The organism is Klebsiella sp. CN_Kp097 (assembly GCF_040064495.1).
Classification (GTDB): Bacteria; Pseudomonadota; Gammaproteobacteria; order Enterobacterales; family Enterobacteriaceae; genus Klebsiella; species Klebsiella aerogenes.
The window spans coordinates 1-57,671 of the sequence record NZ_JBEAIL010000027.1 but is presented as its reverse complement, the minus strand read 5'-3'; the positions used below and the strand labels follow the sequence as shown (position 1 = coordinate 57,671).

The 57,671-nt window shown below is 55.9% G+C and carries 52 protein-coding genes and 5 tRNA genes (1 of these 57 running past the window's edge); 18 read left to right on the top strand and 39 right to left on the bottom strand.

Features of this window, described 5'->3' with window-relative positions; genetic code table 11:
* Together recQ and pldA are read right to left on the bottom strand one after the other, a co-directional pair.
* Positions 1–973 carry the 5' portion of an ATP-dependent DNA helicase RecQ gene (recQ, locus tag ABLV07_RS21130; RefSeq protein ID WP_015368858.1) on the bottom strand. The gene continues 854 nt to the left of window position 1, outside the view, so 973 of the gene's 1,827 nt are visible here — the first part of the coding sequence; the start codon lies at positions 971–973; the stop codon falls past the left edge of the window.
* Positions 974–1,040: 67 nt separating this feature from the next.
* Positions 1,041–1,913, bottom strand: coding sequence for a phospholipase A (pldA, locus tag ABLV07_RS21125; RefSeq protein ID WP_015368859.1), 873 nt, complete (start codon positions 1,911–1,913; stop codon positions 1,041–1,043).
* Positions 1,914–2,066: 153 nt separating this feature from the next.
* Here pldA and yigI point away from each other — a divergent pair, with 153 nt between their 5' ends.
* Both yigI and rarD read left to right on the top strand, forming a co-directional pair.
* Positions 2,067–2,531, top strand: a complete 465-nt coding sequence (yigI, locus tag ABLV07_RS21120; RefSeq protein ID WP_004097567.1) for an acyl-CoA thioesterase YigI — start codon at positions 2,067–2,069, stop codon at positions 2,529–2,531.
* A gap of 48 nt (positions 2,532–2,579) precedes the next feature.
* Positions 2,580–3,473 carry an EamA family transporter RarD gene (rarD, locus tag ABLV07_RS21115; protein ID WP_015368860.1) on the top strand — a complete coding sequence of 298 codons (894 nt, stop codon included), beginning with the start codon at positions 2,580–2,582 and terminating at the stop codon, positions 3,471–3,473.
* A gap of 88 nt (positions 3,474–3,561) precedes the next feature.
* On the opposite strand, the gene corA is transcribed toward rarD, so the two are convergent.
* The 7 genes from corA to ABLV07_RS21080 all read right to left on the bottom strand — a co-directional run bounded on the left by corA (position 3,562) and on the right by ABLV07_RS21080 (position 10,476).
* Positions 3,562–4,512 (bottom strand): magnesium/cobalt transporter CorA, encoded by a 951-nt coding sequence (gene corA, locus ABLV07_RS21110; protein ID WP_002883400.1) that lies wholly within the window; start codon positions 4,510–4,512, stop codon positions 3,562–3,564.
* 355 nt (positions 4,513–4,867) lie between these two features.
* Complete coding sequence (uvrD, locus tag ABLV07_RS21105) at positions 4,868–7,030, bottom strand: DNA helicase II (protein WP_032709535.1); 2,163 nt, start codon at positions 7,028–7,030, stop codon at positions 4,868–4,870.
* A gap of 63 nt (positions 7,031–7,093) precedes the next feature.
* Positions 7,094–7,810 carry a 5-amino-6-(5-phospho-D-ribitylamino)uracil phosphatase YigB gene (gene yigB, locus ABLV07_RS21100; protein ID WP_015368862.1) on the bottom strand — a complete coding sequence of 239 codons (717 nt, stop codon included), beginning with the start codon at positions 7,808–7,810 and terminating at the stop codon, positions 7,094–7,096.
* The gene (gene xerC / locus ABLV07_RS21095) at positions 7,810–8,712 is read right to left on the bottom strand and encodes a tyrosine recombinase XerC (RefSeq protein WP_015368863.1); all 903 of its coding nucleotides are present in this window, start codon (positions 8,710–8,712) and stop codon (positions 7,810–7,812) included. The genes yigB and xerC overlap by 1 nt, the downstream gene beginning before the upstream one ends.
* Positions 8,709–9,416, bottom strand: coding sequence for a DUF484 domain-containing protein (locus ABLV07_RS21090; RefSeq protein ID WP_015368864.1), 708 nt, complete (start codon positions 9,414–9,416; stop codon positions 8,709–8,711). The genes xerC and ABLV07_RS21090 overlap by 4 nt, the downstream gene beginning before the upstream one ends.
* On the bottom strand, positions 9,413–10,237 hold the full coding sequence (gene dapF, locus ABLV07_RS21085; RefSeq protein ID WP_015368865.1) for a diaminopimelate epimerase: 825 nt from the start codon (positions 10,235–10,237) through the stop codon (positions 9,413–9,415). The genes ABLV07_RS21090 and dapF overlap by 4 nt, the downstream gene beginning before the upstream one ends.
* A 35-nt stretch (positions 10,238–10,272) precedes the next feature.
* The gene (locus tag ABLV07_RS21080; RefSeq protein WP_020077593.1) at positions 10,273–10,476 is read right to left on the bottom strand and encodes a lipoprotein; all 204 of its coding nucleotides are present in this window, start codon (positions 10,474–10,476) and stop codon (positions 10,273–10,275) included.
* A 139-nt stretch (positions 10,477–10,615) separates the two neighbouring features.
* Here ABLV07_RS21080 and cyaY point away from each other — a divergent pair, with 139 nt between their 5' ends.
* Complete coding sequence (gene cyaY / locus ABLV07_RS21075; RefSeq protein ID WP_015368867.1) at positions 10,616–10,936, top strand: iron donor protein CyaY; 321 nt, start codon at positions 10,616–10,618, stop codon at positions 10,934–10,936.
* Positions 10,937–11,069: 133 nt separating this feature from the next.
* Here the strand turns inward: cyaY and cyaA are convergent, their stop codons facing one another.
* Complete coding sequence (gene cyaA / locus ABLV07_RS21070; RefSeq protein WP_015368868.1) at positions 11,070–13,622, bottom strand: class I adenylate cyclase; 2,553 nt, start codon at positions 13,620–13,622, stop codon at positions 11,070–11,072.
* A 350-nt stretch (positions 13,623–13,972) separates the two neighbouring features.
* Between cyaA and hemC the strand changes: the two genes are divergently transcribed.
* The 5 genes from hemC to ABLV07_RS21045 are packed head-to-tail and all read left to right on the top strand — an operon-like array spanning position 13,973 to position 18,678.
* On the top strand, positions 13,973–14,914 hold the full coding sequence (gene hemC, locus ABLV07_RS21065) for a hydroxymethylbilane synthase (RefSeq protein WP_032715387.1): 942 nt from the start codon (positions 13,973–13,975) through the stop codon (positions 14,912–14,914).
* Positions 14,911–15,651 carry a uroporphyrinogen-III synthase gene (gene hemD, locus ABLV07_RS21060; RefSeq protein ID WP_015703978.1) on the top strand — a complete coding sequence of 247 codons (741 nt, stop codon included), beginning with the start codon at positions 14,911–14,913 and terminating at the stop codon, positions 15,649–15,651. Before hemC ends, hemD begins: the two co-directional genes overlap by 4 nt.
* A gap of 21 nt (positions 15,652–15,672) precedes the next feature.
* Positions 15,673–16,845 carry a uroporphyrinogen-III C-methyltransferase gene (gene hemX, locus ABLV07_RS21055; protein WP_015703977.1) on the top strand — a complete coding sequence of 391 codons (1,173 nt, stop codon included), beginning with the start codon at positions 15,673–15,675 and terminating at the stop codon, positions 16,843–16,845.
* Between the two features lie 3 nt (positions 16,846–16,848).
* A complete protein-coding gene (gene hemY / locus ABLV07_RS21050; RefSeq protein WP_042894676.1) occupies positions 16,849–18,045 on the top strand; it encodes a protoheme IX biogenesis protein HemY in 1,197 nt (398 codons plus the stop codon).
* A 60-nt stretch (positions 18,046–18,105) separates the two neighbouring features.
* A complete protein-coding gene (locus tag ABLV07_RS21045; protein WP_042894672.1) occupies positions 18,106–18,678 on the top strand; it encodes a hypothetical protein in 573 nt (190 codons plus the stop codon).
* Positions 18,679–19,071: 393 nt separating this feature from the next.
* Here the strand turns inward: ABLV07_RS21045 and ABLV07_RS21040 are convergent.
* The 19 genes from ABLV07_RS21040 to trxA all read right to left on the bottom strand — a co-directional run bounded on the left by ABLV07_RS21040 (position 19,072) and on the right by trxA (position 36,142).
* Positions 19,072–19,148 (bottom strand) — tRNA-Pro (locus tag ABLV07_RS21040).
* Positions 19,149–19,190: 42 nt separating this feature from the next.
* Positions 19,191–19,277 (bottom strand) — tRNA-Leu (locus tag ABLV07_RS21035).
* A 22-nt stretch (positions 19,278–19,299) separates the two neighbouring features.
* Positions 19,300–19,375, bottom strand: a tRNA-His gene (locus tag ABLV07_RS21030).
* Between the two features lie 55 nt (positions 19,376–19,430).
* Positions 19,431–19,507: transfer RNA gene (locus ABLV07_RS21025), tRNA-Arg, on the bottom strand.
* A gap of 102 nt (positions 19,508–19,609) precedes the next feature.
* Positions 19,610–20,995 (bottom strand): amino acid permease, encoded by a 1,386-nt coding sequence (locus tag ABLV07_RS21020; RefSeq protein ID WP_020077599.1) that lies wholly within the window; start codon positions 20,993–20,995, stop codon positions 19,610–19,612.
* Between the two features lie 205 nt (positions 20,996–21,200).
* Positions 21,201–21,941 (bottom strand): lipopolysaccharide N-acetylmannosaminouronosyltransferase, encoded by a 741-nt coding sequence (gene wecG, locus ABLV07_RS21015; RefSeq protein ID WP_348853591.1) that lies wholly within the window; start codon positions 21,939–21,941, stop codon positions 21,201–21,203.
* An 11-nt stretch (positions 21,942–21,952) separates the two neighbouring features.
* Positions 21,953–23,299 (bottom strand): ECA oligosaccharide polymerase, encoded by a 1,347-nt coding sequence (gene wzyE, locus ABLV07_RS21010; RefSeq protein ID WP_015368875.1) that lies wholly within the window; start codon positions 23,297–23,299, stop codon positions 21,953–21,955.
* Positions 23,296–24,372, bottom strand: coding sequence for a TDP-N-acetylfucosamine:lipid II N-acetylfucosaminyltransferase (locus ABLV07_RS21005; protein ID WP_032709526.1), 1,077 nt, complete (start codon positions 24,370–24,372; stop codon positions 23,296–23,298). Before ABLV07_RS21005 ends, wzyE begins: the two co-directional genes overlap by 4 nt.
* A complete protein-coding gene (gene wzxE, locus ABLV07_RS21000) occupies positions 24,369–25,619 on the bottom strand; it encodes a lipid III flippase WzxE (RefSeq protein WP_032709523.1) in 1,251 nt (416 codons plus the stop codon). The genes ABLV07_RS21005 and wzxE overlap by 4 nt, the downstream gene beginning before the upstream one ends.
* 1 nt (position 25,620) lies before the next feature.
* On the bottom strand, positions 25,621–26,751 hold the full coding sequence (gene rffA / locus ABLV07_RS20995) for a dTDP-4-amino-4,6-dideoxygalactose transaminase (RefSeq protein ID WP_015368878.1): 1,131 nt from the start codon (positions 26,749–26,751) through the stop codon (positions 25,621–25,623).
* Between the two features lie 4 nt (positions 26,752–26,755).
* Positions 26,756–27,430, bottom strand: coding sequence for a dTDP-4-amino-4,6-dideoxy-D-galactose acyltransferase (rffC, locus tag ABLV07_RS20990; protein WP_213708504.1), 675 nt, complete (start codon positions 27,428–27,430; stop codon positions 26,756–26,758).
* Positions 27,408–28,289: a glucose-1-phosphate thymidylyltransferase RfbA gene (gene rfbA / locus ABLV07_RS20985; protein WP_015368880.1), complete on the bottom strand. Its 882-nt coding sequence runs from the start codon at positions 28,287–28,289 to the stop codon at positions 27,408–27,410. Before rfbA ends, rffC begins: the two co-directional genes overlap by 23 nt.
* An 18-nt stretch (positions 28,290–28,307) precedes the next feature.
* Positions 28,308–29,375 carry a dTDP-glucose 4,6-dehydratase gene (gene rffG, locus ABLV07_RS20980; protein ID WP_015368881.1) on the bottom strand — a complete coding sequence of 356 codons (1,068 nt, stop codon included), beginning with the start codon at positions 29,373–29,375 and terminating at the stop codon, positions 28,308–28,310.
* Positions 29,372–30,634, bottom strand: coding sequence for a UDP-N-acetyl-D-mannosamine dehydrogenase (gene wecC, locus ABLV07_RS20975; protein ID WP_046883473.1), 1,263 nt, complete (start codon positions 30,632–30,634; stop codon positions 29,372–29,374). Before wecC ends, rffG begins: the two co-directional genes overlap by 4 nt.
* On the bottom strand, positions 30,631–31,761 hold the full coding sequence (gene wecB, locus ABLV07_RS20970) for a UDP-N-acetylglucosamine 2-epimerase (non-hydrolyzing) (RefSeq protein WP_015703970.1): 1,131 nt from the start codon (positions 31,759–31,761) through the stop codon (positions 30,631–30,633). The genes wecC and wecB overlap by 4 nt, the downstream gene beginning before the upstream one ends.
* A gap of 55 nt (positions 31,762–31,816) precedes the next feature.
* A complete protein-coding gene (wzzE, locus tag ABLV07_RS20965) occupies positions 31,817–32,863 on the bottom strand; it encodes an ECA polysaccharide chain length modulation protein (protein WP_032715380.1) in 1,047 nt (348 codons plus the stop codon).
* Between the two features lie 13 nt (positions 32,864–32,876).
* The gene (wecA, locus tag ABLV07_RS20960) at positions 32,877–33,980 is read right to left on the bottom strand and encodes a UDP-N-acetylglucosamine--undecaprenyl-phosphate N-acetylglucosaminephosphotransferase (protein ID WP_015368885.1); all 1,104 of its coding nucleotides are present in this window, start codon (positions 33,978–33,980) and stop codon (positions 32,877–32,879) included.
* A gap of 241 nt (positions 33,981–34,221) precedes the next feature.
* Complete coding sequence (gene rho / locus ABLV07_RS20955; protein WP_002883293.1) at positions 34,222–35,481, bottom strand: transcription termination factor Rho; 1,260 nt, start codon at positions 35,479–35,481, stop codon at positions 34,222–34,224.
* A gap of 331 nt (positions 35,482–35,812) precedes the next feature.
* Positions 35,813–36,142: a thioredoxin TrxA gene (gene trxA, locus ABLV07_RS20950; protein WP_002883224.1), complete on the bottom strand. Its 330-nt coding sequence runs from the start codon at positions 36,140–36,142 to the stop codon at positions 35,813–35,815.
* 343 nt (positions 36,143–36,485) lie between these two features.
* Here trxA and rhlB point away from each other — a divergent pair, with 343 nt between their 5' ends.
* The 5 genes from rhlB (at position 36,486) to ABLV07_RS20925 (ending at position 42,197) form a co-directional block, all read left to right on the top strand.
* Positions 36,486–37,751: an ATP-dependent RNA helicase RhlB gene (gene rhlB / locus ABLV07_RS20945; RefSeq protein ID WP_015368886.1), complete on the top strand. Its 1,266-nt coding sequence runs from the start codon at positions 36,486–36,488 to the stop codon at positions 37,749–37,751.
* 89 nt (positions 37,752–37,840) lie between these two features.
* Positions 37,841–39,346 carry a guanosine-5'-triphosphate,3'-diphosphate diphosphatase gene (gppA, locus tag ABLV07_RS20940; protein ID WP_015368887.1) on the top strand — a complete coding sequence of 502 codons (1,506 nt, stop codon included), beginning with the start codon at positions 37,841–37,843 and terminating at the stop codon, positions 39,344–39,346.
* A gap of 19 nt (positions 39,347–39,365) precedes the next feature.
* Positions 39,366–40,283: a LysR family transcriptional regulator gene (locus ABLV07_RS20935; protein ID WP_348853592.1), complete on the top strand. Its 918-nt coding sequence runs from the start codon at positions 39,366–39,368 to the stop codon at positions 40,281–40,283.
* A gap of 131 nt (positions 40,284–40,414) precedes the next feature.
* A complete protein-coding gene (locus ABLV07_RS20930) occupies positions 40,415–41,413 on the top strand; it encodes an amidohydrolase family protein (RefSeq protein ID WP_015368889.1) in 999 nt (332 codons plus the stop codon).
* Positions 41,414–41,474: 61 nt separating this feature from the next.
* Positions 41,475–42,197, top strand: a complete 723-nt coding sequence (locus ABLV07_RS20925) for a DUF554 domain-containing protein (RefSeq protein WP_015368890.1) — start codon at positions 41,475–41,477, stop codon at positions 42,195–42,197.
* A 4-nt stretch (positions 42,198–42,201) separates the two neighbouring features.
* Here ABLV07_RS20925 and rep read toward each other — a convergent pair whose 3' ends face one another.
* Positions 42,202–44,223, bottom strand: a complete 2,022-nt coding sequence (gene rep, locus ABLV07_RS20920) for a DNA helicase Rep (RefSeq protein ID WP_015368891.1) — start codon at positions 44,221–44,223, stop codon at positions 42,202–42,204.
* 112 nt (positions 44,224–44,335) lie between these two features.
* Here rep and ppiC (ABLV07_RS20915) point away from each other — a divergent pair, with 112 nt between their 5' ends.
* Both ppiC (ABLV07_RS20915) and ppiC (ABLV07_RS20910) read left to right on the top strand, forming a co-directional pair.
* Positions 44,336–44,617: a peptidylprolyl isomerase PpiC gene (ppiC, locus tag ABLV07_RS20915; protein WP_032709514.1), complete on the top strand. Its 282-nt coding sequence runs from the start codon at positions 44,336–44,338 to the stop codon at positions 44,615–44,617.
* Positions 44,618–44,668: 51 nt separating this feature from the next.
* Positions 44,669–44,950 (top strand): peptidylprolyl isomerase PpiC, encoded by a 282-nt coding sequence (gene ppiC / locus ABLV07_RS20910; protein ID WP_002883180.1) that lies wholly within the window; start codon positions 44,669–44,671, stop codon positions 44,948–44,950.
* A 202-nt stretch (positions 44,951–45,152) separates the two neighbouring features.
* On the opposite strand, the gene ilvC is transcribed toward ppiC (ABLV07_RS20910), so the two are convergent.
* Positions 45,153–46,628 (bottom strand): ketol-acid reductoisomerase, encoded by a 1,476-nt coding sequence (gene ilvC, locus ABLV07_RS20905; RefSeq protein ID WP_015703965.1) that lies wholly within the window; start codon positions 46,626–46,628, stop codon positions 45,153–45,155.
* Positions 46,629–46,783: 155 nt separating this feature from the next.
* On the opposite strand from ilvC, the gene ilvY reads away from it, so the two are divergent.
* Positions 46,784–47,674, top strand: a complete 891-nt coding sequence (gene ilvY, locus ABLV07_RS20900) for an HTH-type transcriptional activator IlvY (protein ID WP_015703964.1) — start codon at positions 46,784–46,786, stop codon at positions 47,672–47,674.
* Here ilvY and ilvA read toward each other — a convergent pair.
* The 6 genes from ilvA to ilvL form a co-directional block, all read right to left on the bottom strand.
* Positions 47,671–49,215: a threonine ammonia-lyase, biosynthetic gene (gene ilvA, locus ABLV07_RS20895; RefSeq protein WP_015368895.1), complete on the bottom strand. Its 1,545-nt coding sequence runs from the start codon at positions 49,213–49,215 to the stop codon at positions 47,671–47,673. The genes ilvY and ilvA overlap by 4 nt on opposite strands.
* Before the next feature lie 2 nt (positions 49,216–49,217).
* Positions 49,218–51,068 (bottom strand): dihydroxy-acid dehydratase, encoded by a 1,851-nt coding sequence (gene ilvD / locus ABLV07_RS20890; RefSeq protein WP_209163003.1) that lies wholly within the window; start codon positions 51,066–51,068, stop codon positions 49,218–49,220.
* 60 nt (positions 51,069–51,128) lie between these two features.
* Positions 51,129–52,058, bottom strand: a complete 930-nt coding sequence (locus tag ABLV07_RS20885) for a branched-chain amino acid transaminase (protein ID WP_008807980.1) — start codon at positions 52,056–52,058, stop codon at positions 51,129–51,131.
* Between the two features lie 19 nt (positions 52,059–52,077).
* Entirely contained in the window at positions 52,078–52,335 is a 258-nt protein-coding gene (gene ilvM / locus ABLV07_RS20880; protein ID WP_015368897.1) for an acetolactate synthase 2 small subunit, read from the bottom strand.
* Positions 52,332–53,978, bottom strand: a complete 1,647-nt coding sequence (gene ilvG / locus ABLV07_RS20875; RefSeq protein ID WP_015368898.1) for an acetolactate synthase 2 catalytic subunit — start codon at positions 53,976–53,978, stop codon at positions 52,332–52,334. The genes ilvM and ilvG overlap by 4 nt, the downstream gene beginning before the upstream one ends.
* 140 nt (positions 53,979–54,118) lie before the next feature.
* A complete protein-coding gene (ilvL, locus tag ABLV07_RS20870; protein WP_001311244.1) occupies positions 54,119–54,217 on the bottom strand; it encodes an ilv operon leader peptide in 99 nt (32 codons plus the stop codon).
* Positions 54,218–54,571: 354 nt separating this feature from the next.
* On the opposite strand from ilvL, the gene ABLV07_RS20865 reads away from it, so the two are divergent.
* Positions 54,572–56,092 (top strand): YifB family Mg chelatase-like AAA ATPase, encoded by a 1,521-nt coding sequence (locus ABLV07_RS20865; protein ID WP_020077608.1) that lies wholly within the window; start codon positions 54,572–54,574, stop codon positions 56,090–56,092.
* Between the two features lie 23 nt (positions 56,093–56,115).
* On the opposite strand, the gene ABLV07_RS20860 is transcribed toward ABLV07_RS20865, so the two are convergent.
* Complete coding sequence (locus ABLV07_RS20860) at positions 56,116–56,454, bottom strand: DUF413 domain-containing protein (RefSeq protein ID WP_015368901.1); 339 nt, start codon at positions 56,452–56,454, stop codon at positions 56,116–56,118.
* Positions 56,455–56,572: 118 nt separating this feature from the next.
* Between ABLV07_RS20860 and hdfR the strand changes: the two genes are divergently transcribed.
* Complete coding sequence (gene hdfR, locus ABLV07_RS20855; RefSeq protein ID WP_015703960.1) at positions 56,573–57,394, top strand: HTH-type transcriptional regulator HdfR; 822 nt, start codon at positions 56,573–56,575, stop codon at positions 57,392–57,394.
* A 102-nt stretch (positions 57,395–57,496) separates the two neighbouring features.
* Here the strand turns inward: hdfR and ABLV07_RS20850 are convergent.
* Positions 57,497–57,572: transfer RNA gene (locus ABLV07_RS20850), tRNA-Trp, on the bottom strand.
* Positions 57,573–57,671: the final 99 nt, after the last annotated feature.

The following is a 57,671-nucleotide window of genomic DNA, read 5'->3' as shown; positions in this document are numbered from 1 at the left end:
CGGTTTCCTGATAATAGGATTCAATGTTGCGCGGGATATCAAAGTGCACCACAAAACGGACGTTCGGCTTGTTAATGCCCATACCGAAGGCCACCGTCGCCACCACGATCTGCAGATCGTCGCGCTGGAATTTCTCCTGCACGTCGGCACGAATATCATTTTCCAGACCAGCATGGTAGGCCGCCGCGCTGATGCCGCGGCTTTGCAGCCTGGCGGCGGTGTCTTCAACTTTAGAACGGCTGTTACAGTAGATAATCCCTGATTTACCGCGCTGATCCTGGACGTAACGCATCAACTGATCGAGCGGCTTAAATTTCTCCATCAGCATATAGCGGATATTGGGGCGATCAAAGCTACTGACCTGAATCAGCGGATCGTTGAGCCCCAGCAGGCGAACAATATCGCGGCGGGTGGTGTCATCCGCGGTGGCGGTGAGCGCCATAAACGGAATATGCGGCATCCGCTGGCGCAGCTGGCCCAACGCGGCATATTCCGGGCGGAAATCATGGCCCCACTGCGAGATACAGTGCGCCTCATCTACCGCCAGCATCGCTAAGTTCCAGTGGCTCAGATGCTCGAGAAAGTTGTCCAGCATCAGGCGTTCCGGCGCGATATACAGCAGACGAATCTGCCCGCTGCGGCAGCCCGCCATCACTTCTTGCTGCTGCTCGCGGCTTTGCGTTGAATTAAGACAGGCCGCGGCGACGCCGTTCGCCAGCAGCTGATCGACCTGGTCTTTCATCAGCGAAATCAGCGGCGACACGACAACCGTCAGGCCGCCGAGGACCAATGCAGGTACCTGGTAGCACAGCGACTTACCGCCGCCGGTCGGCATCACTACAAGGCAATCGCGGCCTTCCAGCGCCGTGGCGATGATCGATTCCTGGCCCGGGCGGAACTGCTGGTAGCCGAAGGTCTCTTGTAAAACCTGCTTAGCCAGCGATTCCTGATTTAATACTTCCGCCTGTGCCACGTTGACCCCATTCGCCTGAAAAGAAAACAGGCGCTATTTTCAGCGCCTGCGAGCCAGAGTGCAACGATTAAAACAGATCGTTGAGCATCACGCCGACGCCGACGCGCGTCTGATTGAAGTTATAGTCGATGAGTGATTCGCCATAACCGCTGTAGATTTGAGTATAGGCGCGCACATGTTTGGTAATAGGATAACTGACCCCGACTTCCGCGCCGCCGTAGCCGGTATTCCAGTTATATTGCCCCTGAGCGCTAAGAATAGCCTCCCCCAGCTGGTAGCCAATCTTCAGGCGGTAGTAACCCATGTATTTGGTGATATCGGGGTTATCATCGGTGCTGCCGACCACATACCACGGCTTCACTTCAACCAGCCAGTTACCGTTTTGCGCCATCAGGCGAGTATACAGGCGGTTCCAACTACGTGACGTTGGATCGGAACGGCCATTGGAATCGTGGTTATAGCCGACTTCGATATCGCGCAAGGTCCAGCCGGCAAACTCATAATCCGTCGCGAAGCCAAGGAAGAGCTGAGGCTCGTAGTTGGTTTCGCGAAACGGCGCCGAGCCTTTACTGTTAGAGAGCTGCCACCAGGATTTTTGCGTATAGGAAGCGCCAAGCAGCGAATTATCGCCGAGAATACCGCGCCACAACGGGAACGCCAGGCTGAGCTGGAACTTCACCTCATCCTTACGCGCGTCATCGGCCCAGTCGTAACTACGAATTGCCTCTTTATTGAGATCGCTGGTCCATGTATAGAGCAGATAGTTGCTCTCATAAGGATAAAGCAGGAACGGATTATCATGATCCTGCAGCAGGTTGGCGATAATACTGCCCCGTACCGCGGGTTTGTCATGAACGGTTTGTTCAATCGGCGCGTCCTGCGCCAGAACGCCTGCTGGTAACGCGCTAAGCGCCAGCAGCCAGGCTAAAGAGATACGCATTACTGTTCTCCTGAAGAATGGTTCTTATTAATGTTTTGTCCTGCTGCCATTCTACCTATTTATCCACCTCCCGCTGCGTTATCGCCTCCGAAAGTGGAAATCAATATTTTTGAAGCATAAAATCAACATTTCATTAACGAATGGACCCCTGCTATGTCTGAACTGACCGCCGCCGCCGCGCTAAAGCTGGTGGGCGAGATTTTTGTTTATCATATGCCTTTTAACCGTGCCCTTGGGCTGGAACTGGAACGGTATGAAAAAGAGTTTGCCCAGCTCAGCTTTAATAATCAGCCGATGATGGTTGGCAACTGGGCGCAGAGTATTCTGCACGGCGGCGTTATTGCGTCTGCGCTGGATGTCGCCGCGGGGTTGGTCTGCGTCGGCAGCACCCTGACTCGCCATGACACCATCAACGAAGAAGAGCTGCGCCAGCGCCTCTCGCGGATGGGAACTATCGATTTGCGCGTCGATTATTTACGCCCTGGCCGCGGCGAACGCTTCACCGCGACCAGCAGCCTGCTGCGTGCCGGAAACAAAGTCGCCGTGGCTCGCGTCGAGCTGCATAACGAAGAGCAGGTTTATATCGCCAGCGCCACGGCCACCTATATGGTGGGTTGATTGCCGCAGATCGAGTAACATCACTCTCTTTGGCAATGGATTCTACCAATGGACGCAAAACAAACGCGGCTGGGCGTTATGCTGGCGCTGGCCGCCTATTTTATCTGGGGTATCGCGCCGGCGTACTTCAAACTTATTTACTACGTTCCCGCCGATGAAATCCTGACGCATCGCGTGATCTGGTCTTTCTTTTTCATGGTGGCGCTCATCAGCGTCAGCCGCCAGTGGCCGCAGGTAAAAAAACTGCTAAAAACCCCGCGCAAGATCTTCCTGCTCGCGCTCTCTGCAGTGCTTGTCGGCGGCAACTGGCTGCTCTTTATCTGGGCGGTCAATAACCACCATATGCTGGAAGCTAGCCTCGGCTACTTTATTAACCCGCTGGTTAATATCGTGCTCGGGATGATTTTCCTCGGCGAACGCTTTCGTCGGCTGCAGTGGTTGGCGGTGATCCTCGCTTTTTGCGGCGTGCTGGTGCAACTTTGGACCTTCGGCTCACTGCCGGTAATCGGCCTTGGGCTAGCCTTCAGCTTTGCCTTCTACGGACTGGTACGTAAGAAAATCGCCGTCGATGCGCAGACCGGCATGTTGGTGGAAACGCTATGGCTGCTGCCAGTGGCGGCGATCTGGCTTTTCGGCATCACCGATAGCCCAACCAGCCATATGGGAGACAACCCCTGGTCGCTCAATTTACTGCTGATGGCCGCGGGCGTGGTAACTACCATCCCCCTGCTGTGCTTTACCGGTGCGGCGACCCGCCTGCGCCTGTCAACGTTGGGCTTTTTCCAGTACATTGGCCCGACGCTGATGTTCCTGCTGGCGGTAACGTTCTACGGTGAAGTGCCGGGCACGGATAAGATGGTAACCTTCGCCTTTATCTGGGTGGCGCTGGCGATATTCGTGATGGATGCGGTATATACGCAAAGACGGGGGCGCCGGGGATAGGATATTACCCGATGTCGGCTACGCCTTATCCGGCCTACAAAAGCACAACACGTAGGCCCGGATAAGCGAAGCGCATCCGGCACAACAACTACAGCCAGTTTTTACGCTTGAAGTAGAGATACGGCGCCAGGCCTGCCAACATCATAAACACGATGGCTCCCGGATAACCAAAGCTCCAGTGTAGTTCCGGCATAAACTCAAAGTTCATCCCATAGCTGGACGCCACCAGCGTCGGCGGCAGGAACACGACCGAAACCACCGAGAAGATCTTGATAATGCGGTTCTGCTCGATGTTGATAAAGCCCATCGCCGCCTGCATCAGGAAGTTCACCTTCTGGAACAGCGATTCGTTGTGCGGCAGCAGGGATTCGATATCTCGCAGGATCTCTCGCGCCTGTTCCAGCTGGCCTGCCGGCAGGCGCGCCTTGCGCACGAGGAAGTTTAGCGCGCGCTGGGTATCCATCAGACAGAGGCGAACCTTCCAGCCGATATCTTCCAGTTCCGCCAGCGTCGACAGCGCTTCGTCGTACTCGTCGCCCTGGTGGCCTTCCATAATCACGCGGCTCAGCTTTTCCAGGTCGCTGTAGATGTTTTCTATCTCATCCGCCAGCTGTTCGATTTTGGTCTCGAACAGATCTAACAGCAGCTCGTAGGCGTTGCCGTCGACCAGCGTCTGGTTACGCACACGCATGCGGTACAGGCGAAAAGCGGGTAGTTCACGCTCGCGCAATGTAAACAGGCGGCCTTCGCGGATGGTAAACGCCACGGTTGAGTTACCGGCGTGATCGTCGGCATCTTCGAAAAAGAAAAAGGAGTGGATGTGTAAACCATCTTCGTCTTCAAAGAAACGCGCTGACGCTTCGATGTCTTCCAGTTCCGGGCGCGTCGCCAGGTTCTGGCCTAACTCCGTTTGCACACGGCTACGTTCGTCATCGTCTGGCTCGACCAGATCGACCCACACCGAGCTGGCGAGATGCTTGATCTCATCGGCCTCAAGGCGCGTTAAACGATTATTTTCCAGTTGAAATGCGCTCAGCATGACCGGGACTCCCAATACAAAAAATTTATCGGACAGTTCGATGGGCACACAGAAACTATTTGGGTTTCAGACCATTAAGCCTGACTCAGAGCGACGGGGATAGGACGAGTCGCCGACAACCGCTAAGGCTATCGGCATAAGGGGATAGCCTTAGGAGTTGTTCCTGAATGACAGGAAGTTGAGCCAGCATCTACTGGGTGTGTCCAAGGCGAATGTCCTCTTAGCGTAATCGTGCGCGCATGTTACGCCAGCGCCAAAACGGCGTCAACACGCAAGGGAACGCTAAAGAGCAAATCCTGCCCTTTAGCATATAAGGCTAGCAGATTATTACAAAAAAATTATATTTTTCTTAAAGTTACACCGTTTCCAGCCGGGCATAGGCGGCAACCAGCCATTTAATTCCCTGCCCCTGGAATGCCACCTGCAGCCGGCTATGTTCACCGCTGCCCTCAAGGTTTACGATGGTGCCTTCGCCGAACTTCGGATGCCGGACCCGCTGGCCCAGCTTATAGCCGGTATCGTTCTCCGCCACCGGAGTACCGAGGCGCTGATGGTTAACCGGGCGGCTCACCGTAGCCCGCAGCCGCACCTCTTCCACGCACTCTTCCGGCAGCTCGCCGATAAAGCGCGATGGGCGATGGTAAACCTCTTTGCCGTACAAACGACGGGTTTCGGCGTAGGTCAGTGTCAGTTTCTGCATCGCGCGCGTCACGCCGACGTAGGCCAGACGACGCTCTTCCTCCAGACGACCGCCCTCATCAAGCGCCATCTGGCTCGGGAACATCCCCTCTTCAACGCCGACGATAAACACCTGCGGGAACTCCAGCCCTTTTGCCGAGTGCAGAGTCATCAGCTGTACCGCATCCTGCCAGGTATCCGCCTGCCCTTCGCCGGCTTCCAGCGCGGCGTGGGAGAGGAACGCCTGTAGCGGCATCAGATCTTCATCTTCTTCGTTGTAGCTGAACTGGCGCGTCGCCGTCACCAGTTCCTCTAAGTTTTCGATACGGGTCTGGCCCTTCTCGCCTTTTTCCTGCTCGTACATCATACGCAGGCCGGAATCTTTAATGACCCGGTCAGTCTGGACATGCAGCGGCATATCGGCAGTTTCCTGCGCCAGCGCGTCGATAAGCTCCATAAAGCGCTGCAGAGCGCTGGCCGCGCGGCCTGCCAGCACTTTCTCTTTGAGCAGCTCGCGGCAGGCCTGCCACAGCGTCAGCTGACGATCGCGCGAGGTCTGGCGCACCACATCCAGGGTACGATCGCCGATGCCGCGGGTAGGCGTATTGACCACGCGCTCAAACGCCGCGTCATCGTTGCGGTTAGCAATCAGACGCAGATAAGAGAGCGCATCTTTGATTTCCTGACGTTCGAAGAAGCGCATGCCGCCGTAGATACGGTACGGCATGCTGGCCTGTAGCAGCGCCTCTTCCAGCACGCGCGACTGGGCGTTGCTACGATAGAGAATGGCGCACTGCTCCAGCGCTCCGCCGTTCTCCTGCCAGGTTTTAATTCGGTTAACCACGAAACGCGCTTCATCAAGATCGTTGAAGGCGCAGTACAGCGAAATGGGCTCGCCGTCGGCGCCGTCGGTCCACAGTTTTTTGCCCAACCGCCCGTTGTTGTTTTCAATCAGGGCGTTGGCGGCGCTGAGAATATTGCTGGTCGAACGATAGTTCTGCTCCAGACGAATAGTTTCCGCACCCGGGAAGTCATTCAGGAAGCGCTGAATGTTTTCAACCTGCGCGCCGCGCCAGCCGTAAATCGACTGGTCATCATCGCCGACAATCATCACTTTGCCGGTATCGCCCGCCAGCAGGCGGATCCAGGCATATTGAATGTTGTTGGTATCCTGGAATTCGTCGACGAGAATATTGGTGAAGCGCTCGCGGTAGTGCTGCAGGATGTGCGGTTTGTTCAGCCACAGCTCGTGCGCGCGCAGCAGCAGCTCGGCGAAGTCCACCAGCCCGGCGCGATCGCAGGCTTCCTGATAGGCCTGATACACCTTCTGCCATGTCTGTTCGACCGGGTTGCCGTAGCTCTGAATATGGTGCGGGCGCAGCCCTTCATCTTTTTGGCTGTTGATGTACCACATCGCCTGACGCGGCGGCCATTGCTTCTCATCCAGGTTCATCGCCTTAATCAGGCGCTTCAGCAGGCGCAGCTGGTCTTCGCTATCGAGGATTTGGAAATCCTGCGGCAGGTTGGCATCCAGATGATGGGCGCGTAGCAGGCGATGGGCCAGGCCATGGAAGGTGCCGACCCACATACCGCCCTGGGTGGTGCCCATCAGTTGGCCGATACGGTGGCGCATCTCCGCCGCCGCTTTGTTGGTAAAGGTCACCGCCATAATGGAATACGGCGAGCAGTTCTCCACGCTCAGCAGCCAGGCGATACGGTGCACCAGTACGCGCGTCTTACCACTGCCCGCCCCTGCCAGAACCAGCATATTGGTGCGCGAGGCCGCTACGGCTTCACGCTGTTTGTCATTAAGGCTGTCGAGCAGGTAAGAAACGTCCATTGGCACCGCCGGAAGAGAAGGGGTTCCACGAACCCCTGTTAATATATACAGAGTTACTGGTGATTATATCAGCGAGGTCAGAGATGCCAACCGTGAAATTTCAATATGCGGCAGCAGGCGGCTATCGGCGGTTTTCATCAACGACGCGTCCTGCGGCTTGATCCAGCAGGCCTGCATTCCACAGCGAATAGCGCCAGCCACGTCGGTGGTCAGATCATCGCCGACGTGCAGAATCTGCCCGAGGGGTAAATCCAGGCGCTCCGCCGCCAGATGGTACATATCGGCAAACGGCTTGGAGCGACCATCCGGGCCCGCGCGCAGCACGAAACGGAAATAGTCATTCAGCCCGAACAGTTCTGGCTGGGCGTTACCGTTGGTGATAGCTACCAGCGGCCATTTCTGCGCCAGCTTCGCCAGCGTATCGTGCGTCTCCTGCGGCACGTCGACGCGACTGCGCCAGTGGGCGAAGTTTTCCATCGCCGCATCGGCGCCGGCTTTCGCCTCGGCGGCGGAGAGTCCGGCATTACGCATCCCTAACTCCAGCGCGCGGTGGCGCCAGACGGTGACATCGTGATAAATCTCAGGTTCTGAGGACAATAGCGTTTGTCGCAGTTGATTAAGCGCATGGGCATCAAACTGGCTCAGCGCCGGATGGTAATTGCGCACAAACGTCAGCGATTCCTGCATCGTCCGGTCAATCACCGGGCGGTTATCATAAAGGGTGTCATCCAGGTCGAACGTCAGCGCGGAGATCGGGCCCAGAGGTCGGTAAAAACGCATTATTTCCCCCGTTTAGCGCGCGGATGCGCGGCATCGTACACCGAGGCAAGGTGTTGAAAATCGAGATGGGTATAGATTTGGGTGGTGGAGAGATTGGCATGCCCCAGCAGCTCCTGCACGCCGCGCAGATCGCCGCTCGACTCCAGCATATGCGTCGCGAAGGAGTGCCGCAGCTTATGCGGATGCACGTGGCTATTGAGCCCCTGCTTGATCCCCCATTCGGCAAACCGCTTCTGCACGTTGCGCGCTGAAATTCGCTTACCCAGCTTCGACAAAAACAGCGCGTCGTCATCGCCGCCGAACAGGCCGCGCAAATCCAGCCAGTGTTCGATCCACGCCACCGCGTTGCGTCCAATTGGCAGGCGGCGCTCTTTGCTGCCTTTACCCATCACCCACACTTCCCCTGACTCAAGATCAAGGTGCTGAATATCAAGGTTAACTAACTCAGAAAGACGCAGCCCCGCGCCGTACATCACTTCCAGCATCGCCCGGTCGCGCACGGCGAGCGGGTCGTTAAGGTCGATATCCAGAAGCCGATTCACATCATCAACGTCGATATTTTTCGGTAAGTGGCGGGGAATTTTTGGCGCCGCAATTCCCTTCGCCGGGTTAGCCGCTAACTCACCCTGGCTGACCATCCAGTCGAAGAAACTGCGCAAGGCGGAAAGCCGCAGCGCCAGGCTCGCCGGGCCTAAGCCCGCGCGGCGGCTGCGCACGGCAAAGCTACGTACCTGAGCGGCGTCGCACTGCTGCCAGCTTTTTAAGCCAGCATCATCCGCCAGCGCGATCAGCGCTTCCAGCTGACGCTGGTAATTCGTGAGCGTAATCGGGCTAAGCTGGCGCTCTACGCCGAGATAGCGCAGGAAGCGTTCGACGCAGGCGAATAGCGGGGAGTCGGTCATGCGCGTTCAATCCAGCGCTCCAGCAGGCCGGGCAGCATACGGGCGATCTCCTGCAGTAGCTGCGTTCCCTGACCTTGCTGATAATGCTGCGGATCGCGGCTGCTGAAGAACATCACCCCCGGTGCGTCGTCATCGCCCAGTAGCGACATCGCCACCGAGCCAATAGCTTTCGCATCCGGCAGCACCACCAACAGCTCTGGCCCGTTCAGCGGACCAAGATAGTGACGTGCCTGGCCCAACCGTTGGATACGAATGGGTTCGAACGCCTGCCGGCTCAACGCCAGATGGGTGAATTTAGACGGCGCGCCGAGATGCCAGCTGTCCGGAAACAGGCGCACCGTCGCGCCCGCCAGGCCCAGCTCGCGCGCCCAACGATGAAAGCGGTTGAGCATTTCATCCAGGCTATCGGCGGACGCCAGGCGCGTCTGCAGATGGAACAGGCGCTGAAACAGGCTTTGATTGGCCGTCGCCTGTTCCATCAGCAGCGTCATATTTTCTTCCAGCACGTTGATATGGTTACGCGCCCGCAGCATATGCCACTCGACCAGCGAGATGGTGCCGCGCACCGGATGCGGGACGCGGATATGCTCTACCTGCGCTGCATTACGAATAAAGAACTCAGGATTTTGCAGCAGATAATCTACTACCGCGCTGTCGTCGAGCGCTGTGGCGAGTTCCTGCTGTTCTTCCCCGATCTGTTTCATAGATGAATAAATCCGTCGTAGACGTGTGCCGCCGGGCCAGTCATATACAACGGTTGACCCGGACCTTTCCAGGCGATGTCGAGACGCCCGCCTGGCAATTCCACGCGTACCTCTTCGCCGAGTAATCCCTGTTGGATACCGACCGCCACTGCCGCACAGGCGCCGCTGCCGCAGGCCTGCGTTTCACCTGCGCCGCGTTCATAGACGCGCAGACGAATATGAGAGCGTTCCACTACCTGCATAAAGCCGATATTGGCGCGTTCCGGAAAACGTTCGTGGCTTTCCATCACCGGACCGAGGGTTTCAACCGCGGCGGTGTCCACGTTATCGACCTGAATCACGCAGTGCGGGTTGCCCATTGAGACGACGCCGCACAATACTGTCTGTTCAGCCGCGCGCATAATATAGGTCTTTTCCGCTTTGTTGGCGCGGAACGGGACCTGAGACGGCTCGAAATTCGGCTCGCCCATGTTAACGCGCACCAGATCATCTTCCGTTACGCTTAATACCATACGCCCATTGGCGGTGCTCACACGGATATCACGTTTATTGGTCAGGCCTTTTAAACGGACAAAGCGGGCGAAGCAGCGCGCGCCGTTGCCGCACTGCGAGACTTCGCTACCGTCAGCATTGAAGATACGGTAGTGGAAGTCCAGATCGGGATCGTACGGCGGCTCGACAACCAGCAGCTGGTCGAAGCCGACGCCAAGATGCCGATCCGCAAGGCGACGAATCAGCTCCGGTGAGAAGAAAACATTCTGCGTTACCGCATCAACAACCATGAAGTCGTTGCCGAGGCCATGCATTTTAGAGAACTGCATTATCTACTCCAATTGCGCGGAACAGAACGTTATCGTTAATAGTTAACCTGGGTCGGACCGCCATTATCGCCGCGATCGTTACGATCCGGCGTCGCGCTCTGAATGCCTGGGTTAACCGGCTTGGTCGGCGGCGGCGCGGTTTTGTCTGCCGGCGGGAAATACAGCGGCCCTTTCAAACCGCAGCCGGTCAGGCTGAAGATTGCAAACAGAACGGCAAGCGTGGGTAAAACGTTTTTCATTGATAGTTGCCCATGATTCATTCGTTACTGCTTTCTATCATCGCAGGAGAAGACGTAAAAGCAAGCGTTTAGCATCTGACTGCACGCGCTTTTGTTTCGCGCTATACTGCGGCCATCTTCAAAAAAGCAGGATAGAACCATGAACGACAGTGAATTCCATCGCCTGGCCGATAGCCTGTGGATGACCATCGAAGAACGTCTGGACGATTGGGACGGCGACAGCGATATCGACTGCGAAATCAACGGCGGCGTGCTGACCATCAGCTTCGAAAATGGCAGTAAGATCATTATTAACCGTCAGGAGCCACTGCATCAGGTCTGGCTGGCGACCAAGCAAGGCGGCTATCACTTCGATCTGCAAGGCGACGAGTGGATCTGCGATCGCAGCGGCGAACGCTTCTGGGATCTACTGGAGCAGGCGGCAAGCAATCAAGCCGGCGAGACGGTGAGCTTCCGTTAATGAGGTGTTTCCCGGATGGCGGCGCATCGCGCCTTATCCGGGCTACCCAACGACATACAACCGTAGCCCTGCTAAGCGCAGCGCCAGCAGGGAATATCTCCGGATAGCGCATCGCGCCTTATGCGGGCCAAATCTACGAGTAGCGCTGCTGCAGCACCGGTGAGGCAACCGCTTCCTGGCCCGGCGGCACCGCGGCGGCAATCGCCTGACTGCGGAACGGGATCACCTGCGTGCGTCCGTCAACTTCGACTATCTGATAGAACTGCGGCAGGTTGAAGTTAATGAAGCTGGAGCCGTAGGTGAAGCGATCGTGCGATGACGAGTAGAAGCGGCTGACGTCGCGCACCAGCTCTTCTTTGCTGCCTTCGCAGTGGTGATAGACCTCTGCGCGGTTGCTTTCATCGAGAATGTAGATGTTAAAGCCGCTATCATTGTTATCCGCATCTTCAAAGAAGAATTGAATAATCCCTTCGCTGGCGAAGCCATCCACCACCGCCGGCAGCTTAACGTGATTGGTTTCTACCTGTACCGACAGGCCGTGGAGCTTGTTGTGTGAGATAGCGCCGTAGAACTCAATGGCGTTTTCCAGCTTCTGCACCGAAACGTTCAGGCGTTCAAAGAACAGGCCCCAGGTCTGGCCGGAGACGCGCAGCGCTTTGAAGCGCCCGGTATCCTGACGGGTACTGGAGAGACGCAGTTCGATGCACTCGGAGACCATCTGCTGCACGCGGGTGCGAATAAGGCCGCGCAGATGCTGGCTGTAGCAGAACACCTCCACGCTATCCGGCGGCGCGGCGTCCTGATGCATTTTGCCGAGAATAGTTTTCAGCGCTTCGATCATCGCCTGCTCGCCGTTAAAGTGCAGCGTACGCACTTCGTTCCACGAGTTGCGATACAGCAGGTCGACGCTGCCAATCAGGCATTTTTGCTCTTCGCCGAAGCTGAAAACGTCGAGCTTACGGAAGTCGAAATGCACCACCTGATTGCGGAAAGCCGCCGTCGGGTCATATTCGAGGTTAACGATAATCGCCAGGTGGCGAATTTCGCACGGGCTGTACAGCGCTTTTGGCGTCGGCGCCGGCAGACGCAGCGGGAAGTGGTGCGACACGTCGGCCACCATCTCCTGCAGCTTCGGCAAATCGACGATACCGTTGCCCTTAATAAACAGACGGGTGCGTGAGGTCAGCAGGCCGTTAAACCAGGCCCAGGCCACCAGCTTATTAAGATAACGGTTATATTCCAGCGGCTGATGGCTGATGATCGATTCCATATCCGGCGCGCGATTATACAGATACCAACCGGTACGGTTGGCGCGGCCCGGCGGCACGTGGATAAAGGTCAGATTCGGTTCCGACAGGTCCGGTGAAATTTGCGGGTTTACCAGGGTAACCTTGCCCGGCAAGGCTTCAAAGGCCGCATACAACTTACGCGTCAGCACGCCGATATCCTGCGGGCTGGCGGAGACGCTGAGGTTATTGCGACGCGCGAAGCGGATCAGATTACGATAGCTCTGCATCATCGCGTCGAGCAGTTCGTTGTGCGCTTTGCGCACTTCATCGATTTTCCAGTTAGCGCGGTTATCGAGCATCATCAGACGCTTTTCATCCCAGCCCCACTCTTTCACCAGTTGGCTGACGACTTCACGACGCCAGCCCACACAGGCGCGCTCGCGGCTGAGTTTTTCACAGACTTTCAGATAGAAGCAGCGGCGTACCAGATCGAGACGGGTGTCGTCTTCGATAGCCTGCAGATAGGCGGTTACGCGCTCCAGCATCATGCAGTAGGGGTCGAGACCGAATGAGACAATCTCGCCATCGTGCAGGCGCTGTTTAATATCTTTCGCCAACAGGCGGTTGTTGGGGTATTCCCACGAGTAGGCTTCCAGCAGCAGCGTTTTCAGCACCGCTTTATACGGGGAGTCGATGCTCTTATACAGCTGCCACAGGCTGGCGCCGAAGTACTCTTCCGCCGACAGCGAACTGAGGCCACCGAGATCGAGCCATTCGTTTGGCGTCAGCACGCCCTGGGCATACAGCCCCATCACGTAATCATCGTAATGGTCTTCTTCATCGCCCGGCACCATATTCCACAGAATACGTTTCCCGGCAAGACGCACGGCGGTGCGGTAAAATTCATCGAGCAACAAAATATGCTGGGTCGAACCACAGTCTTCGCCGCCGAGGCTGCCGCTTTCGTTATGGCGGAAGCGGTTTTCGTCGATCAGGAAGAAACTGACCTCGACGCCGAGCGACGCCGCCCAGCTTTCAAGCAGGCTGCATTTACGCTGCAGCAGTTGGCGTTCTTCGTTATCCAGCCAGGCCTGATGGCATACCCAGATATCCAGATCGGAAGAGCAGCTTTGCCCGACGGAAGAGGTACTGCCCATCGAATAGACGCCGGTAATCGGCAGTTCGCCTTTCGGCGGCTCCTGCGTTAGCAGGCCGCGATGCAGTTCGAGTTCGTCAAGATAGTGGCGTTGGGTTTCATCAGGCGTGTAAAGGCAAATGCCGCGGGGAACGTTACCGTCAAGGTAACCCGGCATCAGCGGGTGATGATAATGTAGTAATGTCGGCAGAAGACTGTAAACCTGCTGGAAAGCGGGTCCCATGGCAGCAAGCGCGCGATCCACGCGCAGTTGGTTGATGGCATCCAGTCTCTGTTTCAGTGTCTCAATATAGAGGTACAAGACATATCGCCTGATGTTCAAAAATCCGACGTACAATAGTACGGAGGATTTCAGTATTTCAACAAGAACCGTCACCATTCGTCATCGGTGTGGTTGTGATGAACTGCTGGCTGACAAATGGTTTAAAACGTGATCAATTTAACACCTTGCTGATTGACCGTAAAGAAAGATGCGCTACATACAAGTGTAGCACCGTTTGCCGGGTGTAAATTCCCCACTACGCTTGCGGCAACCGCACGCGCATGAAACGCTAAAGGTCATCATGCCAGCATCCCACATTAACCGCGAAACTAACATCCCTAAAGCAACAATGTTAGGATGGCTCATGGTCGACAATGACGGTAACAAGCATGTTAGACAAAGTTTTGAGAATTGCCACACGGCAAAGCCCGCTTGCGCTATGGCAGGCACATTATGTGAAAGAGCGCCTGGAGTCCTGTCATCCGGGGCTTTCCGTTGAGCTGGTGCCAATGGTCACCCGCGGCGACGTGCTCCTTGATACCCCGCTGGCGAAAGTGGGCGGCAAGGGCTTATTTGTGAAAGAGTTAGAGCTCGCCATGATTGAGGGGCGCGCCGATATCGCCGTCCATTCGATGAAAGATGTCCCGGTCGAATTCCCTGAAGGCCTGGGATTGGTCACCATCTGCGAACGTGAAGATCCGCGCGACGCATTTGTTTCCAATCACTATGCCTCAATTGACGCGCTGCCGGCTGGCAGCATCGTTGGCACATCAAGTTTACGTCGCCAGTGCCAGTTGGCGGCAGAGCGCCCCGATCTGGTGATCCGCTCGCTACGCGGCAACGTTGGCACGCGATTAGGCAAACTCGATAACGGCGAGTATGACGCTATTATCCTTGCCGCCGCCGGTCTGAAGCGCCTGAAACTGGAAGCGCGTATTCGCCAGCCGCTCTCGCCTGAACAATCTCTGCCGGCCGTCGGCCAGGGCGCGGTGGGTATCGAATGCCGCCTTGACGATGAATGGACCAAAGCGCTGTTAGCGCCGCTTAACCATACAGAGACCGCCGTGCGCGTACGTGCCGAGCGGGCGATGAACACCCGTCTCGAAGGCGGTTGTCAGGTGCCGATTGGCAGCTATGCCGAACTGCGCGATGGTGAGCTGTGGCTACGAGCGCTGGTGGGCGCGCCGGATGGTTCGCGGGTCGTGCGCGGTGAACGCCGCGGGCGGCCTGAAGAGGCAGAGGCGCTCGGCGTCTCGCTGGCGGAAGAGCTACTGGATAACGGCGCCCGCGACATCCTCGCGGCGGTCTATGATGGAGAAGCCCCACGATGAGCATCCTGGTCACCCGTCCGCTACCGCAAGGTGAAGAGTTAGTCAGCCGCCTGCGCGCGCTGGGACGCGTGGCCTGGAGCTTTCCGCTGATTGAATTCACGCCGGGGCGAGAACTGGCAACGCTCCCGCGTCAACTGGCGGCATTAGGCGCGGACGATTTGTTGTTTGCGCTGTCGCAGCATGCGGTGGAATTCGCCCATGCCCGTCTGCTGCAGGAGAGCCAACGCTGGCCCTCCGACCCGGCCTATTTCTCGATAGGCCGCACCACCGCGCTGGCCCTGCATACGGTCAGTGGTAAAAATATCCGTTACCCGTTAGATCGGGAAATCAGCGAAGTCTTGCTACAATTACCTGAATTACAAAACATTGCGGGCAAGAAAGCCCTGATTCTGCGCGGCAACGGCGGGCGGGAATTACTCGGCGACACGCTGCGAGATCGCGGCGCCGAAGTAACATTTTGTGAATGTTATCAACGTTGTGCGAAGTACTATGATGGTGCGGAAGAGGCTATGCGCTGGCAATCTCGTGGAGTCACAACGCTGGTGGTCACCAGCGGCGAGATGCTGCAGCAGCTGTGGTCGTTAATACCCCAGTGGTATCGCGAACAGTGGCTGCTGCACTGTAGCCTTATCGTTGTCAGCGAACGTCTGGCCCTTCAGGCCCGGGAATTGGGCTGGCAGGATATTCAGGTTGCCGATAACGCCGACAACGATGCGCTGCTACGCGCATTACAATAACTCTCAACATTGGAAGCCATAATGACGGAACAACAAAATCAATCCGCCGTGGTTGAAGAGACCAGGGAGGCCGTGGAAACCACGCCACAGCCAGAAAACAACGAGAAGAAAAAGGCCGGCAACAAAACCAGCCTGGCGCTCAGCGCGATTGCTATCGCTATCGCCCTCGCCGCCGGTATTGGCCTGTATGGCTTGAATAAGCAGCAGGTTACGCGGCAAAACGAAACCAGCTCTGAATTAGCAAGCCAGCTCGCGGCGCTGCAAAAAGCGCAGGACAGCCAGAAGAGCGAGCTGGAAAGCGTCATCAAACAGCAGGCCGACCAGTTGAGCGAAGCCAAACGTGAACAGGAAACCCTGACGAAACAGCTTGATGAGCTACAGCAAAAAGTTGCCGTGATTTCCGGCAGCGACGCCAAAACCTGGCTGCTGGCGCAGGCTGATTTCCTGGTTAAGCTGGCGGGACGTAAACTGTGGAGCGATCAGGATGTGACGACCGCTGCCGCGCTGCTGAAAAGCGCCGATGCCAGCCTCGCCGACATGAACGACCCAAGCCTTATCGGCGCGCGCCGCGCCATCACCGACGACATCGCTTCGCTGTCAGCGGTAAGCCAGGTCGATTACGACGGCATTATCCTCAAGGTTAACCAGCTGGCGAATCAAATCGACAATCTGCGTCTGGCCGATAATAACGACGATGATTCCCCGATGGATGCCGACAGCGACGAGCTCTCCAGCTCCATCGGCGAATGGCGGGTTAACCTGCAGAAAAGCTGGCAGAACTTTATGGATAGCTTCATTACCATACGCCGCCGCGACGAAACGGCGGTGCCGCTGTTAGCGCCGAATCAGGATGTCTATCTGCGCGAAAATATCCGTTCTCGCCTGCTGGTCGCCGCGCAAGCGGTGCCGCGTCATCAGGAAGAAACCTATAAGCAGGCGCTGGAAAACGTCTCCACCTGGGTACGCGCTTATTACGATACTGAAGACGCCACCACCAAGGCTTTCCTTGAAGAAGTGGATAAGCTCAGTCAGCAGAGTATCACCATGAGCGTACCGGAAACGCTGCAGAGCCAGAGCCTGCTGGAAAAGCTGATGCAAACCCGGGTGCGTAATTTAATGGCCCAGCCTGCGGCAGCCGCTCCGACGCCAGCGCCAGCAGCGACCGCGCCAGCCCCTGCGCCGCAAGGAGAATAACCGATGCTGAAAATTCTCCTGCTTTTCGCACTGCTGATCGCCGGGATCGTCGTTGGGCCAATGATCGCGGGCCACCAGGGCTACGTTCTGATCCAGACCGATAACTACAATATCGAAACCAGCGTGACGGGCCTTGTGATCATCCTGATCCTCGCAATGGTGGTGCTGTTCGCCATTGAATGGCTGTTGCGCCGCATTTTCCGTACCGGCGCGCACACGCGCGGCTGGTTCGTCGGCCGTAAGCGCCGCCGCGCGCGTAAGCAAACCGAGCAAGCGCTGCTGAAACTGGCGGAAGGCGATTACCAACAGGTTGAAAAGCTGATGGCGAAAAATGCCGATCACGCCGAACAACCGGTAGTGAACTATCTGTTAGCGGCGGAAGCGGCCCAACAGCGCGGTGATGAAGCTCGCGCCAATCAGCATCTTGAGCGTGCCGCCGAACTGGCTGGCGACGATCTGATCCCGGTCGAAATCACCCGCGTGCGCCTACAGTTGGCGCGGAATGAAAACCACGCCGCCCGTCACGGCATCGATAAGCTACTGGAAGTGACCCCGCGTCATCCGGAGGTGCTGCGTCTTGCCGAGCAGGCCTATACCCGTACCGGCGCGTGGAATTCGCTGCTGGACATCATTCCATCCATGGCGAAAGCCAACGTGGGGGATGAAGAGCACCGCGCCGCGCTGGAACAGCTGGCGTGGATTGGCCTGATGGACAAAGCGCTGGCCGACGGTGGTAGCGAAGGGCTACGCGAGTGGTGGCGCAATCAGAGTCGTAAAACGCGCGCGCTGATACCGCTGCAGGTGGCAATGGCCGAACGCCTGATCGAAAGCGACGATCACGATACCGCACAGCAGATTATTATCGATGGTCTGAAGAAACAGTACGACGACCGCCTGGTCATGCCGATCCCACGGCTGAAGACCAATAATCCGGAGCAACTGGAAAAAGTGCTGCGCCAGCAGATCAAAGCCGTCGGCGACCGTCCGCTGCTGTGGAGCACTCTGGGCCAGTCGCTGATGCGTCACGGTGAATGGCAGGAGGCCAGTATCGCCTTCCGCGCCGCGCTTAAGCAGCGCCCGGATGCCTTTGATTACGCGTGGCTTGCCGATGCGCTGGACCGCTTGCACCAGCCGGAAGAAGCGGCGACCATGCGTCGTGACGGCCTGCTGTTGACGCTACACAATAACCCTCAGCAGTAATTCACGATAACGCTATCGCCTCGAATGGGGCGATAGCTACTCTTCAGAACAGGAGTTCTGATGCGCGTACCCTCTCGTTTTCTCTTTCCTCTTGCTGCCAAACCGCGTTTATCGCTACCCCGACTACTGCTGGCGATCAGCATCGTTGGCGCGCTTATCGGCGGGGTTATCGCCGCACTGGGCTCTGGCGCATGGTGGGTTCTGCTGGTGCTGCTCATTGTTACGATCGTCAGCAATCGCCGCTGGCGAATGCGGCGGGCAAAACTAGCCGAACAGCGCGCCGGCCAGACTATTTGCCAATTCGCGCGTGCCTTCGATATTTCTCTTGTCGATAGCTGGGTGATCCGCGCCGTGTGGTTAACGCTGGATAACCAGCTTAACCAGTCAATGCCATCAGCACCTGCGCTGGCTTTTGCCGCCGGGGATCGGCTGGATGAGGATTTGGAGTTGGTTGGCGATGATGATGACCTGTATGAATTATTACAAGAGGCCGCCCAGCGCTGCGGCCGGGATCTCAGCGGGCTCGAGGATAATCCCTGGCTGCCGGTGCTGACGGTGGGCGATATGGTGCGAGCCCTCAACGCCCAACCGATGACGCCCGCTCGCCAACAGCGGATCGTTATCCACCCCTGAAAGAAAAAAACGCCTGCGCTGAAATCAGGGCAGGCGTTAAAACAGGTCTGTTTGACAACAAATTGGGTGCTTCACTCAACGTTATGTCCATGGTGTTTGATGAGACATAAAATGCGACATCTATCAGTGGACGATAAGCACCGTAAGTACGGCTCTGCATCATTCCCGAGTTTATGAGGCACGAAGGCGAACATAAGAGATGGAATGAGCATCTACCCGGTTATTATCGCACAGGATCCTGGGAGATTGCATCTATCGCAGCAATCATTTGGGACAATTCCGGGCAATAATTCGCAGAGATAGAAACGATTTTATACGAGGAAGATCAGCGGGATAAAAGGCGCCTGAAGAAAATCGGAAAACAAAAAACCCCGCCGAAGCGGGGTTCAAAATTGGTCGGCGAGAGAGGATTCGAACCTCCGACCCACTGGTCCCAAACCAGTTGCGCTACCAAGCTGCGCTACTCGCCGAAATACTGCTTTTTGAATTTTTAGTTCAATTCTTTAAAGTCGTGGTGCGAGGGGGGGGACTTGAACCCCCACGTCCGTAAGAACACTAACACCTGAAGCTAGCGCGTCTACCAATTCCGCCACCTTCGCAATTCACAACTCTATCAAATAATGGGGTGGCTAATGGGATTCGAACCCACGACAACTGGAATCACAATCCAGGGCTCTACCAACTGAGCTATAGCCACCACAACAATTCTTTTACGCGGTATTAAAACCACCGCAGCTCCAGCACCGGGTAAATGGTGCGCCCGACAGGATTCGAACCTGAGACCTCTGCCTCCGGAGGGCAGCGCTCTATCCAGCTGAGCTACGGGCGCTTAGCGCCGTTGCGGGGGTGGATAATACGGACTTCCCCCACCCCTGTCTAGTGCCTTTTTAAATAAAATTTCTATTTGCTCACAGTTTGTGCGCTTTGGCGCTTATTCCGCCGTTTTATCGAGATTTCCCCGCTTGCCGAGGCCGAAAACCTTATAAATAAGGGTCACCGCGGCGAGGAAAATCATTCCGACAAAGAGCGACATCCGGGTTTCATCGTTAATTCCCATGCCGATCAGCACACAAACGAGGAAAGCCATCGTCAAATAGTTTGCCCACGGGAACAACAATGAACGGAACGGATGGCTGGCCATCGCCTGCTGATGCTCGCGGCGAAAACGCAGCTGGCTAATCAGGATCACAAACCACGGCACCATCCCCGGCAACACGCTGGCGCTATAGACATAGACAAACACGCGCTGCGGGTTAGGAATAATGTAGTTCAGGCACGAACCGATTAGTAGAATCACGATCGACAGCGCGACGCCCGCCACCGGCACGCCCTGACGCGATACTTTGGCCATTGCCGCCGGTAGCTGACGGTTGCGCGCCAGCGCGTACAGCATACGCCCACAGCTATACATCCCGCTGTTACAGCCCGACAGCGCTGCGGTCAGCACCACGAAGTTGATAATCCCCGCCGCCGCGGTAATGCCGATTTTGGCGAAAGTGAGAACGAATGGGCTACCGGTCGCTCCAATCTGGTTCCACGGGAAGATAGTCACGATAACGAAAATCGCCCCCACGTAGAAAATCAGGATACGCCACAGTACTTTGCCTACCGCGCTACGCAACGTGACCTGCGGGTTTTTCGCTTCCCCGGCGGTGATACCGATAAGTTCAACGCCCTGATAAGAGGCGACGACAATACACAGCGCCGTCAGGAAGCCTTTCCAGCCGCCGGCGAAGAAGCCGCCGTGCTCGGTCAGGTTGCCAAAACCGATCGACTGTCCGCCGTTGCCGAAGCCAAAGAAGATGACGCCCAGGCCAATGACTATCATCACGATAATGGTGGTGACTTTAATCATCGCAAACCAGAACTCGATCTCGCCGTATAGACGCACTGCCGCCAGATTCGCTAGTGCTACCAACCCAACGGCAATTAGCGCCGGGATCCACTGCGCCATCTCCGGGAACCAGAACTGGACGTATACCCCGATGGCGGTGATCTCTGATATTCCCACCGCCATCCACATAAACCAGTATGACCAGGCTGTGAGATAGCCGAAGAACGGGCTCATATAACGGTGCGCGTAAACGGCGAATGAGCCGGTTACCGGTTCGAGGAACAACATTTCGCCCATCGAACGCATGATAAAGAAGACAAATAAACCGGCGATAATATACGCCAGCAGGACGGATGGACCGGCCCACTTCAGCGTACTTGCCGCGCCCATGAATAACCCTACGCCAATCGTCCCGCCTAGCGCGATTAGCTCAATATGCCGGGCCTCCAGTCCACGCTGGAGTTCCGCTTTTTTCTCAGTCATAAAGCCTCTTGTGTTTGCTGTACTCCGGGTACTCCCGGTTATTGTTATTAATTGAAACCATAGCCTTGCCGACGCGCAGGTCTCCCCCACGCGTTTGAAGCATGCGAATGGTTAATTAATTTTACGGAAATGGCAAATAAAGTATCAGGCGAGTGAAGAGATTACACAGAATATGTATGCAATCTCGCCTGGTTGCAGTGGAATATCAGAGCTTGCCGGAATAATGCCAACGTAAATAGCGCAGTAAACGGAACTGTCTTTTGATGCGGCTCGGTTGCAGGAGCAGGCGATAGAACCACTCCAGCCCCAGGTTCTGCCAGAATTTTGGCGCCCGGTGAACGTGGCCGGTAAAGACGTCATAAGTGCCGCCAACGCCCATATACAGCGCGGCGGGATATACCAGCCGGCAGTCGCGCATCAGAATTTCCTGGCGCGGCGAGCCCATCGCGACGGTGACAATTTTCGCCCCGCTGTCGCGCACCCGCTCAAACAGCTGCTGACGCTGATCGGCGGAAAAATAGCCGTCCTGACTGCCGACGATATTGACCTTCCAGCGCTCACGCAGCTTCGCTTGCGTCTCCGCCAGCACCTCGGGCTTGCCGCCGATCAGGAACACCGGCGTTCCCTGAGCGCCAGCCCGCTCCATCAGCGCTTCCCACAGATCGGCGCCGGCAACGCGCGACACCTCAGCGTGCGGATATTTTTTACGTAATGAGCGCACGACGCTAATACCGTCGGCATATTTAAACTCGGCGGCCTCAATCAGCGCATGCACTTCCGGGTTATCTTCTACCGCCAGCATTTTTTCGGCGTTGATCGCAACCAGCGTACCCTGACGCAGCTCGCCGTCGGCGAAGAGATAGTTGAGCGCATGCTGCATGTCGCGCCAGCCAATCAGCTGCAGCCCTCGCAGCGCATACTGCGGCGCGGAAGTGTTATCAGTCATGTTCATCCTTATCAGACCTGCGGTTGCGAAAGCGGCTTCACCCGCTTATGAATCAATCCTGCGCTGTCCAGGAGCCAGTACAGCAGTTTCGCCGCTAACAAGCAGATACCAAAGATCACGAGGAAAAACACCACGCGGGAGCCGAACGAATCCAACCCTTCGCGTGCCAGCACTATCATGTTGAAGATAGCGCCGAAACAGAAACTGTGCAGGATAGCCGCTTTGTAGCGATTGCTCTCCCGGTTGCCCAGTTCGTACAGCCAGTCGAACCATTTAATGATGAGCCCCACCGCGACGGCGCCCAGCGGTACGAACCATACGCCGCCCATCACCACCAGCGAACCAATCAGCGTCGGCGATATCGCCAGCCCCGAATGGTTATTTAACACTTCCCAGGTGAAGTAATTGGCGGTATTCAGCACCATTGTCGGGCGACCGTGCCACATCCAACTGGGGATAAAGACGTAGAAGTCGCGGATCATCGGCGCCAACCCCTGGAACTCAATCTTGTCGTAGTTCTGCAGCAACAGCGCCAGGTTCTCCCACGGCGAGAAGGTATCGCGCGTGAGATAGAGGAATGTATAAAACGCTTCATCGCCGCTAACGTTCATCCCATAGCGCTTCAACGCCAGCCAGAACATGCCGACAATACCCAGCACGCCCGCCGCCGCCAGCATCCACAGGCTGATCCAGCCGCGAATAATGCCGATAAACAGGAAGATAGCGAAAGCGATAATGATGTTGGCGCGGGTACCGCCGACGATCGCGTAGGTCAGCAGACCAAAGGCGACGGTGCTCACCAGGAAGAAAATCCACGCCTTGTAATCCTGACGCAGGAAATAGATCACCAGCATCGCCGGAATAAAGAAGTAGAAGAAGCGCTTCAACGCCACGCCGGACACTTCCGCGGAGAATATCTGGCTGTATGAATTGAGCTTAAATAGCAGGAAACCGTTGTGGGCGAAGAAGATACCGACGCACAGCAGCGCCAGCCCCATCAAAATCCCCCAGGCCAGATGGGTTTCAACCCGGTTCATGGTAAACAGCGGACGACGTGGAACATCGCGCGATGCCGGACGCAATCGCGTTTTGTAGGTCACGTAGTAGATGGCATAGAAGCATACCGCAACCAGCAGCGTCTGCAGCAAAATCTCCGGCGGCGCCACGCTGACGTCAAAGCGGAATACCAGGATACTGGTTAACGGGAAGCCGAAGAAAAAGGTGAGCAGGAACAACAACGAGAAAAAGACGTTGAAGTTAAAGCGCACGCGGCGGAACTCAAACCAGGTGGCGGTGGCGATAAACAGCGTCGACAGCAGCCAGACCACCAACAGCCCGCTAAATTGCATTAACGTCATACCCGCGCCTCCGCTGCCAGCTGTAGCGCCCGCTGCCAGCCCGCCAGATAGTTCGGGCGGAAGAAGGCGATTTGCGTTTTATCAACGTTCGCTAACTGGCGCTGTGCTTCGCGCACCACGTCGACATCCAGGGTATCGGTGGTAAACAGCACCGGGATCTGTTGTTCGGTCATATCCTGCCAGAACGGATTTTCGCGATTGAGCACGCAGGGAATACCCGCCTGAATCAGCAGGCACAGCGTGCCGATACCCTGCTGGCGCGCAAACAGGAAATAGCCCAGGTCGCAGCGGCGCAGCAGCGCCAGATAATCATCAAACTCAAGCTTCTCGCTGAGGATCTGCAGATGCTCGCGACTAAACAGCGCCGCTCCCGCCTGGCGCACTTCATCAATGTACGCTTCATTGTTGGCCGGATAGCCCATCGGTACGATGACATTCACCGTATCGCCAAATTGCTGATAAATCGCCTTTAGCGCTGCAATATGCTCATTACTACGATCGCCGGAGTTCCCCACCAGAATGGTCAGGGTGTCACCGCGCGGGGCGGTATCGGCAAGGGAATTTAGCGACGGATCCATACGAGTCGGGAAGTACAGCAGTTCGCCCGGCACTCGCGGATGGCGGTTAGCAAACCAGCTGAGATCGCCGCGGGTGGCGAAAACGCGTCCTACCCGCCCTTGCGCCATGCGGCGCAGAGGATAAAACAGACGGAATTTCAGGCTGGCTGAGTTTTCATACAGATCCGCGCCCCAGATATGCCAGTTAAATTGCGACGGGCGGATCCCGCCGCTCAACAACGCCAGCCACAGACCGGTATTAAACTGGCCGTGGAAAAAAAAGCGCTGCTGGCGATCGGCTTTCGCTTTGGCAATCACCGCCTGCGCCAACGATTTCTTACCCGGATAGCAGGTAATCTCCAGCGCCGGATACGCCTCGCGCATACCTGTCGCATCACCCACGACCATAAACGTCCTGGCCCGCGCGTCGGCGGCCAGTTCGTCGTTAAAGAACCGCAATACGGTCTGGTTGTGGTGCGGGATATCCGATCCCAGTACGTGTATCAGTGCTGTCATGCCCGTTTACGCCAGAGTAAAAACACGCCACTACAAAGGGCGAAATAAACAATATAAGTGGCCATATACGCCTGCGCCGCGCCAAGTGCGCCGTGCGCCGGAATAAGCCAGTGTGAAAATGCGGTCAGCAGCGTGAACTGGCTGATTTCCGTCAGAATATAAAAACGCAATGACGCTTTGGCGATCACCAGATAGCCGTAGACGTAAGCGCCAACTTTTAAAACATCGCCCACCAACTGCCAGGCGAACAGGTCGCGCATCGCGGTGAAGCGCGCGGAAAACAGTAACCAGATGGCAAAATCGCGCAGCAGCCAGACCATCAGGCTTGCCGCAGCCACCGCCGGCAGGACGAATTTCAACGACTTCACTATCTCACGCGTGATGTCCGTCTTGGCGCTCAGTCGCGACAACGTCGGCAGCAGATATACGCTAAAGGAAGCGGTAATAAACTGCAGGTAGGCATCCGAGATACTGCTCACCCCCTGCCAGATACCGACCGCCTCCCAGCCGTAATGCGCCGCCAGCAGATTACGCATCATCACATAGGCCACCGGCAGCGTCACCGAGGTAATCAACGCCATCAGGGTAAATTTCGATAGCTGCCCCGCAAGCCCGTTATCCCAACGCGGACGTAGCGCGTTCAACGGGATCGCGCCGCGCCGCCATAGCATAATGGCGGCCGGAACCACCACCAGCGCGGGAACTAAGGCCAGCCCTAACAGCGCCCCCTGATAACCACCGAAGTAGTAACAGGCGTAGTAGGCCGCCACGCCAATCAGGCTACCGGCAATCAACGAAAAAGCGTTACCCGCCGCATCGCGAAAACCTTTCATCAGCGCCAGCAGATAGTTGGCCCACGCAATTCCCATCTGCACCAGCGCCACCAAACGTACCAGATTCTGGTAGTGCGAATGGCCGAACAGCGCCTGGCTTATGGGCGCCGCCGCCAGCAAAAAGACCAGCGCCAGCAGGGTGGAAAAACCGAGCACCATTGATGACGAGGTTCCAACCACCTGCTTCAGGCGTAGCGGATCGTCGTGATGTTGGGCAACCAGCTTAGTGACGCCATTAAAAATCCCGGCGCCCGCCAGGACGCCCAGAACGGTGACCAGTTGCCGGAAGTTACCGGCCTGGCCTACGCCCGCCGGGCCAAATGAGACCGCCAGCAGCTTTATCACCAGCAGACCGGCGCCTATTTTGACTAAGGTGGACGCCGCGGTCCACAGTGATGCTTTTGCCAACGACATATCAGGAGAAGTAGCTCAGCAGTGAATTAATCACCGTCCGTTGGTTTACCGCAGACAGGTTGTAGAACAGCGGCAAACGCAGCAGGCGTTCGCTCTCCTGGGTGGTATAACGATCTTCGCCGCAGAACTCGCCGAACTGTTCGCCAGCCGGGCAGCTATGGAGCGGAATATAGTGGAACACCGCCAGAATTTCTGCCTCTTTCAGCCAGTTAATCAGCGCCGCGCGGTCATCGTTATCCCGCAGCTTAATGTAAAACATATGCGCGTTTTGCCCGCAATCCGCCGGCACGGCCGGCAGATCGATACGGCCCGCGCGCGCCAGCGGCAGCAGCGCGTCATAATAAGTTTGCCACAGCGTCAGGCGCTGCTGGTTAATCCGCTCCGCGGCTTCCAGCTGCGCCCAAAGATAGGCGGCCTGCAGATCGGACATCAAATAGCTGGAGCCGATATCACGCCAGGTGTACTTATCCACCAGACCACGGAAGAACTGGCTACGGTTAGTGCCCTTTTCGCGAATGATTTCCGCGCGTTCCACCAGTTTACGATCGTTGATAAGCGTTGCGCCGCCTTCACCACCGGCGGTGTAGTTTTTCGTCTCATGGAAGCTAAAGCAGCCAATATGGCCGATGGTGCCCAGCGCGCGGCCCTTATAGGTGGACATCACGCCCTGCGCGGCGTCTTCCACCACGTACAGGTTATATTTGGCGGCGAGCGCCATGATGGTGTCCATTTCACAGGCCACGCCCGCATAATGCACCGGCACGATCGCCCGGGTTTTGTCAGTGATTGCGGCTTCTATCAGCGATTCATCAATATTCATCGTATCGCGACGGATATCGACGAAGACGATTTTCGCCCCGCGCAGCACAAAGGCATTGGCGGTGGAAACAAAGGTATAGCTGGGCATGATGACTTCATCGCCAGGCTGAATATCCAGCAGCAGCGCCGCCATCTCCAGCGACGCGGTGCAGGATGGCGTCAGCAGCGCTTTGGCGGTGCCGAAGCGCTGTTCAAACCACTGCTGGCAGCGACGGGTAAAACCGCCGTCGCCGCAAAGCTTGCCGCTGTTCATCGCCGATTGCATGTAATCGAGCTCAGTCCCCACCACCGGCGGTGCGTTAAATGGAATCATCGTGTCACCTGTATAACCAGTACGCGGTGCTTTCCACATTCGCACCGCTGAGAATATAACGTTTAAGCGCGGCGGTGTTACCCATTTGGGTCGCCACCCGCAGTGTAGAAAGCCCGCGTTGCGCCGCCCAGTGACGCGCCGCCTGCATAAGCTCGGCGCCAGCGCCGCGCCCGGCCAGCAGGCCGATACGCGCGTCGGTGTCGTTGAGCTGACGCAAAGAAACAAATGCGCGGATGTCGCCATCGGACGCGCGAAATAGCAGACACTGGTGGTCAAAGGTCCCCAGCACCGCGTTTTCAATCCATTGCGCGTAGAATCGGCCGCTGGCGTCAGCGGCATACCAGGGAGCGCGAAAACGACTCATAGCAAAGGCCTGTGCCGCCAGTTCGCGTAGCCGCGTAATATCGCCTTCAACGGCCCATTCGGCGCCGGCATCAGCCGGCTCGCCTACCGGCAACGCCAGATCGACCTCGCCTTCCACCAGTTGAAAACCGATCTCCTGTAGCGCATCCAGCCGGGCGGTGTCGCTGGCGGCGACTTTCGCCTGCACTCGCGACCATCCCGCCAGGGTTTCAGCGGTGAGCAGCGGCGCGCGTTCGTCAAAGCGAACGATGCCGCTATTAACGGCGAAGAAGCGGTTTTCCCACTCCAGCGCTTCAATACTGGCGCGGGCGGGCACGGAGGAGATCCAGCAAGTATTGGCCATAGCCGGTTTTTTCCAGCCGCTTCGCGGCGCGTTTGACGCCGTCATCGTCAAGCCAGCCGTTACGCCAGGCAATTTCTTCCAGACAGGCGATTTTAAAGCCCTGCCGCTTTTCTACCGTCTGCACAAACATGCTGGCTTCAATCAGACTATCGTGCGTGCCGGTATCCAGCCACGCAAAGCCGCGCCCAAGCAGCTCGACGGTTAACGCGCCATCCTCAAGATACATCTGGTTGATGGAGGTAATTTCCAGCTCGCCGCGCTCGGACGGTTTGACCCGTTTAGCGTACTCGGCCACTTTTCCATCGTAGAAATAAAGCCCGGTGACCGCCCAGTTCGACTTCGGTTGTTTCGGCTTTTCCTCCAGCGACAAGGCGCGGAAGTTGTCATCAAACTCCACCACGCCGAAGCGCTCAGGATCCATCACCTGATAGCCAAATACCGTCGCCCCTTCGGTGCGGGTTGCGACGCTACGCAGCTTAGGGCTAAAGCTCTGGCCAAAGAAGATATTATCGCCCAACACCAGGCACGCCGGTTCGCCGTTGAGAAACGCTTCCCCGATGATAAACGCCTGGGCTAAACCATCCGGCGTCGGCTGAACGGCATAGTGCAATTGGATACCAAACTCGGAACCATCGCCGAGCAGGCGTTGGAAATCGCGCTGATCTTCCGGCGTGGTGATGATAAGGATTTCACGGATCCCGGCCAGCATTAACACCGACAGCGGGTAGTAAATCATCGGCTTGTCGTAAATCGGCAATAGCTGTTTCGACACGCCGCGCGTGATGGGATGCAGGCGCGTACCGGAACCGCCTGCCAGAATAATACCTTTCATCATGCCCCCCTGGGCCAGTTAGCCGTGCAGCCCAAGACGCTCGCCCTGATAGCTACCGTCCTGAACCTGTCGCCACCATGCCTCATTTGCCAGATACCACTGGACAGTTTTGCGCATACCGGAAGTAAAGGTCTCATCCGGCGTCCAGCCCAGCTCGCGTGCAATCTTCGCCGCGTCAATCGCATAACGCAGATCGTGGCCTGGCCGGTCAGCGACGAAGGTAATCAGATCGCGGTAACGCGCCACGCCCTGCGGCTTATGCGGCGCCAGCTCTTCGAGCAGTTCGCAAATGGTTTCCACCACCTCGATGTTTTTACGCTCGTTATGACCGCCGATATTGTAAGTTTCGCCCGGCTCGCCGCGGGTCGCCACCAGATACAGCGCTCTGGCGTGATCCTCGACGTACAGCCAGTCGCGAATTTGTTGGCCGTTACCGTAAACCGGTAGCGGTTTTCCCGCCAGTGCGTTGAGAATAATCAACGGGATCAGCTTCTCCGGGAAGTGATACGGGCCGTAGTTATTCGAGCAATTAGTGATAAGCGTCGGCAGGCCGTAGGTACGCTGCCAGGCGCGCACCAGATGGTCGCTACTGGCTTTCGAGGCCGAATAAGGGCTGCTTGGCGCATAAGGCGTGGTCTCGGTAAAGAAATCATCGCTGCCATGCAGATCGCCATACACTTCGTCCGTCGAGATATGATGAAAGCGAAACGCCGATTTTTGCTCCGCCGCCAGCGTATTCCACCAGCTGCGCGCGGCTTCCAGCAGCGTATAGGTACCGACGATATTGGTCTCAATGAACGCCGCCGGGCCATCAATAGAACGATCGACATGGCTTTCCGCCGCCAGATGCATCACCGTATCGGGTTGATGCTGTTGGAAGATGCGATCCAGCTCGGCTCGGTTACAGATATCCACCTGTTCAAAGGCAAAACGCGCATCCTGCGCCACCGGCGCCAGCGACATCAAATTGCCGGCATAGGTCAGCTTATCCACGACCACGACGCGATCGGCGGTGTGCTGGATGATTTCACGCACTACCGCGGAGCCAATAAAGCCCGCACCGCCGGTGACCAGAATCGTTCTCACCGCCACACTCCTTTGGTGTCGATGATGTAGGCCTGAGTAACGCTATCGCCGCTAACGGCTTTAAACTCGTTGTGATCGACCAGCATCACCAGCACATCGGCGCTCGCCAGCGCATCATCAAGGGTCGCCAGCGTACACAGGCCATCAAGTTTCTTCGGCAGCATATGAATGTTGGGCTCAACCACCTGCGTCGCGCCGCTGTGCCAGCGGGCGATCTGCGCGGCAATTTCCATCGCCGGGCTTTCACGTAGATCATCAATGTTAGGCTTAAAGGCCAGGCCGAAGCAGGCAATAGTCAGTTCGCTGGCGCGTTTATTGCTGGCATTCAGGCACTCGGCAACCTGTGCTTTCACCCGTTCGATCACCCATTCCGGCTTGTGGTCGTTAACCTCGCGCGCGGTGCGAATCAGACGCGCCTGCTGCGGGTTTTGCGCCACGATAAACCACGGGTCGACGGCGATACAGTGGCCACCGACGCCCGGACCCGGCTGCAGAATATTGACGCGCGGATGACGGTTCGCCAGGCGGATCAGTTCCCAGACGTTGATCCCCTGGTCGGCGCAAATCAGCGATAGTTCGTTAGCAAAGGCGATGTTGACGTCGCGGAAGCTGTTTTCCGTCAGCTTGCACATTTCCGCAGTGCGCGAGTTAGTCACTACGCATTCGCCTTCAAGGAAAATTTTATACAGCTCACTGGCACGCGCCGAGCAGACCGGCGACATACCACCAATAACGCGGTCATTTTTGATGAGCTCGACCATCACCTGCCCCGGCAGTACGCGCTCCGGACAGTAGGCGACATTAACGTCAGCCGCCTCGCCCACCTGCTGTGGGAAGCTGAGATCGGGGCGCATCGCCGCCAGCCACTCGGCCATCTGTTCAGTCGAACCGACCGGCGAGGTGGATTCCAGGATCACTAACGCCCCTTTCTTCAGGGTCGGGGCAATAGATTTAGCGGCGGATTCAACAAAGGCCATATCTGGCTCATGCCCGCCTTTAAACGGCGTCGGGACGGCAATCAGGTAGGCGTCAGACTCCACCGGCACGGTGGTGGCGCTTAAATATCCCTGTTCAACCGCCGTTTTTACGACGCTCGCTAAATCCGGCTCGACGATATGAATCTCACCACGGTTAATGGTCTCAACGGCGTGTTGATTGATGTCCACGCCAACCACCCGCCGTTGCCGGGAAGCAAATGCGGCAGCGGTTGGCAGACCAATGTACCCAAGGCCAATCACTGAAATGGTAGAAAAACTCATAGCGTTACCTGATTATTTTTAAGAGCGGATAAAATACGATCGCATGCCTGACCATCGCCGTAAGGGTTATGGGCCCGACTCATTGCCTGCCAGGCGGCATCATCCTGCAGCAGACGGGTGACTTCATCGACGATACGCTGCCTGTCGGTGCCGACCAGACGTACGGTGCCTGCGGCGACCGCCTCCGGGCGCTCCGTCATTTCGCGCATCACCAGTACCGGTTTCCCAAGCGACGGCGCTTCTTCCTGAATCCCGCCGGAATCGGTCAGAATCAGCCATGCGCGATTCATCAGCCAGACGAACGGCAGGTAATCCTGCGGATCAATTAATTTCACGTTAGCGACATGGCCGAGAATACGGTTAACCGGCTCGCTGACGTTCGGGTTCAGGTGAACCGGATAAACAATCTGTACATCAGGGTGATGGCTGGCGATATCCGCCAGCGCATGGCAAATGTGCTCAAAGCCGAGACCAAAGCTCTCGCGGCGGTGGCCGGTCACCAGAATTAATTTCTTATCCTCTTCGAGGAACGGGTAGCGCTGCATCAGTTCATTGCGCAGCGCCTCGTCACCAAGGACACGATCGCGAACCCAGAACAACGCATCGATCACCGTATTGCCGGTGACGGTAATGCGTTCTTCGTTAATATTTTCCCGCAGCAGGTTATCGCGCGAGGTGGCGGTCGGGGCGAAATGGTACATTGCCAGACGCCCGGTCAGCGTGCGGTTACCCTCTTCCGGCCACGGCGAGTTCAGGTCGCCGGTACGCAGGCCCGCTTCCACGTGGCCCACCGGGATGCGCTGATAAAACGCCGCCAGGCTGGCCGCCATCGTCGTCGTGGTATCGCCATGTACCAGCACCACGTCCGGCTTAAACGACTCCAGTACCGGCTTTAAACCTTGCAGAATGCGGCAGGTGATCTCGGTTAATCCCTGACCCGGCTGCATAATGTTCAGATCGTAGTCCGGCGTAATCGAAAACAGTTTCAACACCTGATCGAGCATCTCCCGATGCTGCGCGGTTACGCAAACCTTTGCCTCAAAATGAGGATCCTTTGCCAGCGCATGGACCAGCGGCGCCATCTTGATGGCTTCTGGTCTCGTGCCAAATACAGTTAGTACTTTCACATCGATTCTCTTCGATTAGGTGATGATGGCGAGGAGCCTTCATCACAGGCCCCATTCACTGGACACGACGACGTGCTAACGCCACGCCTGCGCCGATGAGCGCGCCCACAATCCCCCACATGATCATCAGAAATACACGCCGCGGGCTATCGCGTTTTACAGGTTCTTCCGGCGTACGCAAATATCTGTAAGTCTGAAAACGTGGATCCAGCGTCGGGCCAACGTTTAGCGTGTTCAGCATGGCGCGGTTCTGGTCATAGTCGAGATCGTATTCCGGCCCTACGGCCTGCAGATTTTCGAGGCGCGCCTGCAGCATCGGCCGGCCAAGTAAGAAGAGTTCGGAGGCCGGCAGCTGTTCCGCCGGAACATCGGTCTCGCTGCGGGAAATGTTATGTTGCTGGGCGATTTTCAACGCCTGCTCGACGCTCTGCACGCGGCGGTTGTAGATCTCGCTTGCCACCTCTTCCTGACGCTTCACCTGCGCTTTCATCTGTACCGTACGCGCCGCCCAGGCGCCCTTCAGCTCATCATTAAGATGACCAGCGGCGCGTTGGCTGGCGAAAGCGACATACTGACGCAGCAGATTATTGGCATCTGGCGCGGTCTCCGCCGTCAGCTTGATGCTGTCATTGACGCTTTTCAGCGGGTCGCCGGGGATAAACTGAATATCGTTAATCAGATCGTCAAGCATCGCGGCATCCGCGCGTGAGTTGCCTGACTGGCGCTGCTTGTAGTAATCGGTCTGCAGCCAGAAGTCACGGCGGGTATCCCATGACGCCTGTTGCATAATAAACTCTTTGTATGCCTCATCCATGGCGGAAGGTTGGTCTACCGAAGCCAGATCGGCTTTGATATCCAGGTTACGTAAGAACTGCTGTTGCGAATAGTATCCGCCCAGCATATTGACGGTCGGCCGGTCGGTAATTGCCGTCGCGCTCCACTCCTGGCGAGCAAAAAAGGAATAAATAAGAACGATCAGCGCGAACAGCACGGCGATGCCGACTATCCAGCCTTTTCCTGCCCATAAGGCGCGAAACAGCCCGCGAATATCCAGTTCGTTCTCAACGTTCACTGCTTGTGCTCCCGGTAATGGTTGAGTCATCACTTCCCCAGTTTTACTTTGTTAAATTTGGATTATTGCCGCTGTGTCGCCGAATTCTGCGTCTAATGCGCTTAACCAGACGCGCCACTTTCCATGCGCGCTTAATGCAGTAGCCATAAAGTAAAAAAGCAAACAAAAAGAGTATTAACATCACCCATTCAGGAACAATACGGGTGTATTCCGCCACTACGCCGACCAGCGCCAGTAAAGCGGCAGCCAGCGTAATCAGGACAAAGGCCTGCCGGGAAGTAAACCCGGCACGCATGATCAAATGATGAATATGCTGACGATCTGGCGAGAACGGGCTCATCCCCTTTCGCAGGCGGCGATACATAATCGCCACCATATCCATCAGTGGAATCGCAATAATCCACAGCGCCGTCACCGGGCTGATGGGATGCGTTTTGCCCTGCGTCGTCTCCAGCAGGATCCAGATAATGGTGAAGCCAATCATGGTACTGCCGGCATCACCCATAAACACTTTATAGCGACGTCCAAGCGCGCCAAGATTAAGTAAAATATAGGGCAGAATGGCGGCGATCATCGCAAAACACCACATCGCCAGGCTGTACTGGCCATCAAACCATAAGATGATGCCGGTTGCCGCGAAGGAGACGGACGAAAGCCCGCCGAGCAACCCGTCAATGCCATCCACCATATTGAAGGCGTTGATTGCCGCCCAAACGGCGAAAAGCGTGAGGAAAAAACCAAAGGGGCCGAGGACTAACTCCCACGAACCGAAAATATAGCCGAGGCTGCTGAGATGCAGATTACCCGCCGTCATCATGATAACGGCTATCGCGGCCTGAATAACCGCACGAATTTTTACGCTGATATCAAATCGGTCATCCAACGCGCCGACCAACACCAGCACCCCCGCGCAGGCCAGATACAGCGTGGCATGAGGGATATAATAATCGGCAATCGCAAAGGTAAAACAAATACCGGCATAAACTGAGATACCACCAACTAACGGAATCAAACCTTGATGCCGTTTCCGATAGTTTGGCTTATCCACTAACCCAATTTTTTTCGCTGCTTTACGGGCAACAAATATAAACAGGGTCGTGAATAAGAAAACACTGATTAATTCAGTAATAGCAGTGAGTAAATTCACAACACATGTGCTCTCAGCATAGTTAATCCGGGGAGTATAACGATGATGTCTCCACTCCTGAAGGGGAAAAGCAGAACATTACAAATTTATTGTATATATTTTAGACTGTTAAAGTCCTTTCTGCTTAACCCGCCGCGCATATCATACGTCAACGCTGGCGGTGCTTTTCCCGCCTGGATCATACAAAGCTACAAAACAAAACGCCACGCAATCGCGTGGCGTTTTTTCGGCGTATTCCGTCCTACGAACGCTTCATCATATCGAAGAAGTCGTCGTTAGTTTTGGTCATCGCCAGCTTGTTAATGAGGAACTCCATTGCGTCGATTTCACCCATTGGATGGATGATTTTGCGCAGGATCCACATTTTCTGCAGCTCTTCTTGGGTGGTCAGCAGCTCTTCTTTACGGGTACCGGAACGGTTGTAGTCGATAGCCGGGAAGACGCGTTTTTCCGCAATCTTACGGGAGAGGTGCAGTTCCATGTTACCGGTACCTTTAAACTCTTCGTAGATAACTTCATCCATTTTAGAGCCGGTATCGATAAGCGCGGTAGCGATGATGGTCAGGCTGCCGCCCTCTTCCACATTACGCGCCGCACCGAAGAAACGCTTCGGACGATGCAGGGCGTTGGCGTCCACACCACCGGTCAGCACTTTACCGGAAGCCGGAACCACGGTGTTGTAGGCACGAGCCAGACGGGTGATGGAGTCGAGCAGGATAATAACGTCTTTTTTGTGCTCAACCAGACGTTTCGCTTTCTCGATAACCATTTCGGCAACCTGCACGTGACGAGATGCCGGTTCGTCGAAGGTAGAAGCGACAACTTCACCTTTAACCAGACGCTGCATCTCGGTCACTTCTTCCGGACGTTCGTCGATAAGCAACACCATCAGCACGCAGTCAGGATGGTTGTACGCGATGCTCTGCGCGATGTTCTGCAGCAGCATGGTTTTACCGGCTTTCGGCGGCGCGACGATCAGACCACGCTGGCCGCGGCCAATCGGCGATGCCAGATCCAGTACGCGAGCGGTTAAGTCTTCGGTAGAACCATTACCACGCTCCATACGCAGGCGTGAATTCGCGTGCAGCGGCGTTAAGTTCTCGAACAGAATCTTGTTACGCGCGTTTTCCGGCTTGTCGTAGTTAACTTCGTTAACTTTCAGCAGCGCGAAGTAACGTTCACCCTCTTTAGGAGGACGAATCTTACCGGAAATGGTGTCACCAGTGCGGAGGTTGAAGCGGCGGATTTGGCTGGGGGATACGTAGATGTCGTCTGGACCGGCGAGGTAGGAGCTGTCTGCTGAGCGGAGGAATCCAAATCCATCCTGCAGTATCTCCAGTACGCCATCGCCAAAGATATCTTCGCCACTCTTTGAATGCTGCTTGAGGATGGCAAAAATAATATCCTGCTTACGCATACGAGCCAGGTTTTCCAGCCCCATATTTTCGCCGAGAGTAATCAGCTCAGAAACCGGCGTATTCTTTAATTCGGTAAGATTCATAGTGGTGTGGGTTCTTAAACTCGGGGTAAATCTCGAACTTAATGTTGTGAATGGTATGGCAGGAACATCCATGCCTGTTAGCGGCTTCATCTCGTGTCTGTACGTTGCCTGGTCACAGGAAAGAACGCAGAACTGAAACGACAAGACGGAATGAGTGATAAGCCCGGAATTATTAGCCTCACGCGCATAGTCTGCGGGACGCTTTGGGTAAAACAAGATTCAAACAATAGGTATGTTTAAAACGAAGTCTGGAATTAACTTAGCACGACTCAGGCCGGGCGTCCAGAGTTCCACAAAAAATAGGAATCCGGACGCCGGAATGGCAAACCGATTACGCCAGGTTGGCGTCGAGGAACTCTTTCAGTTGGCCTTTGGACAGCGCGCCGACTTTAGTCGCCGCGACTTCGCCGTTTTTGAACAGCAGCAGCGTCGGGATGCCGCGGATGCCGTACTTCGGCGCCGTGCCCGGGTTCTGATCGATGTTCAGTTTAGCCACGGTCAGTTTGCCTTGATACTCTTCAGCGATCTCATCCAGAATCGGGGCGATCATTTTGCACGGACCACACCACTCTGCCCAGAAATCGACGAGGGTCAGCCCGTCAGCCTTGAGTACGTCCGTGTCAAAACTGTCGTCAGTCAGGTGAATAATTTTATCGCTCATATATAACTCCACAGGAATAAGCCTGGTGTGTTGGTGTCGCAGTCATCAACGACGTGTTGACGCTACGTTATGCACGCTATTCTTCAGGATGCCTCTTTTATAAGCTACCTGCGGGAATGGATCCACCATGGACCACCACCGCCGATGCTTAAGCGCACTGTCTGCAAATCTACCTGCGGCAGATTTACCGCCCCCGTTGCGCTTAGTAGTCTAAGCTTTCCGGGATCCATTCAGTAGCCGGAGACACACCTTGAATAATTTCGTATATCGCCAACGAAAGGTTGACGTTATTTCACCGGATACGCTTTCTTAATGCAATAGTTAGCTGATATTCTACCACACTATGAGCAAAACACATTTGACAGAACAGAAGTTTTCCGACTTCGCCCTGCACCCGGCAGTTGTCGAAGCCCTTGAAAAAAAAGGGTTTCATAATTGCACACCCATTCAGGCTCTCGCCCTTCCGCTCACGCTGGAAGGCCGCGATGTCGCCGGGCAGGCGCAAACCGGTACCGGTAAAACGATGGCGTTTCTGACGTCAACGTTTCATTATCTTCTCTCTCACCCGGCCATCGCAGACCGCCAGGTTAACCAACCGCGCGCGCTGATCATGGCGCCAACGCGCGAGCTGGCGGTACAGATTCACGCTGACGCCGAACCGCTGGCGCAGGCCACCGGTCTGAAGCTCGGTCTGGCTTACGGCGGCGACGGCTACGATAAGCAGCTGAAAGTACTGGAAAGCGGCGTTGATATTCTGATCGGCACCACCGGTCGACTGATCGATTACGCCAAACAAAACCACATTAATCTCGGCGCCATTCAGGTTGTCGTGCTCGACGAAGCCGATCGCATGTACGATCTCGGCTTTATTAAAGATATCCGCTGGCTATTCCGCCGCATGCCGCCGGCCACTCAGCGCCTGAACATGCTGTTCTCCGCCACGCTGTCTTATCGCGTACGCGAACTGGCATTCGAACAGATGAACAACGCCGAGTACGTTGAAGTCGAACCGGAACAGAAAACCGGCCACCGCATTAAAGAAGAGTTGTTCTATCCTTCCAACGACGAAAAAATGCGCCTGCTGCAGACGCTGCTGGAAGAAGAGTGGCCCGACCGCGCTATTGTTTTCGCCAACACCAAGCATCGTTGTGAAGATATCTGGGGCCATCTGGCGGCAGATGGACATCGCGTCGGCCTGCTGACCGGCGACGTGGCGCAGAAAAAACGCCTGCGTATTCTCGAAGAGTTCACCCGCGGCGATCTCGATATTCTGGTTGCGACCGACGTAGCCGCTCGCGGCCTGCATATCCCAGCCGTCACCCATGTCTTTAACTATGACCTGCCGGATGACTGCGAAGACTATGTCCACCGTATCGGCCGTACCGGCCGCGCGGGCGCCAGTGGGCACTCCATCAGCCTGGCCTGTGAAGAATACGCGCTGAACCTGCCGGCAATCGAAACCTATATCGGCCATTCGATCCCGGTCAGCAAGTACAATCCGGACGCGCTGATGACCGATTTACCGAAGCCGCTGCGTTTAACGCGCACCCGCCCCGGTAATGGCCCGCGCCGTAATGGCCCGCCTCGTAATCGTCGTCGCTCAGGTTAATATCTATGCCATACACGAAATTTTTCAGGATGCGCCACGGAGATTATCCCGGGCAACGAAGCCCAGTCGACACAGGAGCTGCCTGAAAGATGAAGAGTATGAGTTCCACCTCGCTGTATGCCGCCATCGACCTTGGCTCCAATAGTTTTCATATGTTGGTGGTGCGCGAGGTGGCGGGCAGTATTCAGACCCTGAGCCGCATTAAGCGCAAGGTGCGTCTGGCTGCCGGCCTGAATAGCGACAATGCGCTCTCCGCAGAAGCGATGGAGCGCGGCTGGCAGTGCTTACGCCTGTTTGCCGAACGTTTGCAGGATATTCCTTCGGCGCAAATTCGCGTCGTCGCCACCGCCACCCTGCGGCTGGCGGTCAACGCCGGCGAGTTTCTGGCGAAAGCGCAGGAAATCCTCGGTTGCCCCGTCCAGGTGATTAGCGGTGAGGAAGAAGCCCGCCTGATCTACCAGGGCGTAGCCCATACCACCGGCGGCGCCGATCAGCGTCTGGTGGTGGATATCGGCGGCGCCAGCACTGAACTGGTGACCGGCACCGGCGCGCAAACGACCTCGCTGTTCAGCCTGTCGATGGGCTGCGTCACCTGGCTTGAACGCTACTTTGCCGACCGTAGCCTGACGAAAGAAAACTTCGATCTCGCGGAAGCGGCGGCGCGCGATGTGCTGCTTCCAATCGCTGATGTCCTGCGTTACCACGGCTGGAAAGTGTGCGTCGGCGCTTCAGGCACCGTGCAGGCGCTGCAGGAAATTATGATGGCGCAGGGAATGGATGAGCGCATCACCCTCAGCAAGCTACAGCAGCTTAAGCAGCGCGCCATCCAGTGCGGCCGACTCGAAGAGCTGGAAATCGAAGGGCTGACGCTCGAACGCGCACTGGTTTTTCCGAGCGGCCTTGCCATTCTGATTGCTATCTTTAGCGAACTGAATATTCAGTGCATGACGCTGGCTGGCGGCGCATTACGCGAAGGCCTGGTCTACGGCATGTTGCATCTATCTGTCGATCAGGATATTCGTAGCCGCACGCTGCGTAATATTCAGCGGCGCTTTATGATCGATACTGAACAGGCGCAACGGGTGGCTAATCTGGCCACCCATCTGGTTGATCAACTGGACAGCGGCTGGGAACTGGATCCGCTAAGCCGCGATTTGCTCGTCAGCGCCTGCGCGCTTCATGAAATTGGCCTGAGCGTCGATTTCAAACGCGCGCCGCAGCACGCCGCCTATCTGGTCAATAACCTCGACCTGCCCGGTTTTACCCCGGCGCAGAAGAAGCTCATCGCCACGCTGCTGCTCAACCAGACTAACGCCATCGATCTTTCTTCGCTCCATCAGCAAAACGCGGTACCGCCGCGCGTTGCCGAACATTTGTGTCGCCTGCTACGGCTGGCGATTCTGTTTGCCAGCCGCCGGCGCGACGATCTCCTGCCAGCCATTCAACTTGCCGCCGACGACGAAAAACTGACGCTGACGCTGCCGGATGACTGGCTGAAGGAACATCCGCTGGGCCGGGAAATGGTCGAGCAAGAGTGTCAGTGGCAAAGCTATGTCCACTGGGCGCTGTTGATCAACGACGACACGGCGAGGTAATTTCCAGCCAGGAGGGCGCATGCGGGAAGAACTGGATTTCAAATCACTACGCTTTTTCTCCGCGCTCTACCGTTTGGGGAATGTTTCTCCGGCGGCGGAAGCACTCGATATCAGTCAGCCAACCGGTAACCTGCTGCTAAAAAAGCTACGCGAGCACTTTGACGACCCGCTGTTTGTGCGCGTTGGACAACGCATGGCGCCAACGCCGCGCGCGGACGCTATCGCCCCCACCATTTTTACTCTTTTGCAACTGGCCGATACCGATCTGGCGGCTAAGCCGGAATTTATCCCGCAGGAGAGCAACCGTAACTTCACCATCGGCATGACCGATATCAGCCAGATGACGCTTCTTCCTTTGCTGCAAAGCCAGCTCCAGCGGCTGGACGCCAGCGGCATCACCTTTACGGTGCTGAATATTGACGATCAGACGCTTAGCGCGCTGGAATCAGGGAAATGTGATTTGGCGATCGGCTATCTTACCCAACTGCCGGAGAGCGTCTATCAGCAGCATCTGTTCGATCAGTCGTATGTTTGTCTGGCAGCGGACAATCACCCGCGCATTCGTCATCGGTTCAGCGCCGAAGACTGGCGTCAGGAAAAGCACCTTGCGGTTCGCGTCAACGGCACCGCCCACGGCGACATTGATAAACTGCTGGCGGAACACAGTATGCCACGGCGTATCGCATTGACGCTGCCCAGCTTTTTAGGCGCGGGCGAGCTGGTTGCCGGCAGCGAGATGATCGCGGTGGTGCCGGAGCAGCTGGCGCGCCACATCACCAGGCGTTACCCCTGCCGCAGCTGGCCGCTACCTTTCTCACTGGCTAACATCGCGATTCGCCAGGTCTGGCACCAGCGTCTGCACCGCGATCCTGGGCATATCTGGCTGCGCAAGCAGATTGTAGATCTTGCCGCCTCAGGCGGTTCTATTAGCATTTAAATCATAAAATAAGCAGCTGTATTAGGATTTCTGATACGCCATATTCTATTTGGTTTATTGCTGTCAATACGTCAAACATTTTAATCTCCCCGCATCAGTTCATATCGACCGAATAAATAAAGGAACCTATCATGCGCGGAAAAATCGCTTTAGAAGAACATGTATCTACTCCTGAAAATAACCGTTTATGGGATTCAACCGGCGAAGCTAACCGTAACGGTAGCGAATATATGCAAGACGTAGAGCGCCGCCTGCTTGACCGCAGTATTCAACTCGAAGAAATGGCGCAACGTAATATTGACCACGTTATTCTTTCTCTGACTTCACCCGGCGCGCAATCTATTTTAGATAAAGCCAAAGCGGTCTCTTTCGCTCGCGACACTAACGACTTTATCGTTGATAATTATGTAAAACCGAATCCGGATAAATTTAGCGCGTTCGCCACGCTGGCGTTACAAAACCCGGAAGCTGCGGCGGAAGAGCTGGAGCGCGCGGTGAAAAAACTGGGCATGAAAGGCGCGCTGATTAACGGCTACACCAACGTCAAAGACAGCGAACATGGCCTGTATCTTGATGATGAATCCATGCTGGTATTCTGGGATAAAGTCAACGAGCTAAACGTGCCGGTGTACCTGCATCCGCGTGAACCGCTGGAAGGCCCGGCACGCGGGATTTATACCGGTTACGAAAGCCTAATCGGTTCCGCCTGGGGCTTTGCGCAGGAAACCGCCGTTCACGCTATTCGCCTGATGATGAGCGGCCTGTTCGACCGTTATCCGAATCTTAACCTGGTGCTGGGACACCTCGGTGAAGGGCTGGTACACATGCTGCCGCGCACTCAACATCGCCTCTATCGTCAGCGTTTCGGCTGCGGTTTGGGCAAGGCGGAAAAACCGTTAATGCACTATCTGCAAAATAACTTTATTGTCACCACCAGCGGTCATTTTAATACTCACTCGCTAAATAATGCGATTGAAGTAATGGGTGCCGATCGCGTGATGTTCTCCGTTGATTACCCTTATGAAGATATTCATCAGGCCTGCGACTGGTTTGATCCGTTAGAAATGGATGAAGGGCTGAAAGAAAAAATAGCCTGGGGCAATGCCAGCCGCGTATTTAATATCAAATAATAAAAAATAAATCGACAGGGCCTGTTCTCAGGCCCTGGTTTTATTACAGGGAGAATATAGTATGCCGGTAGGTATTTTTGTTTGCAGCGGTTCATTACTCGTCGGCGCGATTGCAGGCGCCTCACTCAACCGATTTATCCCGGATCACTTTAAGAAAACGCTACCGCTTATTTCCGGGTTAATCTCTATCAGTATGGGCGTGTTCTTCCTTAACAAACTCATCAATCTGCCACCCATTGCGCTGGCCGTTATCATCGGCACGATTATTGGCGGCCTGTTGAATATTGAGAAGTGGATTGAGCGGGCGGGAACACAGCTGCGAACGCCCATCGAGCGCATTTTTCCAGGCCAAAACAACGCAGGCGTAGAAGCGGAGGATTTTATGAACCAGTTTATCGCGGTGCTGATCCTGTTCTGCGCCAGCGGTACCGGTATTTTTGGCGCCCTAACCGAAGGGATGACCGGCGACCCGACCATTCTGCTGACCAAGTCGATACTCGACTTTTTCACCGCCGCCATTTTCGCTTCGACGCTGGGCTACATTATCACCGCGATTTTTATTCCCCAGCTGATCATCTTCGTGATTCTGTTCTTCGCCGCCACGTTTATTATGACGTTGATAAGCCCATCGATGATCGCTGATTTTACTGCCTGCGGCGGTATTATTATGCTGGCGACCGGTTTTCGGCTTTGCGGTATTCGCCATTTCCCCACCGCCAACATGCTGCCGTCACTGCTGCTGGTGATGCCATTTTCCACCGCCTGGCAGCAGTTTGTCGCCTGAAACGTTAGCCCTTTTTCGCCTTCGCCAGCATCGCCTTGATATTCGCAACGTTGGCCTGGCCTTTATGCATACGTTCTTCCGCAGAGATGACTTTCCGCTCCTGCTCCCAAATCAGATCGTCTTGCGGGAGCTCAAGCAGAAAACGGCTCGGCTCCGGGCGTACCAGCTCGCCATACTGACGACGCTCCTTACAGAGCGTAAAGGTCAACTCTTTCTGCGCGCGCGTGATACCTACATAGGCCAGACGCCGTTCTTCATCAACATTATCTTCATCGATACTGCTCTGATGCGGCAGCAATCCCTCTTCCATTCCCACCAGGTAAACATACGGGAACTCCAGCCCTTTTGAGGCATGCAGGGTCATCAACTGCACCTGATCCAGCTCTTCATCCGATTCGCCGCGTTCCATCATATCGCGCAGGGTAAAGCGGGTAACCACCTGCGTCAGCGTCATCGGCTCATCTATCTCGCTGCCTTCCAGCATTTCGGTCATCCAGGTGAACAGCTGGTTGACGTTTTTCATCCGCATTTCCGCGGCTTTCGGGCTCGGCGAGGTTTCATATAGCCAGGACTCATAATCAATCCCGCGAATTAAATCCCGCACGGCATTGACTGGTTCACGCTCGGCCAGTTGCTGAATTTCCCGCAGCCAGTGGGTGAAACGAGTGAGGGATTCATACCCGCGCCCGGTCAGCGTCTGGCTTAACCCCATATCAAAGCTGGCGGTGAATAAGCCTTTATTGCGGCTCATCGCCCATTCGCCCAGTTTTTGCAAGGTCGCCGGACCAATCTCTCGCTTCGGCGTATTGACGATACGCAGGAAGGCGCTGTCGTCATCCGGGTTGGTGAGTACGCGCAGATAGGCTAGCAGATCTTTAATTTCCGGACGCGAGAAGAACGAGGTGCCGCCCGAGATTTTGTACGGGATGCGGTTCTGCATCAGCATCTTTTCAAAGACCCGCGACTGGTGATTGCCGCGATAAAGGATGGCGTAATCTTTGTAGTTTGTTTTATTAATAAAGTGGTGGGCAATCAGTTCGCCAGCGACGCGCTCCGCTTCATGATCTTCGTTATTGGCGGAGAGCACTTTCAGCTCGGTACCGTAGCCAAGTTCTGAGAACAGCCGCTTTTCAAACACGTGCGGGTTATTGGCGATCAAAATGTTGGCAGCCTTCAGAATACGCCCTGATGAACGGTAGTTCTGTTCAAGTTTGATCACCTGCAGCGCCGGAAAATCCTGGCTTAACAGCACCAGGTTCTGCGGCCGCGCGCCGCGCCACGAGTAGATCGACTGGTCATCATCACCCACCACGGTAAAGCGCGCGCGCTGCCCCACCAGCAGCTTCACCAGCTCATACTGGCTGGTGTTGGTATCCTGATACTCATCCACCAGCAGGTAACGGATCTTGTTCTGCCAACGTTCGCGCACCTCTTCATTGCGCTGCAACAGAAGCGTCGGCAGTAGAATAAGATCGTCAAAATCGAGGACGTTGCAGGCCTTCATATGCGCATCATAGAGCCCATAGCAGTGGGCGAAGATGCGGTCCCGTTCGCCCTTCGCGCCAGCCGCCGCCTGCGCCGGCGTTTTCAGATCGTTTTTCCAGTTGGAGATCGTCGAGATAAGCTGCTGCAACACCACTTTGTCATCTTCGATCAACCCTTCGGTGAGCTCTTTGAGCAGCGCGACCTGGTCGGTATCATCGAACAAGGAAAAGTTGGATTTCATTCCCAGCGCGGCGTATTCACGTTTGATGATATCCAGCCCCAGGGTGTGGAAGGTGGAAATCATCAGCCCGCGCGCCTCTTTTCGCCCCAGCGTTTGCCCGACGCGCTCTTTCATTTCGCGGGCGGCCTTGTTAGTAAAGGTAACGGCCGCGATATGGCGCGCCTGATAACCGCAGCCGCGGATCAGGTGGGCGATTTTATTCGTAATAACGCGGGTCTTACCGGAACCGGCGCCCGCCAGCACCAGGCACGGTCCGGTAACGAATTCGACGGCTTGTTGTTGGCCAGGGTTTAAACGCATGGGAATATTGCTCAATCTTCGAACGGGGTGTGGATTGTAGCAGAAAGCGAGGCCGAGATTTACCGGCTGATGGTAAAGTGTCAGCCACGCAATTCATCCTGAGGCTCCGGTAATGGCAAAAAGCGCAGCGGCCCTGCATATTCTGGTCAAAGAAGAAAAACTGGCACACGAGATTCTCGCCAAGCTGGAACGGGGCGTCAGCTTCGATCATCTGGCAAAGCGCTACTCAAAATGCCCGTCCGGACGCCATGGCGGCGATCTGGGGGAGTTCCAGCAGGGCGCAATGGTCGCTCCGTTTGATAAAGCCGTGTTCAGCTGTCCGCTGCTCAAACCCTATGGCCCGGTACAAACCAAATTTGGCTACCATATCATCAAGGTGCTGTATCGCCGCTAGCGCGTGTTACTATGGCGCCCTGATTTATTCCAACTCAATCAAGGCGCAATCATGGCTAAAACAGCGGCAGCACTGCATATCCTGGTAAAAGAAGAGAAACTGGCTCTCGATCTGCTTGAGCAGCTCAAAAACGGCGCCGACTTCGGCAAGCTGGCGAAAAAACACTCTATCTGCCCGTCAGGAAAACGCGGCGGCGATCTGGGCGAATTCCGCCAGGGCCAGATGGTTCCGGCATTCGATAAAGTGGTTTTCTCCTGCCCGGAACTGGAGCCAACCGGCCCGCTGCATACCCAGTTCGGTTACCACATCATCAAAGTGCTGTACCGGAAATAATAAAAAACCCGGGGATCTTAATCTCCGGGTTTTTGCCTGATGGCGCTTCGCTTATCAGGCCTACTAAACAAATCCATTCCTCTATGGATTTCGGCTTGCCGGAAGGCGGTAAGGAAGTACATCCCCAGGAACATAGATTCCTATGTGACTGGGGTGTACGTACCGTAGCCAACGCATCGGCAAGTCGAAAGACGACGAGGAATCAGCCGGCAACCGCGATACGCTTCATATCGGTCATATAACCGCGCAGTTTTTTACCCACCGCTTCGATAGCGTGGCTGCGAATCGCTTCGTTTACGTCGCGCAGCTGAGCGTTATCCACCGCGCCTTCAGCAATCGCTTTGCCCAGGTCGCCGGTCTGCAGAGTGGTCATGAACTCTTTCAGCAGCGGTACGCAAGCATAAGAGAACAGGTAGTTACCGTACTCCGCGGTATCGGAGATAACCACGTTCATTTCATACAGGCGCTTACGGGCGATTGTGTTGGCGATAAGCGGCAGCTCGTGCAGCGATTCGTAGTAAGCGGACTCTTCGATGATGCCGGAATCAACCATGGTTTCGAAGGCCAGTTCAACGCCCGCTTTCACCATTGCAATCATCAGAACGCCTTTATCGAAGTACTCCTGCTCGCCGATTTTACCTTCATACTGCGGCGCGGTTTCGAACGCGGTTTTACCGGTCTCTTCACGCCAGGTCAGCAGTTTTTTGTCGTCGTTCGCCCAGTCAGCCATCATGCCGGAAGAGAATTCGCCGGAGATGATGTCATCCATATGTTTCTGGAACAGCGGCGCCATGATCTCTTTCAGCTGTTCTGACAGCGCGTAAGCACGCAGTTTCGCCGGATTAGACAGGCGATCCATCATCAGGGTGATGCCGCCTTGCTTCAGCGCTTCGGTGATGGTTTCCCAACCGAACTGAATCAGTTTTTCCGCGTAGGCCGGATCGGTACCTTCAGCCACCAGCTTGTCGAAGCACAGCAGAGAACCCGCCTGCAGCATACCGCAGAGGATGGTCTGCTCGCCCATCAGGTCAGATTTTACTTCCGCCACGAAAGAGGATTCCAGAACGCCCGCACGATGGCCGCCGGTCGCCGCTGCCCAGGCTTTAGCAATGGCCATACCTTCGCCTTTCGGATCGTTTTCCGGGTGTACGGCGATAAGCGTCGGCACGCCGAAACCGCGTTTGTACTCTTCACGAACTTCGGTACCCGGGCACTTCGGCGCCACCATCACCACGGTGATGTCTTTGCGGATCTGCTCGCCCACTTCAACGATGTTGAAGCCGTGGGAGTAACCCAACGCCGCGCCGTCTTTCATCAGCGGCTGTACGGAACGCACAACGTCAGAGTGCTGTTTGTCCGGAGTCAGGTTGACGACCAGGTCAGCCTGCGGGATCAGCTCTTCATAGGTACCCACTTTGAAGCCGTTTTCGGTCGCTTTACGCCAGGATGCGCGCTTCTCGGCGATCGCTTCTTTACGCAGCGCATAGGAGATATCCAGGCCGGAGTCACGCATGTTCAGCCCCTGATTCAGGCCCTGCGCGCCACAGCCGACGATGACTACTTTTTTACCCTGAAGATAGCTTGCGCCGTCGGCAAATTCATCGCGCCCCATAAAGCGGCATTTGCCCAGCTGAGCCAGCTGCTGGCGCAGATTCAGTGTGTTGAAGTAGTTAGCCATGGTGATACCTCGTGATGTTGTGTTGTCGTGCTTATTGTTCGGTTCGCGTTTTGCGAGAATGAACCCACTATATGACAGGAATTTCGTTGCGAAAATTGATATATTCACAACATCACATTGCAATAACTGCAACGTTATTTTCAGGGGATTGAGCCATGGATTTACGCGATCTGAAAACCTTTCTGCATCTGGCGGAAAGCCGCCATTTTGGCCGCAGCGCGCGGGCTATGCATGTCAGCCCCTCCACGCTTTCGCGGCAGATTCAACGCCTGGAAGAAGACCTCGGCCAGCCGCTGTTCGTTCGCGATAATCGCACCGTAACCCTAACCGAGGCCGGCGAAGAACTCCGCACCTTTGCCCAGCAGACTTTATTGCAGTATCAGCAACTGCGCCACGCCATCGACCAGCAGGGGCCGTCGCTCTCCGGCGAGCTACATATTTTCTGCTCCGTGACCGCCGCTTACAGCCATCTGCCGCCGATTCTCGACCGCTTTCGCGCCGCGCATCCTTCGGTAGAGATAAAGTTATCGACCGGCGACGCCGCTGATGCGATGGAAAAAGTGGTCACTGGAGAAGCCGATCTGGCCATTGCCGGTAAGCCGGAGACGCTGCCGGGCTCGGTGGCGTTTTCGATGCTGGAAAATCTTGCGGTGGTACTGATTGCCCCGGCGTTGCCCTGCCCGGTGCGCAATCAGGTGACGGTCGAACATCCCGACTGGGCAACGGTGCCGTTTATCATGGCCGATCAGGGCCCGGTGCGCCGCCGCATCGAGCTGTGGTTCCGTCGCCATAAAATCAGCAATCCATCCATTTACGCCACCGTCGGCGGCCATGAAGCCATGGTATCGATGGTCGCCCTCGGCTGCGGCGTGGCGCTACTGCCGGAAGTGGTGCTGGAAAACAGCCCCGAGCCGGTCCGCAATCGCGTGATGATCCTCGATCGCAGCGATGAGAAAACACCATTTGAGCTGGGTGTCTGCGCACAAAAAAAGCGGCTGTACGAGCCGCTTATTGATGCGTTCTGGAAAATCCTGCCTAACCACTAGCCCGCGAGGAAAAAGCGGAACGCCGGGTTATGGGTTTCGTCATGACACTCGTAGCCCAGTTCATTAAGACGGGTTTCGAAGTCCGGCTCATGCTCGCCAAGCTCAAACGCCGCCAGAACGCGGCCAAAATCGGTGCCGTGGCTACGATAGTGGAACAGCGAAATATTCCAGTGGGTGCCGAGAGTGTGCAGAAACTTGAGCAGCGCGCCTGGTGATTCCGGGAACTCGAAGCTAAACAGGCGCTCCTGCAGCGGTTTAGACGGCCGTCCGCCGACCATATAACGCACGTGCAGTTTCGCCATTTCGTCATCGGAAAGATCGACCACGCTGTAGCCGCCTTCGCTCAGTAAATCGAGGATCTCTTTACGCTCATCCAGCCCGCGGCTCAGCCGCACGCCAACGAAAATACAGGCATCTTTGGCATCGGCAAAACGGTAGTTGAACTCGGTGACTGAACGGCCGCCCAGTAGCTGGCAGAACTTAAGAAAACTCCCCTTCTCCTCCGGTATCGTCACCGCCAGCAGCGCTTCGCGCTGCTCCCCGAGCTCGCAACGCTCAGAAACGTAGCGTAGTCCGTGGAAGTTAACGTTGGCGCCGGACAGGATGTGAGCCAGACGCTCGCCGCGGATGTTATGCTGGGCGATATACTTTTTCATCCCCGCCAGCGCCAGCGCGCCGGAGGGCTCCGCTACCGCCCGCACATCTTCGAACAGATCTTTCATCGCCGCGCAGATAGCATCGCTATCGACGGTGATGATGTCGTCCAGATACTCCTGGCATACACGGAACGTTTCATCGCCGATGCGCTTCACCGCCACGCCTTCAGCGAACAAACCGACGCGCGGCAGATCCACCGGGTGACCGGCATCCAGCGCCGCTTTCAGACACGCCGAATCTTCCGCTTCGACCGCTATCACTTTAATCTGCGGCATCAGTTGCTTGATAAGCACCGCCACGCCTGCCGCCAGACCGCCGCCGCCAACCGGGACGAATACGCGGTCAATGTGGGCATCCTGCTGCAGCAGCTCCAGCGCCAGCGTTCCCTGACCGGCGATGACCATCGGGTGATCGAACGGCGGCACCCAGGTAAACCCCTGCTGCTGCGCCAGCTCAATCGCGCGGGCTTTCGCTTCGTCAAAGTTGGCGCCGTGTAGTAGCACTTCGCCGCCAAAGCCGCGAACGGCATCGACTTTGATATCGGCGGTCGCTACCGGCATCACGATCAGCGCCTTAACACCCAGCCGGGAGGCAGAGAACGCCACGCCCTGCGCATGATTACCCGCCGAAGCGGTGATCACGCCATTTGATTTTTGTTCCGCCGTCAGGCCGGACATCATCGCGTAGGCGCCGCGCAGCTTAAAGCTATGCACCGGCTGGCGGTCTTCGCGTTTCACCAGAATAACGTTATCCAGCCGCGAAGAGAGCTTATCCATTTTTTGCAGCGGCGTTTTCTGCACCGCTTCATAAACCGGCGCGCGCAGTACCGCCCGGAGATACTCCGCCCCCTCAGGGGCGGCGGATAGGGGTTGCGACTCGGCCATGATTAACCCCCAAGTTTTGATTTATCGCGCACGGCGCCCTTGTCGGCACTGGTCGCGAGGCTGGCGTAAGCGCGCAGCGCGAAGGAGACCTGGCGCTCGCGGTCTTTCGGCGTCCACGCCTTATCGCCACGCGCTTCTTGCGCTTCGCGACGGGCGGCGATTTCGGCATCGCTGAGCTGCAGCTGAATACCGCGGTTCGGAATATCGATAGCAATCATGTCGCCATCTTCGATGATCGCGATGTTGCCGCCGCTCGCGGCTTCCGGCGATACGTGGCCGATGGAAAGCCCGGAGGTGCCGCCGGAGAAACGGCCATCGGTGATCAACGCGCACGCTTTGCCAAGCCCCATGGACTTCAGGAAAGTGGTCGGATAGAGCATCTCCTGCATTCCCGGCCCGCCTTTCGGCCCTTCATAGCGAATAACCACGACGTCGCCTTCCACGACTTTGCCACCGAGGATGGCCTCAACCGCTTCATCCTGGCTTTCATAAACTTTCGCCGGGCCGGTAAATTTCAGGATGCTATCGTCCACGCCGGCGGTTTTGACGATACAGCCGTTTTCGGCAAAGTTGCCATACAGGACCGCCAGGCCACCGTCTTTACTGTAGGCATGTTCCAGAGAACGGATACATCCCTCGGCGCGGTCGTCATCCAGCGTATCCCAGCGGCAATCCTGCGAGAACGCCTGGGTGGTACGGATCCCCGCCGGGCCGGCGCGGAACATTTTTTTCACCGCGTCATCCTGGGTCACCATCACATCGTACTGTTCCAGGGTCTGCGGCAGGGTCAGGCCAAGGACGTTTTTGACATCGCGGTTGAGTAAACCGGCGCGATCCAGTTCGCCGAGGATCCCCAGCACGCCGCCGGCGCGGTGCACATCTTCCATATGGTATTTCTGCGTACTCGGCGCCACTTTGCACAGCTGCGGCACTTTGCGGGACAGCTTGTCGATATCACTCATGGTGAAGTCGATTTCGGCTTCCTGCGCCGCCGCCAGCAGATGCAGTACGGTATTGGTTGAGCCGCCCATTGCGATATCGAGAGTCATGGCGTTTTCAAATGCCGCCTTGCTGGCGATATTGCGCGGCAGAGCGGAGGCGTCGTCCTGCTCGTAGTAGCGTTTAGTCAGTTCAACGATACGTTTACCGGCGTTGAGGAACAGCGTTTTACGGTCGGCATGGGTCGCCAGCAGAGAACCATTACCCGGCTGCGACAGGCCTAATGCTTCGGTCAGGCAGTTCATTGAGTTCGCGGTGAACATCCCCGAGCACGAACCGCAGGTCGGACAGGCGGAACGCTCCACCTGTTCGCTCTGATCGTCAGAGACTTTCGGGTCTGCCCCCTGGATCATGGCATCAACCAGATCCAACTTGATGATTTTGTCAGACAGCTTGGTTTTCCCGGCTTCCATCGGACCGCCGGAGACAAAGATCACCGGAATATTCAAACGCAGGGAGGCCATCAGCATCCCCGGGGTGATTTTGTCGCAGTTAGAGATACAGACCATAGCATCGGCGCAGTGGGCGTTAACCATGTACTCGACTGAATCGGCGATGAGCTCGCGGGATGGCAGTGAATAGAGCATACCCCCGTGCCCCATGGCGATCCCATCATCCACCGCGATGGTGTTGAATTCTTTAGCAACGCCGCCAGCAGCTTCAATTTGCTCGGCAACCAGTTTGCCGAGATCGCGCAGATGCACGTGCCCTGGTACAAACTGGGTAAAGGAGTTAACAACGGCGATGATCGGTTTGCCGAAATCGGCATCGGTCATCCCGGTTGCGCGCCACAGCGCGCGGGCGCCCGCCATATTGCGGCCATGTGTGGTGGTGGCGGAACGGTACTTAGGCATGCTCTTTTTACTCCCATCTCTGTTTATGCAATGGGACGGTGCGTGCCGTCCCATTTTTAATCACTTACTTACCGGATCCAGCCAGCCCCATTTATCTTCCGTTTCACCGGTGAAGAGGCCAAAGAAGGCTTCCTGAATGCGTTTGGTCACCGGGCCACGGCGGCCTGCGCCAACCTGGATACCGTCAACGCTGCGTACCGGCGTGATTTCCGCAGCGGTACCGGACATGAACACTTCATCCGCCAGGTACAGAGATTCGCGGGACAGCACCTGCTCGCGGACTTCGATACCGAGATCTTTCGCCAGTTTGATGATGGCGTCGCGGGTGATACCCGGCAGCGCGGAAGAGGTAAACGGCGGAGTAAACAGCACGCCATCTTTCACCTCAAACAGGTTTTCGCCTGCGCCTTCGGAGATATAGCCGTTAACGTCCAGCGCGATACCTTCCTGATAACCGTGACGACGCGCTTCGCTGCCGACCAGCAGAGAGGAGAGATAGTTGCCGCCCGCTTTCGCTGCGGTTGGGATGGTGTTTGGCGCCGCGCGGTTCCAGGAAGAAACCATCGCATCGATCCCCTGCTCCAGCGCTTCTGCGCCAAGGTATGCACCCCACGGGAACGCCGCGATGATAACGTCGGTTTTATAGCCGTCCGGCGGGTTAACGCCCATGCCAACATCGCCAACAAACACCAGCGGACGGATATAAGCGCTGGTCAGTTTATTGGTACGGATAACTTCGCGGCAGGCTTCCATCAGCTCGTCAACGCTCTGAGAAACCGGGAAACGGTAGATTTTTGCTGAATCATGCAGACGCTGCATGTGTTCACGATGGCGGAACACCACTGGCCCTTTGTGAGAATCGTAGCAGCGGATACCTTCGAATACCGAAGTCCCGTAGTGCAACGCGTGGGACATGACGTGTACTTTCGCCTCGCCCCATGGGGTCATCTCGCCATTGAACCAAATGTAATCAGCTTTCTTCGTCGTCATTGTTTTTATTCCTCTGCGCTCAGGCGCGGATTTGTTGTGATGTGGGTTGCTGGATCTCGACGCAGGCGACGTCGACCAGTTTGCGTAACTGACTAAACAGTAATTCGACGGGCCGCTGGCTGGCAACGGTCAGCTCGATATTTATGTTTTGCGCATCCGACGCGGTTTCCATATTCATTGAGCAAATTTGAAAACCGCGATGGCGCACCACGCGCAGCACGCGTTCTAAGGTTTCGGGGTTGAAGCGAGCCTGTAAAGCGACCTGATGTTGCATCATGATAATTTCTCCAGCATTTCTGCATTACTGGCGCCGGGCGGCACCAACGGCCAGACATTCTCAAGTTCATCGATTGAGACATGAAGCAGGTATGGCCCCTGGCTCGAAAGCATGGTGTCGAGTGCCGCTTCAACCTGGTCTTTACGGGTGATGTGCTGGCCTGGAATGCCAAAAGCGCTGGCCAGCGTAAGAAAATCAGGATTATCGGTAAGCGTGGTTTCGCTGTAACGCTCCTGGAAAAAAAGCTGCTGCCACTGGCGAACCATGCCTAAACGTTGGTTATCCAGCAGCACGATTTTCAACGGTAATTGCTTGCGCTTAACGGTGCCCAGCTCCTGCACGTTCATCATGAAAGAGCCATCGCCGGAGATACAGATAACCGTATCGTCCGGGCGAGCCACCTGCGCGCCAACGGCTGCCGGCAGACCAAAACCCATGGTGCCGAGGCCGCTGGAAGTGATGAAGTTTTCCGGGCGGGTATAGGTCATGTGCTGGGCCGACCACATTTGGTGCTGGCCGACATCGGTCGTCACGACGCAATCCGCCGGTTTGCGATCGGAAAGCTGCTTGAGCAACAGCGGCGCGTAGATTGCCTCGCCGGGATGATCGTAACGCCAGGCGTGCTCCGCGCGCAGCTGCGCGTTGTGCTCGCGCCACGCATCGATGGCCAACGGCTGCTGCAACGCTGGCAGCATGGCGTTTAAATCTCCGGTTAAGGCGACGTGCGCCTGGCGCAGTTTGTTCAGCTCAGCCGGGTCAATATCCATATGGATTACTTTGGCGTGCGGGGCAAAGGTATTCAGCTTGCCGGTAACCCGGTCATCAAAACGGGCGCCGACGGCGATTAATAAATCGCACTCCTGCACCGCCAGGTTTGCTGCCTTGGTTCCGTGCATACCCAGCATGCCAAGGTAATACGGATAATCCGCGGCGACGGCACCCAACCCTTTCAGGGTGCAGGTTACCGGCATCTGCGTCACCGCCAGAAATTCGCGCACGGCCGGTACCGCCTGTGCCATTCCAACACCGCCGCCCACGTACAGCATTGGCTTGTGGGACTGCGCAAGCATCGCTAACGCCTGCTCGACTTGTGTGTGCGGGAACTCAACATCATCAGGGACGGTGGAGAAATGCGGATCTAATTCGCCTTTAGCCAACTGGATATCTTTTGGAATATCAACCAGTACCGGGCCAGGACGGCCTGAGTTTGCCACCTGGAAAGCTTCCGCAATGACGCGCGGCAGCTCTTCCAACGACTGCACGAGGAAACTGTGTTTGGTGCAGGCCAGCGACAAACCAAGAACGTCCACTTCCTGAAAAGCATCGGTGCCGATAAACGGCGCCGCCACTTGACCGGTGATGGCGACAACAGGTACAGAATCAAGTAACGCGTCAGCCAAACCGGTGATCAGGTTGGTGGCGCCAGGGCCGGAAGTGGCGATGCAAACACCAGTTTTGCCGGTCGCGCGGGCATAACCGATGGCGGCCATTGCGGCGCCTTGCTCGTGCCGACACAGCAGATGTTCCACGCCGCCGTCATACAAAGCATCGTAAACCGGCATAATCGCGCCACCCGGATAGCCAAATACCGTGTCGACCCCCTGTGTTCGCAAAGCATGTACCACCCACTGCGCCCCGTTCATAGTTACTTCCCCGTCATAGATCGGGAGAAACAGAATTTTATGCTATAACTCATCTTCTGCTCCTCGCTTATGTTTTTTAAGTTATAAAAAAACCCCCGGACCTTTCGGTGCGGGGGTCTTAGTTCGTTAAGGCTTGATTTCTAAGCCTTTCCTCGTCCAAGTGCAGCCCCGCACGGTGGGATAATAATCACCACCACGCTAATCACGACCAGGCTAATCACTCGTAGAAGGGCTGTCATTTTCTGTTCTTTCTGGCTTCTTGTTCGAAGGAATACCTAAAGAGTTACCACAGACATCACATTAAGCACAAGATTTTTTTATGTTCCATTTTCTGATCTTGCTAACGATTTTTATTAAACCAGTTGTTTTTAAAAAGAAAAAAATAAAATGAAAAAAATTCAGCTTATTCTCGCGTTTGCATCCGTGTTTTACGGCATTAAAACGGCGTCATGACGGATTTGCGTATGCCCTCCCAAAATAATAAAAATGCAAAATTTTGCAGACAATTGTCTGGAACAGGCGTCGTAAAGTTAAATATTCCCAGGTTCATGAAACTCTATGAATAGACATAATCATTCCGCTCAGGAGGCGTTATGTCACTCGCAATTGTCTATACCCGCGCGGCGCTCGGGGTCAGCGCGCCGCTAATTACCGTCGAAGTCCATATCAGCAACGGACTACCCGGTTTGACGATGGTCGGTCTGCCGGAAACCACGGTAAAGGAAGCCCGCGATCGGGTACGTAGCGCCATTATTAACAGCGGCTACAGCTTTCCGGCAAAGAAGATAACCATAAACCTTGCCCCAGCCGATCTGCCGAAAGAGGGCGGGAGATATGATTTACCTATCGCTCTCGCGCTCCTGGTCGCTTCGCAGCAGCTTGCCGCCCCGAAACTTAATCAGTATGAGTTTATTGGCGAATTAGCGCTTACAGGCGCGTTACGCGGCGTTCCTGGGGCAATATCCAGCGCTATGGAAGCGATAAAAGTCGGGAGGCAGATTGTCGTTGCTGGAGATAACGCCGAAGAGGTCGGCTTGATTAACGGCAATGAGTGCCTTATAGCAGGCCACCTGCAGGAAGTCTGTGCGTTTCTGGAAGGGAAACATACTCTGCAGCCGCCGACTGGTGAAATAACTGCGGGAGAGGACGATTATGACGATCTCGGCGATGTCATTGGCCAACAGCAGGGAAAACGCGCGCTGGAGATAGTCGCAGCTGGCGGTCACAATTTACTCTTGATGGGTCCACCGGGTACAGGGAAGACGATGCTCGCCAGCCGTTTGCCGGGGCTTTTACCGCCACTAAGCAACCAGGAAGCGCTGGAAAGCGCTGCTATCCTCAGCCTCGTCAATGCTCATTACGTTACGCGTCAGTGGCGTCGGCGGCCTTTTCGTGCCCCTCACCACAGCGCTTCGCTAACGGCGATGGTCGGCGGCGGCTCAATCCCTGCCCCTGGGGAGATCTCCCTGGCGCATAACGGTATTCTGTTTCTTGATGAACTACCTGAATTCGAGCGTCGGGTTCTGGATGCACTACGAGAGCCCATTGAATCAGGAAAAATTCATCTTTCCCGCACTCGGGCTAAGATTGACTATCCTGCGCGATTTCAGTTGATTGCCGCCATGAATCCCAGCCCAACAGGACATTACCAGGGTCAGCATAATCGGGCCACACCGGAACAGACCCTGCGCTATCTGGGCCGATTGTCAGGGCCATTTCTCGACCGCTTCGATCTCTCGCTTGAGATTCCACTCCCTCCACCGGGCGTATTAAGCCGGGGTGGCGTTGGCGAAGAGCGAAGCGCCACCATTCGTCTACGGGTATTCGCGGCGCGCGACAGACAGCTCGCACGGCAGAATAAACTTAATGCACAACTGGACAGCGGGGAGATAAAAGTCTGGTGCAAGCTGAAAGAAGACGACGCGATATGGCTGGAACAGACGCTCTCACTATTAGGGCTTTCAATCCGCGCATGGCAACGTTTACTGAAAGTTGCGCGTACTATCGCCGATCTTAATGAGGATAGGGATATCGAACGTCATCATTTGCAGGAGGCGCTAAGCTACCGGGCTATCGACCGTATGTTAAATCACCTGCAGACGCTGATGGCATAAAAAAAGGGCTTTCGCCCTTTTTTTTAATCGTCGCTTTCAGTGTAGTCTTCAGCGCCTTCAACCTGCGGCTTACCGCCAGATAAGGTGTGAAAACGCTTCGGACGTTTGATTCGCGCCATATACTTAATCCAAACGCGTTCCGCTTCGGTCACCGGCTCACGTTCGCCGTGGCATACCGCAACGAATTGTTTTTCATCTTCGGTAACAGGCTCGCGTTTGCCCAATTCCAGCTCATTAAAGGCGTAACCATGACGTTCAAGCAGTTGCGCCTCTTTGATGGTGAAATCACCGTGACGGGAGAACCCGCGTGGATAATTTTTATTGTCGAAAAAACGATTAGTCGTCGTAAAGCTTTCCGCCATCCTACACGCTCCTGATTCTTTGGCCGAGCTATTTATGGCGCGGAGTATTAGTTACGCTTGACAGAGCGTCAAACAAAACATTTAAATCATCACGACAAATAATTTTGCGGAGAAGAGTGTGGACACGGAATTGCTCAAAACTTTCCTTGAAGTGAGCAGAACTCGCCACTTTGGGCGGGCAGCGGAAGCGCTTTATTTAACACAATCAGCGGTTAGCTTCCGCATTCGTCAGTTGGAGAACCAGCTGGGCGTAAATTTATTCACCCGCCATCGTAACAATATTCGCCTGACGTCAGCCGGTGAGAAACTGTTGCCCTATGCCGAAACGTTGATGAATACCTGGCAGGCCGCGCGTAAGGAGGTCGCCCACTCTTCTCGCCATAATGAGTTTTCGATCGGTGCCAGCGCGTCGCTATGGGAATGCCTATTGAACGGTTGGCTGGGGACGCTCTACAAAGATCCCTATAATCTGCAATTTGAGGCGCGGATAGCTCAACGCCAGTCATTAGTGAAGCAGTTGCATGAACGCCAGCTCGATCTCCTGATCACCACAGAATCACCGAAGATGGATGAATTAAGCAGCCAGTTATTGGGTCATTTCACCCTGGCGCTCTATTGTGCCGCGCCGGGAAAAAATAAGAATGATTTGAACTACCTGCGGCTGGAATGGGGACCGGACTTCCAGCAAAACGAAGTGGGTTTGATCGGCAGCGATGATGTACCGCTACTGACGACGAGCTCCGCAGAACTGGCTTATCAACAGCTCACTACCTTGAATGGTTGTACCTGGTTACCCGTTAGTTGGGCACAGCAGAAAACTGGCCTGCACACGGTGACCGATAGCGCGACCCTTTCACGTCCTCTGTATGCCATTTGGCTACAAAATAGCGATAAGCAGGCACATATTCGCGAGATCCTGAAAAGCAGCATCCTGGAATAGCGATCTGACTCCATGGATGGAGTGGCTAAAAAACCGGAAAGGCAGAGTGATGGGAGAAATTAAAGACAAAAAAAATCCTTTGCCGAAGCAAAGGATTATATATGGCAGGGGCGGAGAGACTCGAACTCGCGACACCCGGTTTTGGAGACCGGTGCTCTACCAACTGAGCTACGCCCCTAAATTTTTCTCGCTATTAAGCCCGCTAATATAGCAGGCTTAATATAAATAAGTGGCGGAACGGACGGGACTCGAACCCGCGACCCCCTGCGTGACAGGC

Coding starts and splice junctions, on each gene's coding strand:
- pldA (WP_015368859.1), bottom strand. CDS start 1,913: ATGCGTATCTCTTTAGCCTGGCTGCTGGCGCTTAGCGCGTTACCAGCA.
- yigI (WP_004097567.1), top strand. CDS start 2,067: ATGTCTGAACTGACCGCCGCCGCCGCGCTAAAGCTGGTGGGCGAGATT.
- rarD (WP_015368860.1), top strand. CDS start 2,580: ATGGACGCAAAACAAACGCGGCTGGGCGTTATGCTGGCGCTGGCCGCC.
- corA (WP_002883400.1), bottom strand. CDS start 4,512: ATGCTGAGCGCATTTCAACTGGAAAATAATCGTTTAACGCGCCTTGAG.
- uvrD (WP_032709535.1), bottom strand. CDS start 7,030: ATGGACGTTTCTTACCTGCTCGACAGCCTTAATGACAAACAGCGTGAA.
- yigB (WP_015368862.1), bottom strand. CDS start 7,810: ATGCGTTTTTACCGACCTCTGGGCCCGATCTCCGCGCTGACGTTCGAC.
- xerC (WP_015368863.1), bottom strand. CDS start 8,712: ATGACCGACTCCCCGCTATTCGCCTGCGTCGAACGCTTCCTGCGCTAT.
- ABLV07_RS21090 (WP_015368864.1), bottom strand. CDS start 9,416: ATGAAACAGATCGGGGAAGAACAGCAGGAACTCGCCACAGCGCTCGAC.
- dapF (WP_015368865.1), bottom strand. CDS start 10,237: ATGCAGTTCTCTAAAATGCATGGCCTCGGCAACGACTTCATGGTTGTT.
- ABLV07_RS21080 (WP_020077593.1), bottom strand. CDS start 10,476: ATGAAAAACGTTTTACCCACGCTTGCCGTTCTGTTTGCAATCTTCAGC.
- cyaY (WP_015368867.1), top strand. CDS start 10,616: ATGAACGACAGTGAATTCCATCGCCTGGCCGATAGCCTGTGGATGACC.
- hemC (WP_032715387.1), top strand. CDS start 13,973: ATGTTAGACAAAGTTTTGAGAATTGCCACACGGCAAAGCCCGCTTGCG.
- hemD (WP_015703978.1), top strand. CDS start 14,911: ATGAGCATCCTGGTCACCCGTCCGCTACCGCAAGGTGAAGAGTTAGTC.
- hemX (WP_015703977.1), top strand. CDS start 15,673: ATGACGGAACAACAAAATCAATCCGCCGTGGTTGAAGAGACCAGGGAG.
- hemY (WP_042894676.1), top strand. CDS start 16,849: ATGCTGAAAATTCTCCTGCTTTTCGCACTGCTGATCGCCGGGATCGTC.
- ABLV07_RS21045 (WP_042894672.1), top strand. CDS start 18,106: ATGCGCGTACCCTCTCGTTTTCTCTTTCCTCTTGCTGCCAAACCGCGT.
- ABLV07_RS21020 (WP_020077599.1), bottom strand. CDS start 20,995: ATGACTGAGAAAAAAGCGGAACTCCAGCGTGGACTGGAGGCCCGGCAT.
- wecG (WP_348853591.1), bottom strand. CDS start 21,941: ATGACTGATAACACTTCCGCGCCGCAGTATGCGCTGCGAGGGCTGCAG.
- wzyE (WP_015368875.1), bottom strand. CDS start 23,299: ATGACGTTAATGCAATTTAGCGGGCTGTTGGTGGTCTGGCTGCTGTCG.
- ABLV07_RS21005 (WP_032709526.1), bottom strand. CDS start 24,372: ATGACAGCACTGATACACGTACTGGGATCGGATATCCCGCACCACAAC.
- wzxE (WP_032709523.1), bottom strand. CDS start 25,619: ATGTCGTTGGCAAAAGCATCACTGTGGACCGCGGCGTCCACCTTAGTC.
- rffA (WP_015368878.1), bottom strand. CDS start 26,751: ATGATTCCATTTAACGCACCGCCGGTGGTGGGGACTGAGCTCGATTAC.
- rfbA (WP_015368880.1), bottom strand. CDS start 28,289: ATGAAAGGTATTATTCTGGCAGGCGGTTCCGGTACGCGCCTGCATCCC.
- wecC (WP_046883473.1), bottom strand. CDS start 30,634: ATGAGTTTTTCTACCATTTCAGTGATTGGCCTTGGGTACATTGGTCTG.
- wzzE (WP_032715380.1), bottom strand. CDS start 32,863: ATGACTCAACCATTACCGGGAGCACAAGCAGTGAACGTTGAGAACGAA.
- rho (WP_002883293.1), bottom strand. CDS start 35,481: ATGAATCTTACCGAATTAAAGAATACGCCGGTTTCTGAGCTGATTACT.
- trxA (WP_002883224.1), bottom strand. CDS start 36,142: ATGAGCGATAAAATTATTCACCTGACTGACGACAGTTTTGACACGGAC.
- rhlB (WP_015368886.1), top strand. CDS start 36,486: ATGAGCAAAACACATTTGACAGAACAGAAGTTTTCCGACTTCGCCCTG.
- gppA (WP_015368887.1), top strand. CDS start 37,841: ATGAAGAGTATGAGTTCCACCTCGCTGTATGCCGCCATCGACCTTGGC.
- ABLV07_RS20935 (WP_348853592.1), top strand. CDS start 39,366: ATGCGGGAAGAACTGGATTTCAAATCACTACGCTTTTTCTCCGCGCTC.
- ABLV07_RS20930 (WP_015368889.1), top strand. CDS start 40,415: ATGCGCGGAAAAATCGCTTTAGAAGAACATGTATCTACTCCTGAAAAT.
- ABLV07_RS20925 (WP_015368890.1), top strand. CDS start 41,475: ATGCCGGTAGGTATTTTTGTTTGCAGCGGTTCATTACTCGTCGGCGCG.
- rep (WP_015368891.1), bottom strand. CDS start 44,223: ATGCGTTTAAACCCTGGCCAACAACAAGCCGTCGAATTCGTTACCGGA.
- ppiC (WP_032709514.1), top strand. CDS start 44,336: ATGGCAAAAAGCGCAGCGGCCCTGCATATTCTGGTCAAAGAAGAAAAA.
- ppiC (WP_002883180.1), top strand. CDS start 44,669: ATGGCTAAAACAGCGGCAGCACTGCATATCCTGGTAAAAGAAGAGAAA.
- ilvC (WP_015703965.1), bottom strand. CDS start 46,628: ATGGCTAACTACTTCAACACACTGAATCTGCGCCAGCAGCTGGCTCAG.
- ilvY (WP_015703964.1), top strand. CDS start 46,784: ATGGATTTACGCGATCTGAAAACCTTTCTGCATCTGGCGGAAAGCCGC.
- ilvA (WP_015368895.1), bottom strand. CDS start 49,215: ATGGCCGAGTCGCAACCCCTATCCGCCGCCCCTGAGGGGGCGGAGTAT.
- ilvD (WP_209163003.1), bottom strand. CDS start 51,068: ATGCCTAAGTACCGTTCCGCCACCACCACACATGGCCGCAATATGGCG.
- ABLV07_RS20885 (WP_008807980.1), bottom strand. CDS start 52,058: ATGACGACGAAGAAAGCTGATTACATTTGGTTCAATGGCGAGATGACC.
- ilvM (WP_015368897.1), bottom strand. CDS start 52,335: ATGATGCAACATCAGGTCGCTTTACAGGCTCGCTTCAACCCCGAAACC.
- ilvG (WP_015368898.1), bottom strand. CDS start 53,978: ATGAACGGGGCGCAGTGGGTGGTACATGCTTTGCGAACACAGGGGGTC.
- ilvL (WP_001311244.1), bottom strand. CDS start 54,217: ATGACAGCCCTTCTACGAGTGATTAGCCTGGTCGTGATTAGCGTGGTG.
- ABLV07_RS20865 (WP_020077608.1), top strand. CDS start 54,572: ATGTCACTCGCAATTGTCTATACCCGCGCGGCGCTCGGGGTCAGCGCG.
- ABLV07_RS20860 (WP_015368901.1), bottom strand. CDS start 56,454: ATGGCGGAAAGCTTTACGACGACTAATCGTTTTTTCGACAATAAAAAT.